General features: G+C 60.1%; 39 protein-coding genes and 4 pseudogenes. 21 read left to right on the forward strand and 22 right to left on the reverse strand.

Annotated elements, in window-relative coordinates:
* Positions 1-530, forward strand: a 530-nt coding sequence (locus NKJ94_RS26235) for an IS110 family RNA-guided transposase (RefSeq protein ID WP_352529179.1), incomplete at its 5' end; no start/stop codon positions are given.
* A 356-nt stretch (positions 531-886) separates the two neighbouring features.
* On the opposite strand, the pseudogene NKJ94_RS26240 reads toward NKJ94_RS26235, so the two are convergent.
* Positions 887-1,141: pseudogene (locus NKJ94_RS26240) on the reverse strand (cupin domain-containing protein); the annotation flags it as partial.
* 2 nt (positions 1,142-1,143) lie between these two features.
* Positions 1,144-1,380: pseudogene (locus NKJ94_RS26245) on the reverse strand (hypothetical protein); the annotation flags it as partial.
* A gap of 276 nt (positions 1,381-1,656) precedes the next feature.
* Between NKJ94_RS26245 and NKJ94_RS26250 the strand changes: the two are divergent.
* A complete protein-coding gene (locus NKJ94_RS26250; RefSeq protein ID WP_352529181.1) occupies positions 1,657-3,021 on the forward strand; it encodes a Do family serine endopeptidase in 1,365 nt (454 codons plus the stop codon).
* 62 nt (positions 3,022-3,083) lie between these two features.
* On the opposite strand, the gene NKJ94_RS26255 is transcribed toward NKJ94_RS26250, so the two are convergent.
* The 3 genes from NKJ94_RS26255 to NKJ94_RS26265 form a co-directional block, all read right to left on the reverse strand.
* Positions 3,084-3,572, reverse strand: a complete 489-nt coding sequence (locus tag NKJ94_RS26255) for a hypothetical protein (protein ID WP_352529183.1) — start codon at positions 3,570-3,572, stop codon at positions 3,084-3,086.
* Positions 3,573-3,794: 222 nt separating this feature from the next.
* Positions 3,795-4,016, reverse strand: a complete 222-nt coding sequence (locus tag NKJ94_RS26260; protein ID WP_352529185.1) for an excalibur calcium-binding domain-containing protein — start codon at positions 4,014-4,016, stop codon at positions 3,795-3,797.
* On the reverse strand, positions 3,976-4,356 hold the full coding sequence (locus NKJ94_RS26265) for a thermonuclease family protein (RefSeq protein ID WP_352529220.1): 381 nt from the start codon (positions 4,354-4,356) through the stop codon (positions 3,976-3,978). The genes NKJ94_RS26260 and NKJ94_RS26265 overlap by 41 nt, the downstream gene beginning before the upstream one ends.
* Between NKJ94_RS26265 and NKJ94_RS26270 the strand changes: the two genes are divergently transcribed.
* Positions 4,249-4,542 carry a hypothetical protein gene (locus tag NKJ94_RS26270; protein ID WP_352529226.1) on the forward strand — a complete coding sequence of 98 codons (294 nt, stop codon included), beginning with the start codon at positions 4,249-4,251 and terminating at the stop codon, positions 4,540-4,542. The genes NKJ94_RS26265 and NKJ94_RS26270 overlap by 108 nt on opposite strands.
* Before the next feature lie 1,218 nt (positions 4,543-5,760).
* A pseudogene (locus NKJ94_RS26275) lies at positions 5,761-6,740 on the forward strand (IS110 family RNA-guided transposase); the annotation flags it as partial.
* Positions 6,741-8,121: 1,381 nt separating this feature from the next.
* Here the strand turns inward: NKJ94_RS26275 and NKJ94_RS26280 are convergent.
* Positions 8,122-8,346, reverse strand: a complete 225-nt coding sequence (locus NKJ94_RS26280) for a hypothetical protein (protein WP_023680684.1) — start codon at positions 8,344-8,346, stop codon at positions 8,122-8,124.
* Between the two features lie 644 nt (positions 8,347-8,990).
* Here NKJ94_RS26280 and NKJ94_RS26285 point away from each other — a divergent pair.
* Both NKJ94_RS26285 and NKJ94_RS26290 read left to right on the forward strand, forming a co-directional pair.
* Entirely contained in the window at positions 8,991-9,452 is a 462-nt protein-coding gene (locus NKJ94_RS26285) for a hypothetical protein (RefSeq protein WP_352469333.1), read from the forward strand.
* Positions 9,453-10,247: 795 nt separating this feature from the next.
* Entirely contained in the window at positions 10,248-10,445 is a 198-nt protein-coding gene (locus NKJ94_RS26290; protein WP_352529187.1) for a hypothetical protein, read from the forward strand.
* Positions 10,446-11,131: 686 nt separating this feature from the next.
* Here the strand turns inward: NKJ94_RS26290 and NKJ94_RS26295 are convergent.
* From NKJ94_RS26295 to NKJ94_RS26305, 3 genes are all read right to left on the reverse strand, one after another.
* Entirely contained in the window at positions 11,132-11,272 is a 141-nt protein-coding gene (locus NKJ94_RS26295) for a DUF982 domain-containing protein (protein WP_352529189.1), read from the reverse strand.
* A 940-nt stretch (positions 11,273-12,212) separates the two neighbouring features.
* Positions 12,213-12,431, reverse strand: a complete 219-nt coding sequence (locus NKJ94_RS26300) for a hypothetical protein (protein WP_352469336.1) — start codon at positions 12,429-12,431, stop codon at positions 12,213-12,215.
* Between the two features lie 276 nt (positions 12,432-12,707).
* Positions 12,708-12,935: a hypothetical protein gene (locus NKJ94_RS26305; protein ID WP_352495650.1), complete on the reverse strand. Its 228-nt coding sequence runs from the start codon at positions 12,933-12,935 to the stop codon at positions 12,708-12,710.
* Between the two features lie 478 nt (positions 12,936-13,413).
* Between NKJ94_RS26305 and NKJ94_RS37625 the strand changes: the two are divergent.
* Positions 13,414-14,433, forward strand: a pseudogene (locus tag NKJ94_RS37625) (glycogen debranching N-terminal domain-containing protein); the annotation flags it as partial.
* Positions 14,434-14,893: 460 nt separating this feature from the next.
* On the opposite strand, the gene NKJ94_RS26320 reads toward NKJ94_RS37625, so the two are convergent.
* From NKJ94_RS26320 to NKJ94_RS26340, 5 genes are all read right to left on the reverse strand, one after another.
* Positions 14,894-15,121, reverse strand: coding sequence for a hypothetical protein (locus NKJ94_RS26320; RefSeq protein WP_023679051.1), 228 nt, complete (start codon positions 15,119-15,121; stop codon positions 14,894-14,896).
* 793 nt (positions 15,122-15,914) lie between these two features.
* Positions 15,915-16,199: a PilZ domain-containing protein gene (locus tag NKJ94_RS26325; RefSeq protein ID WP_023680838.1), complete on the reverse strand. Its 285-nt coding sequence runs from the start codon at positions 16,197-16,199 to the stop codon at positions 15,915-15,917.
* A 295-nt stretch (positions 16,200-16,494) separates the two neighbouring features.
* Positions 16,495-16,848 (reverse strand): TadE/TadG family type IV pilus assembly protein, encoded by a 354-nt coding sequence (locus NKJ94_RS26330; RefSeq protein ID WP_352529192.1) that lies wholly within the window; start codon positions 16,846-16,848, stop codon positions 16,495-16,497.
* Positions 16,849-16,888: 40 nt separating this feature from the next.
* Positions 16,889-17,329 (reverse strand): TadE/TadG family type IV pilus assembly protein, encoded by a 441-nt coding sequence (locus NKJ94_RS26335; protein ID WP_352529193.1) that lies wholly within the window; start codon positions 17,327-17,329, stop codon positions 16,889-16,891.
* A 5-nt stretch (positions 17,330-17,334) separates the two neighbouring features.
* Positions 17,335-18,573, reverse strand: coding sequence for a pilus assembly protein TadG-related protein (locus tag NKJ94_RS26340; protein WP_352495652.1), 1,239 nt, complete (start codon positions 18,571-18,573; stop codon positions 17,335-17,337).
* 703 nt (positions 18,574-19,276) lie between these two features.
* Here NKJ94_RS26340 and NKJ94_RS26345 point away from each other — a divergent pair.
* Genes NKJ94_RS26345 through NKJ94_RS26375 form a run of 7 tightly spaced genes read left to right on the forward strand, consistent with a single transcriptional unit; the run spans position 19,277 to position 27,716 of the window.
* Positions 19,277-20,935, forward strand: a complete 1,659-nt coding sequence (locus tag NKJ94_RS26345; RefSeq protein WP_352529195.1) for a methyl-accepting chemotaxis protein — start codon at positions 19,277-19,279, stop codon at positions 20,933-20,935.
* Between the two features lie 7 nt (positions 20,936-20,942).
* Positions 20,943-21,407 carry a chemotaxis protein CheW gene (locus tag NKJ94_RS26350; RefSeq protein ID WP_352529197.1) on the forward strand — a complete coding sequence of 155 codons (465 nt, stop codon included), beginning with the start codon at positions 20,943-20,945 and terminating at the stop codon, positions 21,405-21,407.
* Positions 21,404-22,657 carry a CheR family methyltransferase gene (locus NKJ94_RS26355; RefSeq protein ID WP_352529199.1) on the forward strand — a complete coding sequence of 418 codons (1,254 nt, stop codon included), beginning with the start codon at positions 21,404-21,406 and terminating at the stop codon, positions 22,655-22,657. Before NKJ94_RS26350 ends, NKJ94_RS26355 begins: the two co-directional genes overlap by 4 nt.
* Positions 22,654-23,373: a chemotaxis protein CheW gene (locus NKJ94_RS26360; RefSeq protein ID WP_352469271.1), complete on the forward strand. Its 720-nt coding sequence runs from the start codon at positions 22,654-22,656 to the stop codon at positions 23,371-23,373. Before NKJ94_RS26355 ends, NKJ94_RS26360 begins: the two co-directional genes overlap by 4 nt.
* Complete coding sequence (locus tag NKJ94_RS26365) at positions 23,370-25,664, forward strand: hybrid sensor histidine kinase/response regulator (protein WP_352529201.1); 2,295 nt, start codon at positions 23,370-23,372, stop codon at positions 25,662-25,664. Before NKJ94_RS26360 ends, NKJ94_RS26365 begins: the two co-directional genes overlap by 4 nt.
* 22 nt (positions 25,665-25,686) lie before the next feature.
* The gene (locus NKJ94_RS26370) at positions 25,687-26,709 is read left to right on the forward strand and encodes a chemotaxis response regulator protein-glutamate methylesterase (RefSeq protein WP_352529203.1); all 1,023 of its coding nucleotides are present in this window, start codon (positions 25,687-25,689) and stop codon (positions 26,707-26,709) included.
* Between the two features lie 11 nt (positions 26,710-26,720).
* Positions 26,721-27,716 carry a response regulator gene (locus NKJ94_RS26375; protein WP_031195385.1) on the forward strand — a complete coding sequence of 332 codons (996 nt, stop codon included), beginning with the start codon at positions 26,721-26,723 and terminating at the stop codon, positions 27,714-27,716.
* Between the two features lie 349 nt (positions 27,717-28,065).
* Here the strand turns inward: NKJ94_RS26375 and NKJ94_RS26380 are convergent, their stop codons facing one another.
* Positions 28,066-28,317: a DUF982 domain-containing protein gene (locus NKJ94_RS26380; protein WP_023722956.1), complete on the reverse strand. Its 252-nt coding sequence runs from the start codon at positions 28,315-28,317 to the stop codon at positions 28,066-28,068.
* Positions 28,318-29,303: 986 nt separating this feature from the next.
* Between NKJ94_RS26380 and NKJ94_RS26385 the strand changes: the two genes are divergently transcribed.
* Positions 29,304-30,020, forward strand: a complete 717-nt coding sequence (locus NKJ94_RS26385; RefSeq protein WP_352466279.1) for a pentapeptide repeat-containing protein — start codon at positions 29,304-29,306, stop codon at positions 30,018-30,020.
* Positions 30,021-30,360: 340 nt separating this feature from the next.
* Here the strand turns inward: NKJ94_RS26385 and NKJ94_RS26390 are convergent, their stop codons facing one another.
* The gene (locus NKJ94_RS26390; RefSeq protein ID WP_084641905.1) at positions 30,361-30,597 is read right to left on the reverse strand and encodes a helix-turn-helix domain-containing protein; all 237 of its coding nucleotides are present in this window, start codon (positions 30,595-30,597) and stop codon (positions 30,361-30,363) included.
* Positions 30,598-31,022: 425 nt separating this feature from the next.
* Positions 31,023-32,060: an IS110 family RNA-guided transposase gene (locus tag NKJ94_RS26395; protein WP_352529205.1), complete on the reverse strand. Its 1,038-nt coding sequence runs from the start codon at positions 32,058-32,060 to the stop codon at positions 31,023-31,025.
* 178 nt (positions 32,061-32,238) lie between these two features.
* Between NKJ94_RS26395 and NKJ94_RS26400 the strand changes: the two genes are divergently transcribed.
* Genes NKJ94_RS26400 through NKJ94_RS37630 form a run of 3 tightly spaced genes read left to right on the forward strand, consistent with a single transcriptional unit; the run spans position 32,239 to position 33,314 of the window.
* A complete protein-coding gene (locus tag NKJ94_RS26400; RefSeq protein WP_352529207.1) occupies positions 32,239-32,889 on the forward strand; it encodes a hypothetical protein in 651 nt (216 codons plus the stop codon).
* Positions 32,890-32,911: 22 nt separating this feature from the next.
* Positions 32,912-33,115 (forward strand): hypothetical protein, encoded by a 204-nt coding sequence (locus tag NKJ94_RS26405; protein WP_352529209.1) that lies wholly within the window; start codon positions 32,912-32,914, stop codon positions 33,113-33,115.
* Positions 33,084-33,314: a Y4oE-related protein gene (locus NKJ94_RS37630; protein WP_502896152.1), complete on the forward strand. Its 231-nt coding sequence runs from the start codon at positions 33,084-33,086 to the stop codon at positions 33,312-33,314. The genes NKJ94_RS26405 and NKJ94_RS37630 overlap by 32 nt, the downstream gene beginning before the upstream one ends.
* A gap of 197 nt (positions 33,315-33,511) precedes the next feature.
* Here the strand turns inward: NKJ94_RS37630 and NKJ94_RS26410 are convergent, their stop codons facing one another.
* Entirely contained in the window at positions 33,512-33,763 is a 252-nt protein-coding gene (locus tag NKJ94_RS26410; RefSeq protein WP_352474558.1) for a toxin-antitoxin system HicB family antitoxin, read from the reverse strand.
* 19 nt (positions 33,764-33,782) lie between these two features.
* Complete coding sequence (locus NKJ94_RS26415; protein WP_502896153.1) at positions 33,783-33,995, reverse strand: PIN domain-containing protein; 213 nt, start codon at positions 33,993-33,995, stop codon at positions 33,783-33,785.
* 28 nt (positions 33,996-34,023) lie between these two features.
* Between NKJ94_RS26415 and NKJ94_RS26420 the strand changes: the two genes are divergently transcribed.
* From NKJ94_RS26420 to NKJ94_RS26430, 3 genes are read left to right on the forward strand one after another with little or no spacing between them, the layout of a single operon-like run.
* The gene (locus NKJ94_RS26420; protein WP_353037869.1) at positions 34,024-34,347 is read left to right on the forward strand and encodes a type 2 periplasmic-binding domain-containing protein; all 324 of its coding nucleotides are present in this window, start codon (positions 34,024-34,026) and stop codon (positions 34,345-34,347) included.
* Positions 34,348-34,367: 20 nt separating this feature from the next.
* The gene (locus NKJ94_RS26425; protein WP_352529211.1) at positions 34,368-35,024 is read left to right on the forward strand and encodes an amino acid ABC transporter permease; all 657 of its coding nucleotides are present in this window, start codon (positions 34,368-34,370) and stop codon (positions 35,022-35,024) included.
* The gene (locus tag NKJ94_RS26430) at positions 35,021-35,878 is read left to right on the forward strand and encodes an amino acid ABC transporter permease (RefSeq protein ID WP_352529213.1); all 858 of its coding nucleotides are present in this window, start codon (positions 35,021-35,023) and stop codon (positions 35,876-35,878) included. Before NKJ94_RS26425 ends, NKJ94_RS26430 begins: the two co-directional genes overlap by 4 nt.
* Before the next feature lie 1,523 nt (positions 35,879-37,401).
* On the opposite strand, the gene NKJ94_RS26435 is transcribed toward NKJ94_RS26430, so the two are convergent.
* From NKJ94_RS26435 to NKJ94_RS26445, 3 genes are all read right to left on the reverse strand, one after another.
* Entirely contained in the window at positions 37,402-37,725 is a 324-nt protein-coding gene (locus tag NKJ94_RS26435) for a nucleotidyltransferase domain-containing protein (RefSeq protein WP_352529215.1), read from the reverse strand.
* Positions 37,722-47,627 carry a Tc toxin subunit A-related protein gene (locus NKJ94_RS26440; protein ID WP_352529216.1) on the reverse strand — a complete coding sequence of 3,302 codons (9,906 nt, stop codon included), beginning with the start codon at positions 47,625-47,627 and terminating at the stop codon, positions 37,722-37,724. Before NKJ94_RS26440 ends, NKJ94_RS26435 begins: the two co-directional genes overlap by 4 nt.
* An 81-nt stretch (positions 47,628-47,708) precedes the next feature.
* The coding region (locus tag NKJ94_RS26445) for a toxin TcdB middle/C-terminal domain-containing protein (RefSeq protein WP_352529218.1) at positions 47,709-53,537 on the reverse strand (5,829 nt) is incomplete at its 5' end.

Consider the following 53,537-nt stretch of genomic DNA (forward strand, 5'->3'; position numbering starts at 1 on the left):
CATTGGACGTACCGGCAATGGCACTGCAGATTCTGTGTATCCTGTGCGAGCAGGTGCTCAACACCCATGCCCGGCTCCAGACCATTGACCGGTCGATCCTTGCCCAACAAAGAACGAATGAAGTGGCACGGCGTCTATCGACCATACCTGGCATTGGCCCGATCGGTGCCACAGCGTTGGCGGCCTCGGTTGCTGATCCGGGTCAGTTCCGCTCGGGTCGAGAGTTTGCCGCCTGGCTCGGGCTGACACCTTCGCAAAACTCGAGCGGCGGAAAGGACCGTCTCGGGCACATCACCAAGATGGGCGACCGGTACCTGAGAAAGCTCCTTGTGATCGGCGCAACCTCCCTGATCCGACGGGCAAGGCATAAGCCCGAGGCTGCGGATCCGCGCCTCCTCGCGTTGCTCGCCAGGAAGCCAGCGCGCGTGGCGAGCGTAGCGATGGCAAACAAGATGGCCCGCGTGGTGTGGGCTATCATGGCGCGCGGCGAAACCTATCAGGCGCGTCATGCTCCGAACCTTGCAGCGTAAGTTGCGCAGAAGACGAGACACTGAAGCAGAAATCAGATCGAGCCGATCGATCGGCTCCATGAGGTTGTGAGAGCGACGCGATGTGATGGCGAGACGGTCAGGCCGGGAACAGGGACAACCCATGCGATGTCGGAGGCATCATAGCCTGCAAAGCAGATTGGGACCCAGTTCGCCGACCCCATCAGGGCCAGCAGTCTCGAATGGCTGCATCAACAGGCCGGACAGAAGACTGCACCCGACCAACGCGCCATAATGTCGAATTACCTCTTGCATCGCGGGAGCCATCCACAGAGGACATCGCGGGTGCCGACGCCATGAGCGGTGCTGCGCCATGACCCGATATTGCAGAATCGAGCTTAGGCTCTTGTCGTCAGGGTAGAGAGCTGGTCAGTGTCGTAACGGTTCCGCAAGTCTGCAAGCGCTTTCGGATCCGGAGAGCCGTGTGCAGCGAGCCTGGCAAGCTCTTCAAAATAGTGCTCGTGTCCAGGCGGAGAGACGGTCATCAGCACCCGCGCCGGCTCTTCGCTGACATTGGTGATGTTGTGCGGAACGCCCGGTGGAATGAACAGGTAGGTGCCCGCGGTCGCGCGGATCGTCTTGTCCCCAACATGGAGCTGACCGGTTCGGTTGCTCCCGGCGGCATGCGTAGCGCCGGCACCGATTCCACCGCACAGGCATCCGATGCCCAGGACGAAAGGATTGCACGCTTCTCCTGGACGTCCAGCGTCGCGTCAGTCAGCACGTCCTGAGGTCGCTCGAAATGCCGTGCTGGATGGAGCAACCGGTCAAGAAAAACATCAGGACCCTCGGGCCCGATTGGGGGAAAACTCGTCGAAATGGCTCCTTCCATCGATGGTCCTCCGCTTTGAATAGTCTCCTTTGTTGATGTCATCTTTGGTGGCTCTCGCGATTTTCACCAGCCGAAATTTTGGAGAGTTTCGAGCAAATTTCAATGGCCCGACAAGGCCAAATCCTCGCAGTTCAGCCCACGATCAACATTTTTTCGAACCGGTGAAACAATCGGCGTGAATGTCAGTTGTTGCGTCTGGGAAAAGTCGCGCGGCAGCGCCAGGGCGGTCGGGCAGGAGAATCAATCATGTCTTACATTGCCAGGAAGCGACTGAGCATGGGCCTCGTCGCAGGAATCTTGATGCTCTCGGCTGGCGGCTTTGCTCCGGTTTCAGCACAGGAAATCCCGAACGACTTCAGCGCAATCCTGCGTCAGAAGCTGCCGGCCGTGGTCGCGATCACGACGAGGCAGATCATCCAGGACCAAACGATGCTCGACGATTTTCTCAACCCCTTCGACAGCCGCGGGCCTGCCCAGCCGCAGGTGCGAGAAGCTCTCGGCTCCGGCTTCGTGGTCAGTCCGGAGGGCTACATCGTCACCAACAATCATGTCGTGGCCGACTCCACCGAAATCCACGTCGTATTCTCCGATAAGGAGACTTCGCCCGCGCGACTTGTGGGCCGCGATCCAGCAACCGACATCGCGGTGCTGAAGGTCGATCCACGCCCCAACATGACGACGACCGCCTGGGGTGACTCTGACGCAATGCAGCCGGGGGCCTGGACGATCGCGATTGGCAGTCCCTTCGGGCTCGGGGGAACCGTGACCGTCGGCGTTCTTTCCGCCCGCTCGCGCGACATCCAAGCCGGCCCTTACGACGATTTTCTCCAGACAGACGCCTCGATCAATAGAGGCAATTCCGGCGGCCCCCTGTTTAACGCGCGCGGCGAAGTGATCGGGGTCAATACGGCCATCGTCTCTCCGTTTGGCGGCAGCATAGGCATCGGTTTCGCCGTGCCGTCCCGAACCGCACGGAGCGTCGCCGATCAGCTGATCCGCACCGGCCGGATCGAGCGCGGGTTCATCGGAGTGCGTCTCCAGGAGGTGACGCCGTCGCTTGCCCAGGCGCTTGACATATCGAGCACCAAGGGAGCGCTGGTCGCCTCGGTCGAGCCCGGCAGTCCGGCAGAGAAGGCCGGCTTGCAATCGGGGGATGTGATCACCCGGTTCAACGGCAAGGACATTCAGGGCGTCCATGACTTGACGTTGGCGGCAGCTAACGAAAAGCCGGGGTCGAAAGCCACGCTGACAAGGAACCGCGGCGGCTCCCAGCAGGAGGTGGAACTGACCCTCGGTCAACGCAAGGACGAGGAGGTACAGACCGGTGCCGTTCCGAGTCCGGAAGCGGCGGACCAACGCCTCGGGCTGTCGCTCAGCACCATTCCGGACGAAGCGCGCCAGCAACTCGGTCTGCAGCCGGGTACCACCGGCGTGTTTATCCAGGAAGTGGCGCCGAATAGCCCCGCCGCCGAGAACGGCCTTCGACCTGGCGACGTGATTGTCTCGGCCAACAACCGGGATGTGGCACAGCCGTCAGATATCCAGGAGGAGTGGGCAAGATCCCGGCAGCAGCACAAGCCCATTCTGTTGCGCATAAACAGGCAAGGACAATCGCTCTTCATTGCCCTAGCTGCTTCCTGACGTAGCGTGCGTCGAAACCAAAAATGTGGCAAAGTTTCCGTTCCGTATCCGAAAGAACGGAATCAGGTCGCCGGAGCCCAAACATCACTCCAGCCGCCTCCTCCCATCTCGCGCGCGGCAAAAAGCAGCCAGCCGGCCGTGGCTCCCATCATCGTCCGCACTTGAGCAGCTCGTGCCGAGCCCGTGTCAATTTTGACGCACTCCGTTCCTATATAGCGTGATAGAAGACCTTCGCCGCGTTGGCGATGATGAAGACCGGCCTTGCCGGAACCGCGCAGCGAGCGCCCTTCCCGAAGACGCCATATGACCACATCTCGCACGGTCATTGTTGAGACGGCAGCGTCAAAGTTCGCCGCATCAGTTGCAACGAGTTCTGGAAAATCAGGCCGGACTTGATGCCCGCGAATGATAACGTCAGGTCGGCTCGCCGTGTTCTGCATCGCTCGTTGTCGATGGGTGGCGATCATAATCGATGGGCGGGGCAACATAACTTCGGCCTCGGCTCTGCCGAACTCCCTGCCGATTTGGAATGCCGCTGAAAGCTGTCTCATGAACGGAGGGCTGCACGTATTTTGGAGGCATCGTTGGATCTTCCCGCTTTCATTTAGTCGACAATAGCTGGTCCGCTTGGAACGGCAGTCCGTCACCGTTCAAAAGCCACCCGTCGAGGCGGCCCTTTCATTAGGAACCCTCCACATGACCAAACCCACCCCAACGCGCCGCGGCGCCAACACCGACGTGCGTGCGACCGTGAAGCGGCAGCACCTGCAGGTTCAACACTGGCTTTCGCAGGCGATGCCGTCTTTGTCGCGGTCTAGCTTGCGGCCCCAAGAGCAGTTGGCTGGGTACCAACTTGCTTCATCGCACGAGCTGATTTGGGAACAGGTGCGCCGCGGCTCGCATGAATAGCCGCTTTGTGCGACCTGATGGCGGTTGATTAAGCCAAGCGGCTGGTTAGAAAGCGGCCGGTTGTCGGCATGCGCTAGACGCCACACCCAAGGCGCCTGAAAAGTTCCGGCCCACAGACCGAGCTTTGCCGCCTCTGCCTTCGCCTGCTGCCCCGCATAGGCGCCGTGGCTGTAGAGGGGCCAGTCCAGTGCCAAGCGGCCAGCGCTGAACGCTACGACCGTCCGCCCGATCGCAGTTCCCGACAAGACGCCCGTACCGATCACGATCGACAAAACTGCAATGCAGCGGTCGCGAAGCTGCCAGGAACTTGTCCAAGGCTTGGGCAGCGCGGCGCCCGCATGGGTAGTCAAAGCCCTTGGCGTCGTCGCAGTGCTGACGGCTCTCGGGCGCGTCGATGCCATTGAAACGAATCCTTTGGCCTGCAATCTCTACTGTGTCGCCATCGATCACCGAGGCGCGGCCTTCCATGTGGCCAGGCAATGGTTCTGTCCAGTTTGTTATCGTGCTCTGTTGGCCGGCGGTGCTCTGGATCGCGAATTGGGTGACTGCGGCGGCAAGCGTGCCGGCGCCGAGGAAGATCAGCCCCAAGAGGGGTCGCGGCAGCCGCCGTGACGGCATTCTTCTGCCGGCGCGCCTTCGCCAGCGGTCAGCCTGATTGGCGCCTTGATAACGGTGGCCTTTGCCCACGCCCGCTCTCCCGGAAGAGAGAATGCCGCCATTCCGGGCGAGAGTCTAGAAGCTGCACTAGCCGGTCGGCAACTGGTCAACGCGGGGGCACCGGCTCAGCCTTTCAACCGTCTCAACTATGGCCTTCGCAAGCGGGCATCAAGGTCCGCGTGAAGCACCTCCGGGGCGAGGAAGACCTTCGGCACGCCTCGCTGCAGGATTTTTGGGATGAAGACTAGAACGCCGTTTGTGTCTCCAAGACGCGACAACGCAAAGTTCACCGGCCCGGCCAAGCGCCGACTATTTGACAAGCGCGCAAATGGCGTATGCTGTCAGCGTCCAAGCTGTTGGGGACGTAGCGGCTACATGCGCTTGTGCTACCCACCCTGGAGCTGGGGAAGTAACCGGCAAGCTCCTAGAAATTAGAGCATTTGAATTTGACGCGCTGGCACCGCCACCTATGACGACTTTTGGCTTGGGACACCAAGCCTGTGCGGATTTGTCTGGGCTTGTATCACTCGCGCTTGCATACTGGGTGATTTCCCAACCGCCGACGCCGTCCTTCCCCGCCGGACCCTCAGCCCCCATTGCACCTCTAGGTCCCTGCTTGCCGGGAAGACCTTGTGGACCGACAGGCCCTTGGGGCCCTGGGGGGCCTGCCGTTGTGCAACCTGCAAGGAGGGCGACGCATGCTAGAGCGGTAATAATTCTCATGACCACCTCCCCGGTTTCCCGGTGAGTTGACGACAAAAAACATTCGCCAAATCAACCGAATGTACCACCACGCGATTGTCGTGGATAGGAACGCGATCGGCGGCTAACGGAACGTCGCATATGCGCCGTGACGACGGGCGGCCAGCAATCGTAGCGTAGAGTGTTGACGCGCCTTCCTTGCCGTTGAAGCTCTCGATGAAGCCGTATCCGGCATGATGTTCTTGGTGCCATCGTTTGTTCGGTACGTCAGGTTCGTTAAGCTTGGCGCATCCGGGCCACGGGGCACCGGGAGCACGCAAGTGCGGGCAGGCCGGCGTATGCAGATGAACTGCGAGTTCGAGCACATTATCTGGCCGCCCCTACGACTCGCCCGGATGCGCTGCGAGTGCGGATCCGTATTTGTCGTGTTGCCCGCTCGCTCCCTGTTCGTGACCAACGATGGAGGGAACCGTGCGTATTATCGGCATGGACATACACCGCGTAACCGCCGAGGTCGTGTCGTTGCTTGATGGCGAGATCGTCAAGCTCGGCCGCGTTCAAATGCTGCGCAATAAGCTCGAGGAGTTCGCCAGGAAGGAACTCACCCACGATGATCATGTGGTGATCGAGGCGACAGACAATGCTGCTGCCGTCGCTGAAGTGCTGTCGCCCTACGTCCATCGGATCGTGATCGCCAATCCCAAGCAGGTGCACATGACCGCGCACGCGAAGGTGAAGACTGACACGATCGACGCACTGTCCTTGCGAAGCTCTACGCCTCGGGCTTTGTGCCGGAGGTCTGGGTTCCGGATCCGGGGACCCTTGCCCTCCGAAGACAGGTCACCAGGCGGACACAGCTGGTTCGCCAGCGTTCGCGGCTGAAGAACCTGATCCAGTCAATCCTCCACGCCCACCTGATCCCGCCGTGTCCGCATAGGAACCTCGTCGGGATCAGCGGGCGCAAATGGCTGACGAGGCAAATATTGCCTGCGGATGAGCGCGCCGCCATCGAGCGCCACCTCGGCTTGATTAACCAGATCAACGAGGCGTTGACGGTGGTCGAGGCGGATATAGCCGTACATGCCCTTCAGGATCCGACAATCCGCCGCCTGATGACGTTGCCCGGCCTCAACGTCACCGTGGCTGCGAGCGTTGCCGCGGCAATCGGCGACATACGGCGCTTCAGCGATCCACAGAAGCTCGTTGACTATCTTGGCCTCAATCCGAGCGTGCGGCAGTCCGGTGAGGGGCCAGCCTATGACGGGCGCATCACGAAGCAGGGCCGCGGCCATGCGCGGGGGATGCTGGTCGAGGCGGCATGGGCGGCTGTGCGATCGCCAGGACCTCTTCGCGCCTCCCACAAGCGGATCGCCTCGCGCCGCGGGAAGCACATCGCGGCCGTCGCCACTGCGCGCAAGCTTGCAATGATCATCTGGCACATGCTGAGCAAGGATACCGCAAAAAAGCCTCCGCGCTGGGTCGTTGCGCCGAGGCTTTGGGCACGTACAAGCTACACCAACATGTCCGTTTATAAACGTGCGCTAATAATGTAAAAAACGGTGAACCACGCACAGGCGGAAGGGCGCACGCTCAAAGCTGGGGTGAAGCGGCAATATCAGTGATGACAAGTTGCGCACCCTGATTGTTCCACCTAGCTTTCGACCGAACGAGGGGACGAGGATGTCGGCTGTGTTGATTTGGCAAGATGATGTACTCCGTCACCGCTCATGCCGATGAAGGGAGGCTCGAACCGCAAATCTCGAAATGTCTAGTGATGGCCACTGGGACCCCGCACATTCGGGGATTCGAAGCTGATTTTCAGGTGGTGCTAAGCAAGGCCGGCAAGGTGGAGACGATCACCGTTATGCTAGGTATGCTCATACATCGCGCTTTGCTCTGAGTGGCGGCCCAGCAGCTTGGGTTAGGGGGGCCGCTGGGCCTGACCAGCGAGCGTTCGGGAATGCTCGACTGGCCGGTTAGTATTTTAGATAAATCTAATATAATCGAACCATGCGAACGAAGTACGCGGCGGTCTTTCATAGCCCCTCTTTTTGCCCTGGCCGTCCGATTCACTTACCGCGCGGTTTTGCCTTGGGTTCTGGCGAGCTTTCGGAGGGGTTTGCAGCCAATTTTGCAGATCGCCGATCTGTTACCCACAGGGACTTTTTCCTCGCCACCAAATCGTCACGATCGCCCTCAGCGGTCGCTCGGCTATGCATCGCAGCAACTGGGAGCAAACGATGACTGTCCAAAAAGAAGACTATCGAACCAACAGAGCCGACTACGCCATAGTGGGAGATTAACTGCCGGTGCATTACGCGAGTCAATCGATTAAACGACCACTCCGCAGTCGCGAGGGCGGGAAGCAAGCCGACAATTTCAACGTTGGAACGGCTTACAGAGTGCCGGCAACACAGCCGCCCTTTCGTCGGGCTGCGTTGATCGCGTCCATGTTGCCCTTCAGCTCGCCGATCTTGGCTTCACGTACCTTGATGTCTGTGTTGTCCATCATGCTGCCAACCCGGCAAGCCAAGCCAAAACACGCCGTCCACATCATGGCGGGCGGTTCTGTCTTGTATGGCCATTATCGGCGCGAGGTCGGAACTCGTTCGGTAAAGTTCGGCTTCCAACTGGCTGCAGGACTTGCCCGCGTATACGCGGACGAAACCAGCGTGGGCTTGATGTCTGCTGGGCGAGTAGCGCAGCCCGACAAAACGCTGATGGCTACAAACGCACATAACTTGATTCATGCTTCCCCCAAAATGCCCGCGGCTAGCAGGCGCTGAGGGCAGGACGAAGTCTATTTGCCTTGACGGCATGCGGAATATATTCCTATTTTGCGGGATGCCGCACCCTCGCCGACACGAAGCCGTTTCCGAATATCACCTCGCCAAAATTGAACGATAGGCGTGGCTTCTGGCGGTAGAACTCCGCGACGCGCAGTTGTCGCTCAAGCCATTTGGCGAGCATTGGGAAGCGATCGACCATCTGCATCGGGACATAAAGCGGGCGCTCAATCTGCTTAACAATAGGCCGGCGGACTACGAAGAACCACATTTCGCGCCTATGTCGCGAGGGTGAAGAACTAGCCTGTCAGTTTAGTGAAGTCGTGGCGCCGCGCGCGAACATGTGCCAGCAAATTCGTTTCGTTTACGACCCCTGATTGAAAGAGATTCAGCGTGGTCGAGGCCAGAATCTGACCGTCTATCGGGGTGCTGTACCATTTGGCGTCGGCGGTTACCTGGTCGACAACCCGCTGGCAGATCGCCCGATCTTTAGGTCTAAGGAACTGACTTTTCGGTGCTCGTAGCATCTCGACGCCTTGAAACGGGGAGTCACTGTCTCCCGCGCGATACCCATGCGTGGTCTCCGAGCATGGACCCTAAACGCATTCAGACGGAAAATTGCCATTCGTTTGAGTGGTACCGATGTCGCGTGGATAAGTGGCGGTCCGCGAGCTAATCCACCATGTCGCGCAGCGGCTTCTTGCGCTTTGGCGTCCTGTACTTCTCGACCAGCCTGACCTTGTCGATGTCGATCGTCACCAGTGGTCCCAGATCGACGGTCACCCTGCCGCCTTCCTCGTCTACGCGCGTGATCTCTCCGGTAAGCTCGATCTGCTGCCCCTTCTCACCTTGGTATGATCGATGATCGAATGCGGAAAGCTATAGCTCGGAATCGAGACGTTTACGCAGTGCTGAATGACCCGTTTGCGAAGGCGGCCGGGATCGCCACCTCGTCACGAATGGAAATTCCGCGCGCCGTTCCATGAGTCTGGTGCGCTCGGTGCCTTACTCAAGATATTGCTAATTATGGATGAGCCTGCTTCCTCCAATCGATGGATGAAGCCGATCGTGGGCCGGTGCTATTTTGATGCATCGCGCGACTTACCCGACAAGAGCTGGCTCCAGGGGCAAAATATGAGCAAGACGACTCTCATTGCTATCGCAATCCTCGCGATCAGTGTCGGCTGTGCCGAAGCCAAGGACCGTAAGGTCGAAACCGCGACGCTCGGCACGTACGCCAATTCGAAGAACCTGCCGGTTTGTACCGCGTCAAGCTCACCCTTCGAAGTCCTCGGTGATGAATGTTTTCTCGTCACAGGTTCGATGATCTATGGCGACATCGCCGAACTCTCCCGGACAATCACTTTGAGTTGGTAGCCTAACCAACAACCTCCCAGCGCGGCCTCCATTCTCCGGTATGAAGTTGTTGCGTCGCAGGGGCTGCCTTCGCCCAGATATCGACCCAGTCTTCGCGCGTCGCCAATACCGGCGCAATCCCCAGTCACCACGGGCCTCTCCAAAATTCTTATGCCGCCCGCACCTGCGGTCGAGCGTGTCGCGCCAACACAGCAGCGCCTCTGCATCGTTTGGGCAACCCAACGCATAGCTTCCGGTCCGGAAACTCGCTTACGCGTCTCATCGTCCATTCGGCAGCGGAAAATTAGGCCGATTTGGCAGTGCTCAGAATCGCGTAGCTGTCCGATCCGCTCGGAGAGGATGGCGAGTGGTTGCGGCAACTGCGCCTCAAGCTGGCTGGCGACCGCCGTCTGCAGCGCGCTGCTGCGGAGCAGCGCTGACGCTGCGTTCGTCCGGACCGTCGCAAGACCGCTTGATTGTGTCCGGCCTGGAGACAGACAAACGCCGGCGCAACCTCACCCTGAAACCAAAAGACAATATCGATGACCTCCAACAGCTATGCTCCCAAGGGTTCAAGCGCCTGCAAACATTCACCATGCCAATTTCGCCCGCTTCGATAATGACGGCGCCATCAATTTCATGGCGCAAGCCGCTTCATGAACCGGCTAGAAGACCCCACCCCAAAAGCCGCTGATCGATTTGAGCCGCAGTAACGAAGTCTAACCGGGTTCCCACTACAAGAAGCTCAAACCGCGCAAGACCGCTGATCGATACGGCCACGATCTTCAACGGTCTTGCCCAATGGAAGCCGCCCCAATGGAAATCGCCACGAACGGCCATACGACTAGCCATCTGATGACGTCACGGCGCTATGCGCCTCTCTTCTGGACGCAGTTCCTTTCCGCCTTCAACGACAATTTCCTCAAGAACACGCTGGTGTTCCTTATTCTGTTCACCCTGGCGGCGGACAAGCACTTGCATGGCGGATTGAAAGCGTCGTCATGCGTATCCTAGTCCCTTCATGCGCTGATAGGGTCCGCTCCCACTGCTCGCACAATGGCGTGTCCACAGCCGGTATCAGGGCTGTTAGTGATCTTCACACGCGCACCAATGCGCCTTATGGCAGTTCTTCTCCCTCGAGATGCAGCTATCGCCGCACGCCTTGCCGGCGGAGCACGTCTTGCAGCAGCCCTCGACCGGGATTGTCGACCAGGGTATTGGCGGATCCGGGCGCATGACGATCGGCGCCGTCGGCATCAGAATGCCGGCAATCGCCGCACGGCGACGAGTCGAAACATGGTTGCCCCCTCACAAGGAAGGAGGATCAGAGCATTTGTGATGGCTCAAGTCGAGGGAGGTGCAAACGTGATGAAATGCAAGGTTTTCGCCCACTGCCTCACGGTGGAGGGCTCTCCTTTCATCGTGACATCCAGCCGTCCGGCCCGTTGTCTGAGCGCATTGTCTCGTTGAGTTGCCGAAGCCGCTCTTTTCTCGCCGCCTCGGCCGCGGTCCGTAGCGGGTGAAGGGAAAAGCCTCGAGCTTGGAGGCAGAGGGTCACCGCCTTATGCCAGCGAGGCCCTCGCCGGGTCCACATCTTGAGCTGCTCAAGGCTTCCTTCGCATTGTTGCAGCCATGCCTGACACCGGTTTCAGTCTTCACGAACACCGGAGGGACGAACCAGATGGGCGCCATGATACCTCCTACTCAGGGGAGAGATACACGTTGGCCTCCTTGGCAGCCGCCTCAAAGGCTTCACGCACCTCTTGGGGGGAGGCGCTGCCCTGGAACGCATCGACGCAGGATTGGACCGCCTTGGTCCACTTCGGGCCCTTTGGTCCCACCCCATGAGTTCCTCGGCGGCTCCCTCGACGTGGCTGACCCCATTGCGAATGCCCGGACGTTTCGTCTTCACGTAGACCGGGGGAGCGAACCAGAGGGGACCCATAAGGGGGAACTTAGAGCGCCAAGAGCCCGCTGACCAACCCCGCTTTAGCCGCAGCTAAGGAACGATGTAGGCCCTCGCGGGTTTAGAACTCGCAGCGGTCCTTCTTGGATGTGCAGCCGCTGTGGGGGTCCGTCGCCTTTCTCTCACGGGCGGCGGGCTCCTTTCGCGAAGGCGGTGTTGGTCAGAGAACCTTTACCGCAGTTCAAGTTAGCTGGTTGTCATTGGGGGGAGTAATGTCCCCTCCTCTTTTGCAGCGGCCAGGATGCCTTCCGTGCCTCCTCAGGTTCCAGCTCGTCGGCAATGCAGGCCATGCAAACGCGCACCGCTCCCACCAAGGGCCACGCTTGGTCCACTTCATCAGCTCCTCGCCGGCTGCCTCGGCGTTGTTGACGTTGCGGATGATCCCGGGACGCTCGGTCTTGACGGGGACCGGAGGGTTGAACCAGTGGCGAGCCATGAAGGGGCCTTAGGGCGGCTAGCGGGTTTCCTCTCTATGAACCGGCTCAGCGACGAGGACGGCTAACCATTTGTTAGGGATGGTCTGAGTCCGTGACGGGTGTTTCCAAACGTTCATCGACGTTTATCCGAGCGGTCGGTACGAAGCCGGTATGCATCATCTTCCGGTGGGTGTCGCCCTAGTCATTTCGCTTGTAGTCGGTCTAGCCATTGCGGCGATCGCCTCAAAGGACCATTCGGAAATCTGCGGCATCCGATGCTTATTCGTCCTCGGCGAGAGCGTTAATGTGAGGGCTGTCACGCCAAGGCCGGAATGTCGAGAATGAATGGCAGCACACGGTCGCCATTGCCAGGTCACGACAAGCGAAGTTGGCTGACAGCTACTCCTGGGCGTCGAAAGCCACGCAGAGGCCCATGGCAGTTGCTGCCTCGACGATTGCCTCGGTTAGTTCTTCGTCGGAGGCCACCAAATAAGGCGCAGTCTCCCGAGCTTCGCGTAGTGCCGCTTTGATCGAGACCGTGTCGCGACGGTCCGCCCTGTTGAGGAGTACAGTAATTGCTTGTTCTAGAAACGGACCGACCCTTCGCGCGACGCTCATCCAGCCCTCCCCAGGGACACGCCGAAGGGTGACTCTACTCCCTACCTGAGCGGCATCAAGGCCATGTACGAATTGTACAAATTGGTACGGCGCTGGGCCGCCACAGTCAGGAATGTTTGTAGAATTTCTGTGGTGGGGATCGGACACCGGCTCGCGAAGACCCCCATGCTCCTCCTCGATCCTATTGACGCGCCTCGAGCCGCCTTTCTCCCACAATCCCAGGTCGGTCTGTCCTGACGTACACCGCAGGGGGAGGACCAATGGGTTGCCATGAGGCTATTTGCGAAGATCGAACCCGACGAACAGGCCAAAGGCTGGGGCAAGATCGACAATAAGCTCCACCAGCTCGCAGTCAGTTTCCGCCAGATGTGGCCCGTCTCGGCGCACCGCTGCAATAGTCTCTTTGACGGAGATGATTTGGCCGCGACGGGCTTGTAAGATCAGCTCGTGAACAAGGTGTTTGGCAGTCACCTTGTCGGGTCGGCAGTTCGTCCAAACGTTCATACAAGGCCTCCCACCTCAGCGAGAACCCAAGGGGCATTCATGACCCACTGTCGGGAAAAATCAAGAAGAATGTTTGGTGGAAATTTCTGGGTGGGAACCAGAAAAAGTACGGAGCGAGCCTCTGTACTCTTCCCGCTTTGACGCTCAGCCAGCCGGCTAGGGACCTTCTTCCGTCGGAGCCCGTTTGGCCCGATCAATAGCCGCAAGTAATGACTGTAGGGTTGGCGGCAGTTCTGGTTCGACCCCCAGATTTAAGAACGTTTGTACGTTATGACGATAGCCATCGGAACGGATCAGTTTCCGAAACGCTTCGGAGACAGACTGATGGTCTGCTTTGTTGCTGGTCGTCATGTTCGGGAAGTCCGTCCCAATGAGCCGCAACTCGCCCGCAACGAATGGGTTCCATCAGGAGGTCGGAATATTTGGTAGAAATTTCTGAGCGGGAGATCGGATAACTGGCTCGCGCGAAGACCCCCCGTTGCTCGAGCGCATTACCTTCACCAACTACTTCGCGCGCGAGATTGCGTTGCCGGTCCGTCTCGACTTCGATGCCGATTTCCGAGACATGTTCGAGGTGCGCGGCACCACGCGTAGCCGTCGCGGTCGTGCCCCTGACGCGCTGATTGGTGAGGCAAGCGTCACATTTCGGTACGAAGGGCTTGATAATGTAGCGCGCCAGTCGGTCATTGCGGAGCCGGATCAGGTGCATTCCAGTTACGCCGAGTTCCGCATTGTCGTGCCGAGCCGTGACCGCAGGATCCTCCATCTGGATGGTCGGTCACGGCGAAGAGATTCCGTCCAGTGACCGGTTTCGTGCCGCCGCTGCGCGAGCGCGATGTGCGATTCGCTCAAAGCGCCGGCAAGGCGCCACCGTTTTCAGTTCCGGACGCGTGTTCAATGACTGGCTGGCCCGCATACGTACCGACATCGCGCTCCTGACAACCGACCTCGAGACGGGACCATACCCTATGCCGGCATTCCATGGTTCTCAACCGCCTTTGGTCGCGACGGAGTCATTTCCGCCTTGCAGATGCTCTGGCTCAATCCCGAGCTTGCCCGTGGCGTGCTGGCGTTTCTCGCCCGCTACCAATCGACCGAGACTTCCGTCTTCGGAGACGCGGAGCCAGGCAAGATCATGCACGAAATGCGCAAGGGCAAGATGGCCGTGCTTCGCGAGTTGCCGTTCGGCCGTTACTATGATGGCGTCGACACCACTCCGCTGCACATCTATCTGGCTTCGTCCTACGCCGACAGGACCGGAGATGAGGACTTTGTCGATCGCATTTGGGAATCACTGGGTGCTGCCACGGCTTGGATGGAAGAGGTCGGAGCCCGCAACGGGGAGGGGTTCGTTACCTACAGCAGGGCAGCGGATACGGGCCTCTTCAATCAGGGCTGGAAGGACAGTGCCGATGCGATCTTCCATACCGACGGCACTATTCCCAAGGGACCGATCGCCTTAGTCGAGCTGCAAGGTTACGTCTTCGCAGCATACCAACCGCGCTGAACGCTCGCACCTACCAAGCCGGACAGCGCTACTGGTTCGCCGCATGTTGCACAGGAGCGGAAGAAGCTCGAACGCCGAGGCTTTACCCCAAGCCAGATCGACGCCGAGATCAGCCGCTATGCGACGGCGATCAGCCGCATCCTTCACTCTCAAAAGCAATATGGCTCAACACCGGATAGTGCCGCATGAGCGAGGGAGCGAGCATGTCCGTCCGCGAAGCGGAACGGAATGGGGGTGTGGGGCCTCAGGCCCCCCGGCTTCCTTATGTTGGCGCCGCGCGCGCGATGGGATTTCGAGGCAGTGGAGCGCATGCCCGATGACAGGTTCCTCGCGAGCACCAGGCCGCGCACCATGAGCTGCGCTCGCCGTCTGTCGACCTGGTTGCCGCCGTGCTTGAGCGCGAGTGGTGCCGGTGGCCTGAAGGTCGCGACGAATCAACCGCCGGCCCAGTTCAACCCGCGCGACGTCCTTCAAAGCTCGGGGGATCGATCTTCACCAAGCGGTCTGCGGCCTCGACCGCAGTTCGTATCCTGCTGCACAGCGCAAGATTTTCGGCCAGCATTTCTTCAGTGCGTTGAAGTGCGAGCTCGGTCCGGTGGATGCGCTGCCTGGCATTGGCAACTTCCGATGTCAAAAGATCGGCCGCCATCCCGTGGCCGTGGGGTTCCATAGTGTCCATGGGTTTCCAATACATGGGGGGCGATATCGTTCCATGATGTCGGGCGAAACGGCGGGCCGCAGAAAAGCGCGATGGGCCGAATGACCAATGCGCTCCCTGTCAAAACAGCGGACGCTGAGGAAGATCACAAGGGAAGCCCTAAGGCGCAACTCAACCTCAAAGCGAACGGTCCGTTTTTTTGGAACTTTGTGGGCTGGTCGACAAATTGCACGACGTTCCCTGATATGACAGGCACTCTGACCCTGTCGTTCCCAGTCAGGCGAATGTCGCTGTCGTCTCGACGGACCAAAACCATCACCTTTCGGACCGATCACGTGACGATTCGCGACGGCATGAAAAGATGGACGGCGGCACCCGCTAGCGGGTGCCTTGTCGGTGCTGCAGGCCGCAGGCCGAAGCAAGCGAGGCCGGTTTTCTGCTTGTGGGGGAACAGCGCCTTTTATTCCCCTGCCCAATACCGAGCAGGTGCGCGACCAACGCAGGCGTGATGAATGCGAGCAGTTCCACACGAGCAGACCGACCCCACCAGCGCCGCATCCTCGCGACGACTCGGACCGTCTCGAAATGCACGGGCACTGTTTAAACCATCAGGACGGTGGAGAGGGCGAGAGCAGTAGCTATTCTGAAATCTCCAACGATGGTCGGCAAACCGATAATGGAAGCGAGCAGTCAGTCGGCGCCAGAATGGTTGTCGGCCACCTAAGTCGAAGAAATTCTGGAGGAGGAACAAGGCGTCCAAAGGACGGGGTCAATCACCGCCCAGCATACGGCTACGAGGTGTGGTTCAGGGGATTTAGCCGTAGTGCCAGTGCGGCTTTGGCTCGGTGCCGGTGAACATGACGCCGATGCGGTCTTCGCGACGCCAACGAACCACCGCCTTGTAGGCGATGCCGTCGGTCGGCACATAGAGCAGGAATTCGTCGGGGACGCGAGCGTCGATCGAGGCCTTCAGTTCGGCGCCGCCGGCATGCATGTTGCGCACCGTGCACGTGACCTCGGAATGGGTCATGCCGGTCAGGATTGTTGCGCCCTTGAAGACGCGCTGCCTGCGTTGGCGCCTCTGTTCGTCTTCAGCCATTTCGCCTAATTCCCGGCGTCTGTCGCTTCGTGTAGTTTTTGGTCTGCCAGATAATTGAGCTTGGCTGATGAACATAGCGTTATCGTCAGAGGCGGCGTGACATGCGGGATCGGTTGTGGAAGTACGTTTCAGGAGCATGCCGGCCTCCTACCAAAGGGCTTGCCAAGGCCGCCGGCGACCCCACAATGGGTCAAGCCGGGGATCAAAGCCCGCGTGAAGCACCTTGCGGCAAGGAAGAGCTTCGCTGCAGGTTTTTTGATGGAGAACTAGCTGCGGCGTCCGACTAGAATGAGCCTTATGTTCCAATCAACGGAACCGTGACGGTTGTCGCATAATTAATCGGATACCGGTCGAAATACGGGAATTCAATCACGAACGCATATTTGGCGGTCAGATGGGCCATTCGAAAGCCGCCGCTGGGGGCGTCGATTGCTATTGTTATGTCGACATCGCTTAATCCCAAACTCAGCAATTTTGCCGTGGCTATCGCTTTTATCTCGGCTTCGGTCAGCGAGTTCTTCATTTGCAGCGCTCGTGAGGACGTTTCCAGAGTATAGCGAACACTCGACATGGCATTCAGAGCCCAGCCGAATGCGAAGATGCCGATCAAAAGCATTATCAGAATAGGCGCGATCAGCGCGAACTCCAATGCGGCTCCGCCTGATACCCCACGTATGAAGGCTCCCGCTTTAGCGGACACGAATCACCTGTTTGTGGCTGATCTCGCGCGAGAGGGAAAAATCGCCAAAACTGAAGGGCGGGAACCAGGTGGCTGTCGCCTGTATTTCGACGAAAACCGCGGGAGCTTTCAAACTGTCGCACAGGACAGATGGATCGACCACGGTGATCCCGCACATATATTTCCGGCTCAGCGTCACCTGCGCGTCATCGGGATGATTTTCCCAGCTCGAAAGGGCGACGGCTTGGGTAGCCGCGTCGTCGGCCGCGCCTTGCATCACGAGGTTCGCCGCCGTTTTGACGCCTGCACGCATCGACAACGCGCTTGATACGAAAGACCAGCCGTTAATAACGCCAAGAAGTACCAGGCAAAGGATCGGCACAATCAGCGCAAACTCTACCGCAGCAACACCCGAATCGCTCCGGAACATCCGGACGGATCGCCGTTCCACGAAGATTACTCCACAAGCCGAACGGATTGCGTCGCCGGAATGTCGCGCATTCCGAGGCTCGTGCAATCCTGGCTGATGCTCGTGTTGCCGGACCACTGCAAGGTACTGGCGACGACCTGCGTGCAACCACCTTTGCCAGAGAAATTGCCCAGAAAATTGACATCCTGTGTTGGAAAATACAAAGCGCCGGTCAAAAGCGAGTCCGCCGTGCCATTGAACGTGTTCGATCCTGCCAGGTTAGCCCTGTTGCCGTAAAACAGCACACCGGAATACGTGCCCGACGTCGGTGCGCTAAGCTTGACGGTGGCGTTGCCGTTCATGCTGACGCCCGAGCTGCCGGCCAGATAAATGATGACTCCGTCGCCGGAAATATTGGCGTTCGCGTTCGCCTTGAAATCACCGCCTTGAATGACGTACACGCCGGGCGCGAGCGCAACATTGCCGCTCAAGCTCAGCCCGCTGCAGTATGTCCCGGGGTTCAGGGTCGACAATTTCGAGTTTTGACAGGGGGTTGTGGCTGGTGGCGCCAGCAGGTCGGCAAAGGGATCACCAGCGGGTAAGGCCTGGGTTATCGGGCTGGCGCAAACAGTCGTCACGGGGTTGTTCAACGAAACACCGCCGGCCGATATCAGGCAGTCGGCCTGAAGGTTTGCCGATCCCTGAAGCTTGATCGCATCGGCGGCAATGGAATTGGACATGACGGAGCAGCCCGTCATTTTTATGGTCGAACTGCCGGAAAACAGCGCCGCTCTCGGGGCGGAACGATTGAGCGACAAAGCGCAGGCCTTTGAGGCGTCAGTGATAAAAGCCACCGCTCTTGCCCGTGCGCCGATCGCGTTTTGCGTGAATATCGATGTGAAAAACCGATCGAGGGTCTGATGAACGATGACCTCGACGGCCTTTTGGGCGACATTCGGGCCAGAGGACGGGGGAGTGAAGATTTCGATTGTGCCTGTTGACGGGTCCCAGCCGTTCGTCGTCGCTGACAGTGTCGCGGCGGCGACTATCGTTGGCTTGTCAGATCCCGAAACCTTTTCCAAAGCGCCAGCATAGGCTGCCGCATCCGCCACCGCCTGTAATTTCAGGCTGCTAAAATACCAGTAGGAGGTCTCGATACCGAGACCCGCTGCGCCGACGACAATCGGCAAAGATAGGGCAAAAATAGTAGCAACGTTGCCGCTCGTCCCGACGCCTCGTCGCAAACACCGAACCAACCGCCTCGATATGGGGCGCCCCATTTCCATGGGGTATTTAACGAAAGATGGATGAAGGAATGGCTAAGAATTGCGCTCCATTTGATATATCCGCTCCTTGGCGCGGCCGGCACAAGTTTCCGCGGCCGCACTCGGCGAGCACGCTGCTGGTCGCTGGCCCTCTCTTCAACCGGCGGCGCCAGTCGCGTATCGGGTTAGCGTTTCCAGTCTCGATGATTGACTTTGCGAGTGTTTCGCCCTCGTGGATGGGCTAACGGCCATAGCCGCGACAAATGAAATCAGATTTGCGCCAGCGCAAAGCGTGCACGGCAAGCAGGCCTCACCTGCACGCGCTCCACTTTGACAAGCCTAGGCGCCAATTGCACGGCGCTTCCAGGAGTTCCACCTCGAGCTATGTGCGCTCTCGCGCGAAACAGCGCGCCCCCTTTCCAGGCCTTCGAAGCAATCCGTCGCTGAGAACACGCGCGACTCACGAGCGTTTCAATGGAGGGAGTTGCTTGCCACGCTCGATGTTGGAGATACTTTCCAGTTGCGGCCGATGCGATCGGCCATTGGTTTGGACGCGTACATGCCGTTCGCAGGCGGCTTGTGGGCGCGACGTGAACGGAAAAGAAACGTTTCCAACATTAGATTCCGCGATTCGAATGAATCTCGCCTGTTCGGCATAGTCGCAACGCGGTGCTGGGCTAGTCGTGCCAACAAATGAATTAGCGCCCTGGCGGAACTGAGCCCGATGAACAGCTTGACGATACGCCGCCGCATACTCGCCAGTTTCGCGGCCGTTCTGGTTGTCATGTCGGTTATGGCCATCATTACATACGTTTGGTTTCTCCAGACGGAGCAAGAAGCGACCAGCGTGGAAAAGGAAACTCTTCCGGACCTCTATCACAGCACCCAGATCATGATGGGACAGATGGATGCCCATAGTCTTCTCCAGGAATATGCTCTTCAGGACAATCCTGCCGACAAGCGGGCTTTCGAGGCTACCATCAAGGCGAACCGCGACGCCCTGCAACGGTCGATGGACGAGTATGAAGAGACCATTGAGTCCGATTTGGACAAGCAGAACTACGCTGTCGTCAAGGACCTCGCCGATCAATTCCGCCAAGCCGAAGCCGCCGTACTGGATGCCAGTCGTGCCGCGTTGGCGAAGGGAGAGATCCCCAACGAGCGCCCGGCCATCAAGAACAATGTGGAGCCGATCTTTCGGAAATTGCAATCGGCTCTGCAAGCCATGGTCGAGGACCATAGAGGAGAGGCAAACAGCTCGACCCAAAAGATAGGTTCGATCGTCCGCACAGCGAAGTTGGGCCTGATTGCCGGGTTCCTCGTAGCACTCGGTTTGGCCCTTTTGTGCGGCTATCTTCTATTCCGTGCCGTTAGTGTCCCGCTTGGCCGATTGCTCGATCTCGTCCGTGTAATGCGCCTGGGCGACTTCAGCGGGCGCCTCGATTTGAAGCGCAAGGACGAGTTTGACACGCTGGCTGAGGGCTTCAACACCATGGCCGATGATCTCACCACGCTGATAGGCCAGGTTCAGAAATCCAGCATTCAAGTCAACACATCGATAACCGAGGTGGCCGCCACCTCAAAGGAACAGCAGGCAACCGCAAATGAGATCGCGGCCACTACGACCGAAATCCGAGCGACCGCGAAGGAAATCTCGGCAACCTCCAATGAGCTCGTACGAACGATGAGCGAAGTTTCTGCGGTCGCCGAGCAAACCGCCACGCTCGCCACCGGCGGACAAGCAGGGCTGGCACGCATGGAGGCAACCATGCAGCACGTCATGGAAGCCGCCACCGCGATTAATTCCAAACTTGCGATCCTGAGCGAGAAGGCCGGCAATATCAATCAGGTGGTGACCACGATCACCAAGGTTGCCGACCAGACCAACCTTCTTTCGCTAAACGCCGCAATCGAGGCTGAAAAGGCGGGCCAATATGGGCGAGGCTTTGCGGTCGTGGCAACGGAGATCCGGCGGCTTGCCGACCAAACCGCCGTCTCGACATACGACATCGAGCAGATGGTCAAGGAAATTCAATCCGCCGTCGCAGCCGGCGTCATGGGCATGGACAAATTCTCCGAGGAGGTCCGACGTGGCATGCAAGATGTGCAGCAGGTCGGCGGCCAACTCTACGAGATTATTCAGCAGGTCCAGGGCCTGGTACCACGCTTCGAAGTCGCCAATGAAGGAATGCAGGCCCAGGCAACGGGCGCAGCGCAGATCAGTGAGACGCTGATACAATTGAGCGAAGCCGCTCAGCAAACGGTTGAATCCCTCCAGCAATCCACGCTCGCGATCGACGAACTCAATCGGGTTTCGGGCGGGTTACGCAGCAGCATTTCCCGTTTCAAACTGCGGGCGCTGCGAGAGGTGCCTGCGAGCTAGGACGACAATGCTATTCCTCGGGTTCTGTATAGGCAGCGACCGGTATGTGCTGGACATGGAGCAGGTTGAAGAGGTCCTGCCTTACATCGGCGTGAGAAGGCTGCCGGACGCGCCGAACGGCGTAGTAGGCCTAATCAACTGCCGGGGCTTACCCGTTCCCATGATCGATCTCAGCCTGCTTGCGCTTGGCCGCCCTTCGGCGCTGGTGCTGAGCACACGAATCGTTCTGATACGCTATCCAACCAAGGATGGTGAGAACCACCTGCTTGCGCTTGTTGCTGAACGAGCGACCGATATGCTCGAGCGGGATCCTTCTGACTTCGCGCCGTCCGGGATGGAGGCGGGAACTCCGCCCTACTTGGGCCCCGTGGCGTCCGACGATAGAGGACTTGTCCAGTGGGTCAGGGCCGAAGCGCTGCTATCGGACGACATTCGCGAAACGCTGTTCCGTCAGGTCGCGATGAGTTCATGATGTTTGGTGCGGTCGAACAGCTACTGAGGGAAAAGATTGGACTGGACAGCGGCACTGTCGGTCTGTCGGTGATCCGTCACGCGCTCCGGGAGCGGATGTCAGCCTGCCAGATCAGTGAGCTTCAAGATTATTGGCAATTGCTGGCTGGCTCCCCATCCGAGCTCCAGGAACTGATCAACGCGGTTGTCGTACCGGAGACATGGTTCTTCCGAGATCGTGAAGCTTTCACTGCAATGACGCGTCATGCACGGGCGCGCATGCGGCCGGGTCAACCCATAATGCTCTTGAGCCTACCATGTTCGACAGGCGAAGAGCCCTATTCGATGGCGATGGCCATGTTCGATGCCGGTTTCGGAGCACAGGATTTCAAGATTGACGCAGTCGACGTGAGCACGGGCAACCTCGCGGCCGCGGAGCGCGCCGTCTACGGGCGCAACTCATTTCGCGGCGATTTTCTCGAATTCAGAGGGCGCTATCTCGAAGCGGCCGAAGGCGGACTACGGCCTGAGGTGCGGGTCCTGAAGCAAGTCCGGTTCAGGCTTGGCAACCTGTTTGATCCTGCGGCCTCGTATGGGCCGGCACCGTACGACATTATTTTTTGCCGCAACCTGCTGATCTATTTCAACCGAAACCTGCAAGACCGCGCGCTGGTTTGTCTGAAGACCCTCCTCGCGCCAGATGGCCTGCTGCTCGTCGGTCCAGCGGAATCAGGCCTTCCGATTCTGCACGGCTTTGCTTCAGCGCGATTACCGATGGCATTTGCGTTCACGAACGTGGAGCCGGCTAAGGCGCCCCGGACGGTTGCCCCCTCCAAGTCGCGCTTCGGTCCGGCCACCCCTGCTCCTATCTCTGACGTCAGCAAAGTGCTGAGCCCGATCCGGCCGGCCTCCAGTAATGCAGCGAAAGTGGAGCGCTCCGTCCACCCGTCCGAGCGGGCGGCCCAAAGCCTCGCTTCTGTAGAACGCACCGCCAATGCCGGACGAGTTGCGGAAGCAAAGGAACTCGCGCGGACGCATCTCGGGGAATACGGTCCCTCGGCGGAAATCTTCTATCTGCTCGGGCTAGCTCAGGATGCAGAAGATGCGCGTTCCGAGGCGATCCAGAACTATCGCAAGGCCCTCTATCTCGAACCCCGCCATCAAGAAGCCCTCGCGCATCTTGCGCTGCTGCTTCGCAAGCAGGGTGACATCGCCGGTGCCGAGGCACTCACCGGGCGGCTCGGTCGGATTGGGAAAAGGAGCGGCACTTGACGTCAGCTGAGCCCGGTAGCGCATCATCGGTGCCGGACATCGCCATCGGCGACTGCTGGCGGCAAATAGGCGTTCGTGGTGACAGATCGTGCCCTGAACTGGAGCAGCATCTCCACTGCCGGAACTGCCCGACCTATAAGGAAATCGCACGGAACCTCCTGAACCGTCCGCTGCCGCCCGGCTATCGGGACGAGTGGGCCCGACATTTTGCCCAGGCAAGGACCGATGAAGCAGTCGGGAATGCCGAGGGCAGTGCATTTCAGACGGTCGTTGTCTTTCGTCTCGGCGAGGAATGGCTGGCGCTTCCGGTTGGCTGCTTCCAAGAAGTGGCCGAGCTGCGTAGCATTCATTCGCTGCCACACCGCAGGAACAGTGCGGTTCTCGGCATTGTCAATGTTCGAGGCGAATTGCTGGTTTGCGTTTCGTTGGCCAAACTGCTCGGAGTAGACGACCGCAAAACGCGGGTACAGGACACGCGGACCAAGGCATTTCCGCGTCTTATCGTCGTCGGCAACAGCGACAAGCGCGTTGCTTTTGCTGTGGACGAAATGCACGGCATTTATCGATTCAAACAGAGCGACCGGCTTGCCGTGCCTGCTACCGTTGGCAAGGCGTCCTCGACCATGACGGCAGCCATGGTCTCGTGGCGAAGGGGCGCGGTCGGTTGTCTGGACGAGGCGCTGCTGCTGGCCATGCTCGATCGAGCTATCGCATGAGCGGCGCGGACTACAGCCAATTTTCGATGCTCGACCTCTTTCGGGCCGAATTGGCGACGCAGTCGCAGGCCCTGACGTCCGGTCTGCTAGCGCTCGAACGCGATCCCGTGTCCGCCCAGAGTCTCGACGCTTGCATGCGGGCTGCCCATTCGCTGAAGGGGGCGGCCCGGATCGTCGATCTGACGCCGGCGGTGGAAGTTGCGCACGCGATGGAAGAGTGCCTGGTCGCCGCACAGCGGGGGCGTCTCAGCCTGAGTCGCGAGCACATCGATACACTTTTGAAAGGCGTCGATCTCCTCGGATCCATAGCGAGTGAGCCTGCCTCGGCCGATGAGAGCGCCAAACTGGAAATAGCCGGTTTTCTGCTGGCGCTTGAGCAGGCATCCTCCCCATCGACAGCCAAGGTGCTTACAGTATCAGAGACGGAGCTCGCCGGCTCAAATGCTGCCCCGCAGGAGGCGCCGTGGGCCTCTTCGGCGAAGGAAACGAGCGTCCTCGCTCGATCGGAACCACTTCTTCAACCTTATGGCGGCGTCGGTTCCGACCGTATGGTGCGGGTGACGGCCGATAGTCTAAACCGCTTACTAGGGCTTGCCGGTGAGTCCCTGATGGAGGCTCGTCGCCTCAGGCCGTTTACGGGCGGCCTACTTCGACTGAAACGGATTCAGTCGGATCTGGCCATTGCCTTCGACGTGCTAGGCGACGCACTGGCCGAGATTCCTAAGGACGATCGGGCGGTGCAAGCACTGGCAGAGGCGCTGCAAAAACTTCGGCTGAGCCAGACGTTCCTCGCAGAGCGCCTTGACGAATTGGACTCGATTGACCGCAGAGCCACTGACCTTGCGAACCGACTCTATGACGAAACGCTGGCGAGTCGCATGCGCCCCTTCGAGGATGGTGTCCGGCACTACTCAAGGACGGTGCGCGACCTTGGCCGAACCTTGGGGAAGAACGTGCGGTTAGACATCGTCGGGGGCTCAACTGGCATCGATCGCGACATCCTGGACCAACTCGAGGCACCACTCGGGCATCTCCTCCGCAATGCTGTCGACCATGGGCTCGAAACGACCGACGAACGTATAGCAGCCGGCAAATCTGAAGAAGGTGTCATCAGGCTCGAAGCACGGCACAATGCGGGCCTGCTGCAGATAATCGTCGCGGACGACGGAAGGGGAATCGATCTGAACAAGCTGCGCGAGACGATCGTGGCGCGCGGCCTGACGACAGAGGAGACCGTCGGCAGACTTGCCGAAGCGGAATTGCTCGAATTTCTGTTTCTGCCAGGCTTTTCGATGAAAGCGACGGTTAGCAACATCTCCGGACGCGGCGTGGGGCTCGATGCCGTACAGGCGATGGCCAAGCAGGTCCGAGGCCTCGCAACCGTCTCCTCAGAGTTCGGCTTCGGAACCCGATTTCAACTACAGCTGCCGTTGACCTTGTCGGTGCTCCGCACGCTGCTCGTCGACATTGACGGGGAGCCATACGCCTTCCCGCTCGCAGGCATCGCCAGCACGATAAAGTTGCCGCGCACGCGCATCGAACTGCTCGAAGGCCGGCCGCATTTCCGCTTCGAGGATCGACAGATCGGACTAGTCACCGCGCACCAGGTTCTTGACCGCGCTGAGCCGCAAGCAGACGCCGATGAACTTTCAGTCGTTCTGATTAATGGTGATCACGGTGAAACCCACGGGTTGATTGTCGACCGCTTCCTGGGCGAGCGCGAGTTGGTGGTTCGGCCGTTAGATCCTCGCTTTGCCAAGGTCAAGGACATCAGCGCGGCGGCGTTGATGGAAGATGGTTCGCCCGTGCTTATCGTTGATGTCGACGATCTGATCCGATCAGTAGACAAGCTCGCGTCGTCCGGCGGATTACGCACCTTGCGGCGTGGTACTACCAGCCCCGATCAGAGGAGGCGCAAGCGCGTTCTGGTGGTCGACGATTCTTTGACGATACGTGAGCTCGAACGCAAGCTGCTGGACAATCACGGCTATGAGGTCGAGGTGGCGATTGATGGTATGGATGGATGGAACGCCCTACGGTCTGAATCATTCGATCTTGTTATCACCGATGTTGATATGCCGCGCATGGACGGCATCGAACTGGTGACCTTGATGAAGAAGGACAGCCGGCTCGGGAACACCCCGATCATGATCGTGTCGTACAAAGATCGCGAAGACGATCGCAGGCGAGGTCTTGACGCCGGCGCGGACTACTACCTGACTAAAGGGAGTTTCCACGACGAGACATTGCTCCATGCAGTCGTCGACCTGATCGGCCAGGCGACAGAATGAGGCGCAGCGTGTGGATCCACCAATGAGGATCGCTATCGTCAACGATATGCCTCTTGCGGTCGAGCTTCTGCGGCGATTGGTTGTATCAACCCCGGAACATCAGGTGGCCTGGATCGCCGTTAACGGGCGTGAGGCAGTAGAGGCCTGCCAACGAGACCTCCCGGACCTGATCCTCATGGACCTGGTGATGCCGGAAATGGATGGCGTCGAGGCTACGCGCAGGATCATGACGAAGACGCCATGCCTGATTCTGCTGGTCACGGCGAGCATTGAGGCCAACATTCCTGGTGTCTATGAAGCAATGGGGTATGGTGCGCTTGACGCGGTCGACATCCCCTCGATCGGCTCTGACGGCCCGGGGTCCGGACGGTCCGCACAGCTTATTATCAAGAAGATAACGACGATCAGCAAACTCGTACGTGACGCGCCGTCTTCAAATTGGGGCACACGGACATTGCCCCCGTCTGTGTCATCGGCACAGCACCTTATTGCCATCGGCGCGTCTGCGGGCGGGCCGGCAGCTGTTGCCGCGATCCTCGGCGCATTTCCGAGCAATTTCACGGCCGCAATAGTTCTCGTACAGCATCTCGATGCGCAGTTCGTACCCGGTTTTGCAAACTGGCTCGGCCAGCATGCGGCACTTCCAATCCGTCCTGCACGCGAAGGAGATGAGCCCGAGGCCGGCACCGTTCTAATTGCGGCCACGGCTGATCATCTCGTCTTCAAGTCAGCCCACAAGCTCGGCTATACCCCGAAGCCGCACGACAATGTCTACCGTCCCTCCGTAGATGTATTCCTTGAGAGCGCCGCGCAGTGGTGGCCGGGTGTCGTGATCGGTGTCTTGCTCACGGGCATGGGTAGAGATGGTGCCCAAGGGCTCAAGCTGCTACGCGACAAAGGGCATTTGACAATCGCTCAAGACAGCGCGTCGAGTGCGGTCTATGGGATGCCCAAAGCCGCCGCTGCCATCGGTGCCGCTGTCGAGATCCTACCACTTGACTCAATCGCCCCGCGCCTAATCGAGGCGTGCGGCCGATCTTGCTGAAAGGTTATTCTATGACGGGCAAATCCAATCTCGTCTCACCCCTGGCAGACAATTACTCGTCAATGGTTCTGCTGGTGGACGACCAGATAATGATCTGTGAAGCGGTCCGGCGCGCGCTCGCAAACCAGCCGGACATAGATTTCCACTTCTGCACCGATCCGCTCAAAGCGACTACAGTTGCCGACGAAGTGAAGCCAACGGTCATCCTGCAGGATCTTGTCATGCCGGGCGTTGATGGGCTGGACCTGGTACGGCAATACCGAAAGAATTCCTCGACGCATTCTGTCCCCGTCATCGTGCTGTCAAGTAAAGAAGATCCGGCCATCAAGGGCGAGGCATTCGAGGCCGGAGCGAACGACTATTTGGTCAAACTGCCGGACCGTATCGAGTTGGTCGCTCGTGTCCGTTATCACTCCCGGGCCTATCTTGACCACGTTCAGCGAGAGGAGGCATACAGGGCCCTGCGAGAAAGCCAGCGGCAATTGATGCGCGCGAATCTCGAGCTGGAACGTCTCACACGGATTGACGGTCTCACAGGTCTGGGAAACCGGCGCTACTTCGATGAATATCTCGCGGCGGAATGGAAGCGCGCGGTCCGCACGAAGAGCCCGCTGTCGTTGTTTATGATCGATGCCGATCACTTCAAGCGCTACAACGACACCTATGGCCACATGGCAGGCGACGAGGTGCTGAAGCAGGTCGCCAGTGTAATCCAAAGCAGTTGCAACCGCTCGACCGATCTCGCGGCGCGCTACGGCGGCGAAGAGTTCGTCGTGGTGGTGGTCGATATTTTGCAGGCGCAGTCGGGCGCTATGGCCGAGCGGCTCGTGCAGAGCGTGCGAGCCTTGAGCATTCCACACGGTTCTGAGCGGGTCACAATCAGCGTCGGTGTTGCAACCATGGTGCCTGATGAGAACCACACGCCAAATGACCTCATCAAGGCGGCCGATCTGGCGCTCTTCCGCGCCAAGTCGGAAGGACGGGACCGTGTCGTGTATTACGACTAAAGGTAGGGGTGTTTTACGGACGGGCTTACAGCTCGTGCAGTTTAAAGGCTTGGTGATCGCCGAACGGGACCCCTCGATTGTCAACCGGGCAAGCGAAACAGTTCAAAGTCAGTTCCATTTCTGGATAACTGCTGTTCCGCGGACCGGAACCTCAAACGATCTCTACGTGGAATTCGCCACAGAGCGCGTCAACTCGCGGGTCGACGTAGAGTGCAGATCCGCGGCTCCAGCCTTCTCGCGCAAGCATTCGGCGTCTCCGCATGATGGACGCACGATGTTTGCACAAATGTAATGGCCGCTGCAAGAGTGATGCACGATGGACAGTGGTGGGGCACGCGTTGACGAGATGTCAAGCAGTCAGGATTTTCGCTTCCTTGGCGGCGTTGAGAAATGCTACGCGCGCTACCTCCGGTGCGCTGCCGCCGCCGAGCACCTTCATGCACGCCATGCGAGCCTGGATGCGGCGCCCGGTTTCTCCAATGGGCCAGCGGTAAAGCAGCATTTCGGCGGCTTCGCGGGTGCTCGAAACACTGACTTTGCCCGAGGACAGCAAAACCGTCACGGGCTCTTCGAACGTGCCGACGTCTCGTTCGCAGGTCATATGCTGGTCTCCTTTCGCAATCGCCCCAAGACCTTACGGGTGAACCATCCGTTCCGTTGCGTCACGTTTGTCCCGGTGGGCGAACATTCTGTGAGGATGGGACCTCGTCCAGAGCGCGGGCTTGATCGCTCAGACTAGACTCGCCAACCCGTTGCGGTCCTCAAATAGCGAGAACCGTCCTTATCGTTACGAGCCCGCTATGCCTTGGTCAGTTGCCGGCGCTGATATCGGAAACGAAGCGCGGAAAGGCACTCTGCCGCCCAGAGTAACCGGCCTGCACGGTGAAGACGAGAAGGACGCTCTTCCAAGCGCGGAGTTCGAATCCTCCCTCACCGCCATAAGTCATTGTTTACATCAATAAAAATACAAGAATAGGTTGGGCGCCCGCCATAGAGCCCGCCTACCGAAAACGGGGTATTCGCGGCACGTCAACTTACGACACAAATATGCGGGGTTGATGGTTCGACCTGGTAGATGGCAGAGATCAACTTCGGCCTCGCTAAGCGAAGTCGTGGGGTTCATGCGACAGCGGAATCAGGATACGCGACGAGCACCCCGTGCCGGGTCAACCTCTCCGTCGGGAAGTACCGATCGGTGCGGAACCAAGCGGATTCACGCTTGTCGGCAGCGGACGCCGGCGGTGGCGATCAGCACCCGAGCAGGCTCCTCATTAGCGAGACAAACGTCCAGAGCGGAGGCCAATCTTGGCACGCGACCGCGCCATCCTGAACGACCGCTCTCCTCGGCTTAGTCAAGCATACCTGCGGAATGAAGCGCCTGGCCTGTGACAAATGAATCTCTGCTGGACCGCCGATGATATGGGGAGGCGCTCGCAAATCGCGCCCTACGCGCGGGTTGATCGGTTGATTAACATCAAAGCTTGAATATGAGAAATGCGCCAACTGTGACGGCGGTGGTCACCGTGGCTCGAGTGTCAGCAGATGTGGTAAGGTTGAGTGTCGGCGAGTAGCAGAGGTCCAGCAACAATGACTTTGAGGCGAACCAGAGCTTACGGCGCATCCGGCTTGGTTCTAGCGGTTTGCACTGTGTTTGCTTGGCAGAACGCCACTGCCGCTCAAAATTGCGACGCAGCCGCGACGCCTGGCGTCAATTGGCACGAGTGTGACAAGAAGCTTCTCATCCTAGAAGGACAGGACCTGAGCGGGGCGAACCTGTTCGGTGTTGATTTCACTTCGACCGACCTCAGGAACAGCAATCTCGTTGCCGCAAATCTTGAGAAGGCAACGCTTGTGCGTGCTTCCCTGGCCGACTCGACCGCCAAAGGCGCCCGGTTCGACAGAATCGAGGCCTACAGGACCGACTTCAGCCGTATGGACGCGCAGGGTGCTGTGTTTGCGAGCGCGGAAATACAGCGCTCGAATTTCCAGGACGCCAATCTGACCAATGTTGATTTCACAAAGGCAGAATTGGGGCGTGCGCAGTTCCATGACGCCGATATCAGCGGCAGCCGCTTCTCGTTTGCCAATCTCGCACGGGCGGACTTCCGGGGAGCGACGTTCACCGCGCCGATAGACTTTGACCGCGCCTTTTTCTTTCTGACCCGTATCGAGGGCGTCGACCTTTCCAATTCGGTGGGTCTGTCCCAGTGGCAGCTCAACATGGCTTGCGGAGACGCCCGGACCGAGTTGCCTTCTGGCTTGACGAGGCCTGAAGATTGGCCCTGTCAATTCCAGCAGGAATAGTTGTCGGCAAGCGAACTGCGGCAATGCTGCGCCCGACAGGATGAAACTGAGAACCCCTATGTCATCGTTTGCGCTATATAACTTTTGCGACAGCCGGGAGCGGATGAATGGAATCGGGCCGTATTTCTCCCACTACCCACGCGGTCCGAGGCGGCAGAAATGGGGCCGAGCAGACCGTCCGCTGCTAGGGTACCCAGCACGCGAGCGGACATGTGAGAGCTCGGTGCGAAGGTCCGGGATCAGGCCCATTGCGGACGTACGTGTTGGTTCGCCTGTTGGCGCTGAAGCGCCCATTTGGGCCGCTAGCCGCACATGTGCGGCGGCTCAAAAAAGCCGATTGTCATGCGCCAGCGGAACGCTGTGACAAGCGAACACCAGCGCCGCCACCGTTCTCTGGAATGAATTCGATCCCGGCCGCTTCGAAGACTGCACGAATTTCGGCGAGGGTTGAATTCTTTAGCTGTTCGCCTCTTTCCAACCGCGCGATGGTATCGGGAGATACGTTTGCGTTTAGGGCTAACTCTCGAGTTCCCCAGCCCAACGCGACACGTGCCATTTTGCACTGAACTGCATTCATTTCGTAACCGTGATACGATTCTTGATCCATAGCCGCTTTTTCAATATCGTACCGCTGATACGATTTTTCGCTTGAAAGCGGCTGCTGTTGGTGTGCAACCACCCTCAGCAGCCTGACTACAACCCAAGCTGATAGGAGCTCGGATCATGGCTTCTCTATTCGGCGGCTTGGGGTCAAGCGCTTTTGTCATTTTCTGCCTTACCAGCTTCTGACATCATTCGCGGGTTCGTGCTTCTCTCCGGGATCGGCCCATTGGCCCTCCCTTGATGGGATTCAGAGAATAAGGCGGAACAATCTGATTCGCGTCCTGGCCAGCATGACATGACCGGTGCGCCCATGATCGCGAACTCACCTCATCCTTCGTCCCGCGAAGGACGTGCTTCCGCGCTGGGCGGAACTCTCTACCTCTTCTTCCCGGCCTTTTGTCACACGGCTGACGCCATGGTTTCCCGCGTCCAGCGGAACTCGCTGTTGTCCAGCCACATGCGGTGCATGACGACCGCCAGGCGACGTGCGAGCGCGACTATCGCCCTGCGCAAGCCGCGCCGCTTGGCGACGTTCATCGCCCAGGCCTTCAGCCATGACCATTTCTTCACGTGCGTCAGCATGACTTGGGCTGCTTCATAGAGCAATGTTCGCATCATGCCGTCCCCGCAGAGTGAGATGCCTCCAACGCGCTTGCTTTCGCCGGACTCGTCGAGCTTCGGTGTCAGCCCCAGGATCGGCCCTACCGCCTTGGAGTTTCTGAACCGTTGTGGAATGTCGATCGTCGCGGTGTACGCGAGCGCCACTATGGAGCCGACACCAGGGACCGTCATCAAGCGCCGGCAGGTAGCATCGCCCCTGGCGATCGCCAGCACTTGTCTGTGCAGGTGCGCAAATTCCTCGCGCAGCTTCCGCCTGGCGGCCAGCAGTGGCTCCATGATCTGTTCGAGATCGGGCATGCATTCGACAAGCTCACGGATGCGGTCCTCGAACTTCGCCGTTCCCACGGCGCCGACCTTGAGCCCGAAGTTGCGCAGAAGACCGCGGATGTCGTTCTCGATCGCGATCGCCTTTTCCTGCAAGATCTTGCGGGCCGTCAGCAGCACCCGGCGCTTCTGGCTCGTCAGCGTCTTGATGTGCACCGGGCGGAATAGGTTGACCCGCATCATCTGGGCTATGCCGCGCGCATCATTGCGATCTGTCTTGTTCGGCTGCGCCTTCAGGAATGCTTTCACATGACGTGTTTCGATGCAGACGACCGGCAGCCCGGCCCTGGCCAGCCCCTCGAATAGCCACTGCGACAAGGGCCCTGCTTCGAGCCCGACCCGTTCGACGTTCCAAGTCGAGTCCTTCAGCACCGCAATGATATCGTCAGGGTGGCTGACCACCTTCACCTCACGACAAATCCTGCCGGTTTCGTCGACAACGCAAACGGCGGTTTCCTTCACCGAGATATCGAGGCCAACAAAATGCTTCATGTTGCGCTTCCTTTCCTGATGCTTGTGGCTGTCTGGACAGACCAAGTTATCATCAGCTCGAAGCGCAACACCTCTTTGCATCACCTTTGAAGATGGGCTCGAGCCGAATACCCCATCTGATTCCGACAATAGCATGACTCTGGCTTTCGTCACCCGCAGGCGAGTGCTTGCGGGAGGGATGATCACATCCACCGCTTTGGTGCTTGAGAAAAGTGCGCTTGTCGGCAACACAGCGGCAACGAGTATGCTCCCCGACCCTGCGCTTGCGCTTTGGCGGGAATGGGAGACCGCCCACAAGCTGACCGAGCGGCTTTGCCGCAAGCAGCAGCGCCTGGAGGCGAGGCTTGTCTCGAGCGTCGGCTTTCCTTGTGCGACCGTCTGCGTGCCCGAGGGTGAGGACGTGGCGGTCCACTCGATCGAGGCGCTCAATGAAGTGCTCGGCGAGGGGCCGGATATGGCAGCTCTCCGCGAGAAGGCCGAAGCTGATTTTGCGGCACATCAGGCTCGCTGGGATGCAGCTGCCGAGGAGGCTGGTTACACCGCCGCGCTCAAGGCCGAGTGCGAGGCTGGCGACAGGGCGAAGGATCTGCTGGAAGCGTTCTCAACGACCCCCGCTACGACTCTCGCCGGTGTGGCGGGCAAGCTCGATGCCGTGTTGCGCGAGGGCGAAGCCTGGGAGGAATGCTCCGTGTTCCCTTGGCCGCAAATCCGCTCGGCGCTCAGCGATCTGGTGCTCATCGCCGAGCAGACGATGCCGGAACAGTTCATTCGCGGCGAGCAGCGTCGCAAGCTCGGCAAGCGGCGGGCTGGCTGCTGTTTCCGCGCCTGAAAGACGAAGAAGGAGGCGAGCTATGAAGCCCATCCAACCCAACTTCCGGCTTCAGCCGAGAACCCCTCAACTTGCGCGAAGCGTCTGCCTCACGTCACCCTTCAACCGCCAGGAATTGCCAGCACAGAGCACTCTTGCGGCATCTCACCATCCGCCGGTGAGCGATCCCGATCTGCTGGATGCCTTCAACCGCGATGCCGCCGTGCACAAATGGACCGTGGCCTGAAGCTGCAGAGGCAGCGACAGCCCTGTGGGGAAAGACAGCCGCAACCGCAATCGCCTGGGGCGCCGTGTCGGCGCGTTGCGATGGGCGGACACAGGAGTATCGATTCTGGTTTCGGGTATTCGCCCATCTTCAAGCGGGTTCGCCCAATGCCGTGGCGGAAGCAGCGTCCGGCAAGGCTCGTCCAGACTCTTCCCGATAGATGGGGAGATTATGTCCGGCAAGAGAACTGCCCGCTTGTCGAGACGAAGCCGGACCGAAGCCAGCCCGTCAAGGCCAGAGCCGCTTCGCGGTGGCGCGTGCCGCGCCAGCCTGGACCGGCAGTTTTCGGCCCAGCGGACGCTTCGGACGCAGGCAAGGCTGCGATACGAACGATACCGCTCCACCCCTCAGGCTGGGTTACTCCGGCAGTTCGTCGCCCTTGATCGGCGCCTTCCCTTTGCCGGCCCGTTTCAGGATGTGCAGCGCCTTGGGGATGTCGGCACGGGCAGCGCGTTCCTGAAAGTAGCTTTCCGTGCGCAGCGCCGAAAGCTTCTCAGCGACTGCCACATTAATGAACTGGTTGAGCGGCACGCCCTCGCTCTCCGCCACCTTGCGCGCCTCATCGAGAAGCGAGAGCTGAAGCCGCAGTGCGAAATTGCTTCTCCTCATGTCTTTCTCTCCAATCGTCTCAGCGCCTCACCCGGCGACAGACCATGATACCGAAGCGCTCGGCCACCTTGCCGAAGTCGCGCAGGTTGAACGTCACTATAGCATCCGCCCGTCCGTTTACCGCAGCTTCCAGCACCATGTCGTCGTCCCGGTCGCGAACGGCGGGTCGCCAGAGGAAAACAAGGCGAACCGGCTCGGCGACGGCCGCCACCGCATCTAGCAACGCGTTCACATCTTCAGCCAGCGGATCGAAGGATCAGATGGTTCAGTTCGACGACCTGAGCAAGTGTCTGGATGCCGTGCGTACAGGGCAGGTCGAAGCGATGGCCGCAGACAACGCCACCCTCATGGGCTTCATGTCTCAGGACATCGGTGCCTACAAAATGGTCGGTGAAGCCTTCGCAAATCAGCCATTCGGTGTCGGCATCAAGCACGGCGACAAGGCATTTTGCCACTTCATTTCGGATACCCTGAAGGAAGCCGAAGCGGATGGCCGCATGGCCGAAGCCTGGAAGAAGACTGCGGGCCAAGCTGAACCGACGGTGCCGAAGCTCCCGGAACTCGAAGACTGCGACGCACTCTAACTTGATCGGCGGACTGCCCTATGGACTTTCTCTACGCTGACCTAACTGACCTAGGGCGGTTCGCGTCCGGTTTCCTCAACACGCTCTGGATGACTGTCATCGCCGGGGTTGGCTCGATGATCCTCGGTACGATAGTCGCGATATTGAGGATAAGTCCGGTGCCTGCGTTCAACAAGTTGGCACTCTACTGGACCGAGCTCTTCAAGAACTGTCCGCTCACGGTGGTTCTGTTCTTCCTCGCGTTTGGATTTCCTGAGGCCGGATTCAACGCCTCATACCTAACGTTCGGAATTGCGGGCTTGATCTTATACACGTCGGCATACGTGAGTGAGGCCGTCAGGGCGGGCTTCGAAGCCATACCAAAGGGCCAGTTCGAGGCGGCCAAAGCGCTTGGATTGAATTTTTCGACTACGATGCGCCACATCGCCATTGCCCAAGCACTGAAAGGCATGTTGCCGCCGCTGACGAGTGTATTCACCTCGATGGCAAAGGACACCGCGATCGTCGGGAGCTTCGGCGTGGGAGACGAATTATTCAGCCTCGCCAATCAGCTGACGGTATCGGAAGGACGGCCGGTGGTTCCCGTCTTCATCGGGATCGCGTGCTCCTATTACGTGCTGCTCCTCCCTGCGAGCATCATCTCGGCGCGCTTGGAAACAAGGGAGCTGAAAAGATGAGCGAAAGAACCGTCCATATGTTCGACGAGCTCAATCCCGACGAGAAGCATTACCTCAGACTGGTCACCACAGCTGGCCTCGCGCTGTTCGCTGCAGCGGCAGGCATCATGATCTACCGGCTGTGGCTTGCGGGCCAGTTCTCGGCGCAGAAGTGGTCCCCGCTGCTGAACCCGTCGGACAAGAACTTCACCTTGATCTGGAAATTCCTCGGCACCGGACTTCAGGCGACGTTCTCCGCCGCGGTCGCGTCGATCATTTTGTCTGGCATCGCGGCCGTCGGTTTCGCCGCGATCGTTTACCTCGGCGGAAACGTCACGAGCAAAGTGACGCGGGGTTTCACTAACGTTGTCCGCGCGACCCCGCTGCTGCTGATCATCTTCTTCACAGCCCGGATTCTGCCGGAGTACGGCATGGCCACGACCGAGTTCGGCTATCTCGTCCTTGCCCTTACGATCTTCAATGGGGCGATCATGGCCGAGGCTCTCAGGGGTGGCCTGAAGGCCGTACCTGCCGGTCAGTCAGAGGCCGCGGCCGCGTTGGGCTTGTCCCGTTGGACGACCTTCACGAGGGTGATGCTCCCGCAAGCGGTCCGGATCGTCTTACCGGTACTTATCACCCAGTCCGTCGTCGTGATACAGGCGACCTCGCTTGGTTTTATAATCAGCTACGAGGAGCTGCTGCGGCGTGCGCAGATCGCGGTGCAAAGTCTGCACAACCCGTTGCAGCTGTTCTTCGTTGTGGGTTGCATATACGTGTTGATTTCCATTGGGGTCGCGCGACTGCTCGCAGCGCTCTTACTTGGAGAGCGCGTATTCCGTATGTCGAGGCATCATGAGAAGTTGCTGGCGTCATAAATCTAAACCCTGCCTTCGGATTGATCGGCGTCATGGGCATGGTGGGCCATCAACTCGCGACTAATGCAGCGAGATTCGCGCAGGCTTCCGTACTTGCCCCCTTCTCATCTGTACAGGTCCTCTACGGTAGCGTTATCCGTTGGTTGGTCTTCAGCCAGCCGCCGACCTTTTGGATCTTCGTGGGTGCCACGATCATCATTCTAAGCGCGGTCTACATGGCTGCGCGCGAATATTAACTGATGAATTTGGGGGCAGGAGGTAAGCGCCTCGCCGATCACCTATGGGTTTGGGCTTGATGTTTTCCGGAATCGCCAGGGCATGAGTTCCTCGATCTGGCTCTGTGGATGGCCGTTGATGATGGCCTCGAGGGTTTCGGCCGTTTGTGAAAATCAAATGTGTGCGCCATTCCCAAGGGGCGGCAATTGCAACCATATTGCTACCACTTCGGGGAGGGGTGTGGCGTCCATACTCGGGCAGGCGGCGGTGGCTGCCGTACAAAGGGCGCCTGCTTATGAGCGACTGGGCGGACAGTGCGGGAAAACCTGGTTTCCGCTCTCTTGAGTGCGTTCACACGGCAGAAAATATGCTAACCTTGCCAAACTGGGGCGACACCGCGATTGCACATTGAGTAGTGTTGAGCTCTACCCCTATCCTCGGGTCTAGCAACTATGCCGTAAACCGCCCCGCCAGTTCTGTCGGGTCACCAAGCGGTTACCGTTTCTAGCGTGCACGAAATTTCGCCGGAGTCCATCAGAGTTGGTCCGAGTTGAAAACGGCAACGAGCAGAAATCCCGTTCTGGCGCGCATTGGGCGGGTATAGAGCGTACTGCTGTGAACCCCTTGAACGCCGTAATTTTCCCTTGCCAAACTGGGGCGACGCGGCGATTTCACGTCGCATAGTGTTGTGCTCTACCCAGCCTGGTGTCCTGGTGTAGCAATCCAGGGTTACGCGCAGGTCACCACCGTGGTCACACCCGCAATATTTTGAAGCGGCTTGCTGCCTTTGGACGCTGCGGCAAGCGGCCTTGAGCAAAATGGCCAAATGCCTTGAGAGCGCGATTCCAACCTGCCTTTGGCTGACCTCTACCTGCCATCCACACCGGGCTTATGGGGACAATGGCCGAACGCAGTGCCATCGGTTGGTGCGTAGCAACCCCAAAATTGGAAGGCTATCTGATACGCCGAGCTCCGACGATCGATCAGATAGTCAGGCTATTCGTTTCGCATACGAAGCCCTGGGTTTGACCCCCGCGACCGGCGCGCTTCGTGCCCCCCTGCCATAAAAGACGCTCGCCACCGGTGCGCCCGGTCAGCGATTGGCAGTTTCGTTCAACCACGAAACGACGTGAGTTGATTAAACTAACGCTTAAAAGGAAAAGGCGCCCGCGCACTGAAGCCGAGAGCCCTTCCAGATAACCAAAAGCCTTCTTGTGACGCTGCTTTTCCTGACGGACCTTTCAACAACTCATACTGCGACCTTAAGTACTTCCGGGAACCGCATGATAGCAAAAAAACCGCCGATTTCAACCGGTTTCGGGCCCTCGCCTGTAGAGCAAGATTGAGGACGACAGCGCCGAGGCCAGGAAGGCCTGCGGATTTCCGGCGGCCTCGGCGATCTCGCGCGGTGATAGCAGCAGCACGTCGACACCAAGCGGAAACTGCGACAGCGTTTCGGCGATTTCCTGCCGGACCACCGCTTTCCTGGCGCCGAAGTCGCCTACCACGATGAGGTCGACATCGCTGTCCACCGTAGCGATGCCCTTTGCGAAGGACCCGAACAAAAATATCTCGTCGGGATCGCAGCACTCCCGCACCAGCGCGGCCATGCGTTCGAATATCTTCCTCATGCGATCGTGTAATGAACGATGAGATACGCGTTACGGATGTCTTCGGCCTTCAGCGATTTGAAATCGGCCGCATTGTCCTTCTTGATCGCCATTTTCCAGTCGCCGAACAGGGTTTTTGCCGGGGCGAACACTTTTTGCAGATGCGGGGCGCCGTCGAAGGCGGCGTCCTTCGGCATCGCCTCGTCCGTCGCGGCGCCGTCGCCAGGTGGTTCCAACTTCACGTCGAAGCCTCCCGTATGGGCGGTCTCGGCGACGATGTCGATGCGCGTCGCCTTAAGGCTCTTGCCGGAAAGCGCCGCCCTGGCTCGCGCCAGGAAGGGCAGGTTTTCGGGTGCGAGCGTGAAGACGAACTGCTGGTCTTGGCCAGCGTTGGGGAACAGGAGCCGCTGCCAGGCGCCGGCAAACTCGCGGTTGAGCACCATGATCTGTGCACCGTTCAGCGGAATGGCGGCTTCGGTATTGGCTCTCGCTGCCTCCTGAAGCGGCAGGCTCCCCGGCCTTGCCGTGTAGCGGATGTGCAGAATGACGTCCGAAATGGCGGCGAAGTCGAACTGGTTGTTGGTTTTCGGCAGGCTGATATCCCACTCGCTGACCGCGCCGGCCGTCTCGAACGGCAGATAACGGGCATCATTGAAATTCAGTTCGAATAGGCCACTGTCGTTCATGCCATGGCTGGTGGCGATGGCGCTGATCGGCACCACGCTGCTCGCGAATCGGTCGTCGGCGGCAGCGAGCGGGTCGCCGTAGCCACCGGCGACGCCGTCGCGCACCCTGATCGCGTTACGGGTCAGAGACAGCATGCAGTTGACGTTGGTGTAGGGGCCGACCACGCTTGGAATGCTGATCGATGCCGAGCGGATACGCCGGTAGTAGTGGCCGGGATAGTCGAGATCGTAGAGCCATTCGGGCACCTGCACGGAACAGCGCCCGGACTGCTTGAGTGCAACCAGCGCCAGCGGCGCGATCTGGGCCAGCGATACGTGCTTGGTCAGTTCCAGTTCACGCCTGTTGTTGTCGAGATAGGCGATCTCCATGCGACGGATGTCGTTGAGCAGGCGGTCACCGGCGAGCAGGCCTTTTCTCAAACTATCCCAGTAGCCGAACTGGATGAAAGTCTCCGTCGACTGGCCGAGTTCGACTTGCATGGATTTCTGCGCACGCTTGGCTGTGTCGTAGGCCATCTGGTAGGCTTGGAAATAGACCGCGGCCAGTTGCGACAGCAGCCAGTCGTAGAGTTGGGTGTTGGAATATTTGCTGCGCAGATATTCCTCCACCGCCTGCGACTGTTCGATCTGGGCATCGAGGTTGGTGAGCTCCGTCTCCGTGATGGCAGTGCGCAGGCGGGCGGTTTCGATCTGCTTTTCCAATTGCGTCATCTGTTTCTGCGCGGCGCGGACCTGATGCTTGTTCTCCTCGTCGCGCCTTGTGTAGCCGCCTTGCGAATCGAGCATCTGCCCGCCCTGGTGCAGGATGGATGCCAGACCCTGGAACAGGGCAGCGAAGTTCGTCGAGGAATTGCCGAGCATCTGTCCGCCGATCTTCAACGTCATTGTCGGCGTGCCACCCATGCCGGCCGCACCCGCCTGGATGTCGGGAATGAGATGGGTGGCGCCCGCAACCGAGTTGAGGACGGTGGCGACGATCTCGCTGACGATGCCAAGGCCATGGGCGATGACGCCCAGTTCCTCCCAGCTGTTCATACGAGGAATGCCGCCATAATAATCGATGCTTTCCTGAATGAGGTCGGTGCCGGCCTCGGCGCTGGCCAGCGCCATAGACGCTTCTTCGATCTGCTGCTTGCGCACGTCCTTCATCAGCTTCAGCACGGCCGTCTCATGGCCGGAACGCAACGCGGCCAGCATTTCGGCATCGCGTTTCTCGATGGCCGAAAGCACCTTCTCGCCGAGGCTTCTGACCTCGTTGCAAATTTCCAAGGCCTTGGCGACTAGGGTCGGGAAGCGGTAAGGGCCCTGCGGCGTGGCGAGGTCCGCCAGCACGCTGCCGATGTCGACGCCGGCGGCAACAGCCTTGACTAGCAGGGCCGGATCGATCGGTGGCTCAAACAGCGGCAGTCGCCGCACCGCGCCCGAGATGTTCATGCTGTGACGGATCTTGAACAGCCGGTCCTCGATCGTCGTCCAATACTCCATCAGCCGATCGTTCGGCGGAATGCAGAAATAGAGCACGTCCAGCGTCGGCAGTGGCTCGGTGCCCTCGTCATTACGGATGACGAATTTCGGCTGGTCGACAAAGTTTTCCATCAGCACCTCGACTCGCTTGTTGCCGAAGGGATCTAATGCACCGTCAGCGACGAGCTCGTTGTAGGATCGGTCCTCATGCGTGAGGTCCGGCACCTTCACCGGCCGCCTGCCCATGATCTCATAGGCGAGTACATAGAGCGTGGTCGCCTCGTTGATCGCCTCGATTGTGTCCTGCCGAAACAACTGGTCACCCCAGGCAATCAGGTTGTCGACATATTTCATCAGCACTGCCTTCTGGTAAGCGGCGGGGCGATAGCGGGCGATCACGTCGGGCTTGAACGGGTTATTCTTCCAATCGCGGACCTGGTCGAGATTGGCGGAGATGTTCTCCAGCAGTTCCTGGATGCGCTGGCGGCGGTAATCGTCGCTGGTCTGGTCGAAGAACGGCTTGGTTATCCAGAACCGCTGCGGCACGGAAAGCGCCTCGGTGCTGGTTGGGTCGAATATGTAGTGGAACCATTGCATGGCTTCTTCGAAGCGCTGGTTCTGGCTGAGTTTGCAGGCGACCATGAACGGCATGTGGAAGAAGATTTCCCAATTGTAGAGGGAGCTGGCGCCGCTGCGGCTGAAATCGATCACCTCCGAACGGGCCGTCGGATCCGAGACGCTGACCCCGGGGATCGACTGGTACTCTTTTTTGAAATCGAACGTACTAGTCGGGTAGTAAGTCTGTGGCGCGGTCTGGATGCGACGATTGAGCAGGCCATCCAGCCCCGACCGGTTGAGCTCGCGGATGAACAGCGCCGTGTAGGGGTGATAGAATGGAAAGAAGGTGTATTTCAGCTTCTGTCCGACAATGCTGTAGTTGGCATGGACCGCCTTCCACTCCGTCTTGACGAAGAAGGTGCGGATCCTGTCCTGGTAGAAGAACGGGCTCTTGCCCGACAGGCCGGCATCAAGCTGGATGTGGTCTTGCGACATGACCAACTGGAACGGCGCCTTGGCAGCGGCAAGGATCGTACGCGTTTGGCCCGCCTCGACGACATTGAAGGAGCTCGCATTCGGCGTATTGACGTTGTTGACGAGCCGCGTGTTCTCGAAATGCATGCCGGCGGGTAGCACCAAGCGCGGCGCGATCTGATACGGCCCGGTAAGCGTTGCGAGCTTGGTCTCCTTGCCGCCGAAGGCGTTCCAAACATAGGCGTAGGACGTCGTCGGGACCAGCGTGACAGGATCGATGCCCGGCGTGTCGAAGATATGGAACTGCCCGCTCAGAGGCTTCAGCCGAAGATCGATCACCTGGCCGTCGAACACGAAGGACGAGGAATGCCAGGGGCGTCCAGTCTCATCGAAGTAACGTCCGGTAAGCCTCGACATCTTGTGCTGGTAAGGGTCGTAGAAGACGCCGTTGTTGAACGCCTCGGAGGTCGAGATGTAAATGTCCATCCAAAGTTGGTTCTCGCGACTCTTGTAGCGTGGCTTTACGTTGTAGGAACCGGTCGGGCGCGGCCATGGATGCACGAGTTTGTGCGGCGAGACGCTTCGCGATTGCCACCCGCCATTCTTGCGCACGCTCCAAGCAAGCTGGATCTCGAGCTGCTGCTGCGGTTCGGGAGAATCCCCCTGGTCGTTCGGCGAGTTGACCTGCGAGACCTTCGGCACCTTGCGCACCTTTTGTGGCTTGGCCGTGAATAGCAGCCAGAAAAGGTGGAGCTTGCGATTGTAGACGACAGGAACGACATGGTCGCCGGTGATGTCTAGATCGATCTTCTCCCACGGGCTCCAAACGTTGTAGTTCACGTCGAAGGTTCGGTAGAAATAGACAGCCGGGTCGGAACGCGTACGGGCGATTACGTGCATCGTGTTAATGTTGGGCGGCAAATTGTCGTAGGGGTTATCGTCGTCGATTTCGTGGTAGATACCGGTGACGTCCAGCCGCGCGACCTGATGCGCTTTTTCCAAATAATCTGAGAATGCCGTCTCGGCGTTGTCGTTCGTCATGTCGCTCTGCATCAGAGCGCTCTCGAACTCCTTGAAGAAGGGCGACTTGTCGTCGCGAAGTTCGGGCTCGATCCAGTTTTCGGGGTAGAGGAAGACCTTCCGGTTGGCTTCCCAAATACGGTAGCTCTTCATCCATTTCCATTGCCGCCAGCTGTTCAGCGAGACAGTGTCGGCCTGTTCGGCGCGCGAGACCTGGACGAAAGGCTGTTCGAGATTGAGGAAGCAGCGCTGCACGAACATCTGCGCCGAGCCGATCGCCTGCTTGATGCGCGAGGTGAGCTGGAGCGAGCCCATCTCGACGTCGATGAGGAAGTAGCCGAGCAGGGCGTTGGTGTCGCGCCAGCGTTTCGGATTGGCATACTGCTTGCCGTTTACTGTGATCGCTGGCAGCGCGGTGCGGCTGGAAAACTGGATCAGGTGCATGGTCAGCGCCGTCCGCTTCTTCTCCCGCAAGGCGTCCTGCAGCGGCGCAAGCTTATCGAGCCAGGTCACCGGATCATATTTCGACTTGCCGGCCTGGCGGACCTGCTGCGCGGTGGCGAACTGCGCGGCATCGTTGTCGCGGGCGGCCCAGCCGAGCGCGACGGTCGCGGAAACGCCGCAGCGCTTCAGCACGCGGAAGCGTTCGACGAGGTCGACGAAGGTGCCGATGATGGCGTAGCCGGCTTTGTTGCCGCCGTCGAACGTTTTGAGGTCGTCGACATTCCACGTGGTTAGTTTGGAGATCTCGTCACGCAACGTTTCGACGCTGGTGACAGCATCGGCCGCGCCGTCGAAAATTTTCGTGAGCGTCACCCCCTCGGGCTGCGGGAACTGCGATAACACGGCGAGCCATTGCGAAAGTGCGACCCACGGTCCGATGAGCGAGGCTGCCGGTGCCGCGTCGACGGGAAGCTTGTTCCAATCGAGCCCGCCGAGCCCCGTAAAGCGGCTCATCAGCCAATCCAGATTAGACGCTGCGATGCCGTTACGCGCGACGATCATCGAGGCCTTGTGCAGCTGCTGGTAGGCCTTGTATAGCGCTGGGAAATTCGCCTCGCTGGCGGCTTTGACGTATTTGCTGTTTGCGTCCTTTTCCATCAGGGCAGCGTCGGCGCCGCTTGCCAGGAGGTCTGCGCCGAATGTCAAATTCTCCAGCAGCACCTTGGCCTGATCGTCGGTCAGTCCGAACACCGTCGCCGCATGGGTGATAGCGGCACCCTTCGCTTGTCCAGCCTGGACCGCGCGCAACGTTTCGCGCAATGCATCGATGTTCTGGGCAATGACGTCATCGCGCAATCCATAGGGCGAATCCGGACGGTAAGTGAAAAGATACTCGAGTTCGCCGATAGACACGCCGGATCCAAGCAGTCGCCGGGCCTGCTCGACGAAGGCTAGCGTGTCACTTGGCGAGGCAAATGGGCTTGCCGCGCCCGGTCCAATGAGGTCGAACAGAGACAGAAGTTCCTGGACGGAGACGCGCATGCCGCGCACCAACTCGGCGTGCCGGAATAGCAAAGACAGATTGTCCAGCGTAAGTTTTCCGTCAGTTAGTTTGACGAGCTGGACCAGATCGTCTTCGCCCAGCGACAGTGCTGCGAGCAATGTCGCGCTCTCCGGCGTCAATGGATCGGCGCCTGAAAGCGGTAGCGCGAATTTCGAATTCACCGGATTGGTGATGGCCGTGCTCTGGAACAGCAGGTCGTAAAGCGGGCGCAGGCGGCGCGGCGGGTGCGTTGCCGCCGCGCGCGCCTCGGTGTTGATCGGCGCATACAAGGCAGCGGCCACTTCGGCCGAGATCACAAACCGGTCCTGCACCTGGCGCACGGCCATCAGGCGGGCAAGGGCGGTGCCGTCGAGTTCGTCGCTGCCAGCACTTTGCCGCAGCAGCAGATCGAGTTCCCAAAGCGCCCAGGGGGTGTGACGCCAGAACCGGATCAGCCGGTGGATACGGTCGAAACGAGCCGGCGTAAGGTTGAGCAGCGACTGCTTGTCCAGCCCGCATGTGTCGGACGGGCGCTCGATCTGGATCGGATTGGCGTCACCAGCGGGATTGACCCATTTGACCGACAGGAGGTCGAGCAGCTCGACATAGTCGAGCCCTGTGTTCTGTAGGAACTCTAGCACCGGAATCTTCGCGCGCGACGTGTCGAACCCGAAGAAGACGTCCTGGTCGGCCTGGGCGGGTTTCGGCTGGACCACCAGCCCGGTGTCCTGCGAATTCAAGCCGAAGAATTCCCCGGCAATGCTTGTCTCGGACGGCACTGCCGCCGCGCCGGCACCTGTCTGGAAGGTGCGCATTAGATCGTGCCGATCCACGCCGAGATGGCCGAGGAAGGTTCGCGCTTCCTCCTGCCAGAGATCGAACGTGCCTGACACCGGGAACTTCGCCGCCCTCAGCACGTCATAGGCCATCGCGCGCTGGTTCTCCGGATAGGCGCGCAGCTCCTCGGCGGTCAAATTGGTCTGGAAGGAGAAATTGGCATTTGCCGCCGGCGCCTCGACGGCGTTTTCCAGCACCTCGCAGACGAGGTCGATATAAGGCAGCGGCGTTTCGGAATTGATGCAGTTGAGCTTCACATTGCCAAGGTCGGGCCGGCGGTCGAATAGGATGTCGCGCACCGTGCGGTTGGCCGTTTCTGAGGGGTGGGCGTCCAGGAACCGCAGCACGTCAGCGAGATAGGCGGCCGGTCCGTAGACGGACTGGCAGTGCTCGCAGTCGCAATAGTCGAGCGAGCCGAACAGAGTTTCGAGGTTCGGAATATTGCCGAGCAGGGCCTGCTGTTCCTCGACTGTCATCGGCTTGGTGTTCAGAACCGACGGGTCAGTATTGCGTAGTTCGTTACGCAGCTCGCCGAGCCGCATCATGATATGGCCGTACTGGAATTCGGCATAGGAATAGACGGTCAGCGCGGCCTTCTGGTCGATGCCGCGCACTTTCATTTTTTCGACGAAGCGTTCCTTGCCGAGCGACATGATCTCGGCCGAATGGTGAATCTTCTCGTCCAGAAGAGCACGCGCGATGGTGCTGGAGGGCGCAAGGCGATGGACGCGCTGCAATGCCCGGGCTTCGACCATGACGTTCTCATCCAGAGCGAGGTTGCGGGTCGCCACATAACTGTCGAGATTGTCGTTGCGCAGGTTGAGGTCCGGATTGCTGTCGACAAGCGTTTCGATGGCCACGATGTGCTGCAGGCTGTTTTCATTGCTGCGTGCGATCTCGGCGACCAGGGCGACATCCGGGAAAAGGCGCTCGCTCTGGTTGACCAAAGTCGCGGCGTAAATATCAATTTTGTCCTGTTCGGTGGCGCCGTCCGTGTTGGGCGGCACGGCGCCGCCATTGCTGGTGATGATCGCCTTCCAGTCGGCCGGGCCGAGTTTGGCGAGGTCGCGGGGGCTCTTGAGCTGGGCGTCGGCCGGATTGTCGATCTTAGCCTTAAGGGCGGTGAGGATCGGGGTAAAATTCTTCGTCACCTCGCCGATCTGCGTGGTGGCGTGAAAGTCCTTCACCGCCTCCGGCCCGCCGAAATCGGCGGAGCGCGTCGTCATTTCCTCCCAAAAACCGTCTTCCAGTTGCTGATGCTTGACGAAGGTCTTAGCGACCTCCGCATAGCTCGCGACTGGAACGTTCGATACTTGCAGAAGGGTCTGCAGGCTGCCGTTGCCGGCGAGCAGCGGCTTTTCCAGCGCGAAGGACTGGGCGAGCGCGGCGAGCGCCTTCAGCACTGCGTCCTTATTGCGCGAGACCTCGATCGGTATGAAGTTTTCCTTCGCCGCGTTGGCAAGCGCGTCGGCCTGCAGTTCCGGCTGCATGAAGGCGATGCCGCTGATCGCTTGATCGACGATCTGGTCGATGAGCTCCCATTCGTTGGTGGCCGCAAGCAGTTCGCCCGGCAGGCTGGGCGGCAGGTTCTGACGAATGAAAGCATAGAAGACCGGCGCCGTGATCGTGGCGTTGGCGACCCGGCCTGCGGCGCGGGCCGACAGAAGCAGCCGCATGACGTCATCCTGGGACAGGGCGGCATTCAGCGCCAGCTGCGTCACCTCGTGAGTGTTTTCCGTTTCCCGGAGGTCGGTGATGGAGACGGCGCCGAGGCACTTTGATGCCGTAGCCATGCGCAATTCGAATTCCGATGGTCCGCGATAAGGCAAGTCTCCTTGGGTGAAATTAGCCCAGGCGATCTGCGTCGGATTGAATAGGCGCTTGGTGCCGAGCAGCGTCCCGTTTCCGTCGACAAAGCGGGTCTCGAGCTGGAACCCCGTTTTAGCCTGGCCGGAATTCGGGTCGCGCGGCGTGGTATAAGGGATATCGAAGAAGCCGTTCGGGAGGGACGGCCGCTCGGCGAGCTTCTGCCCTTCGCCGCGCAGCGGCATTTCCCAGATCTGCACCGCCACGCCGGCGCGGCCACGCCAAAGCTCGTCGCGGACTGAGCCGCGGATACGGTTCGGGTACGCGGCGGCCGCCGAAGGGTTCGCGGCAGCGATCGCCTTATTGAGGCTGCGCAAGGTCTTGCCGTCCGCGTGCCCGGTCACGGGCAGCCGATTCAGCTTCTGGAAGGCGATGACGGCATCCCTGGTGGTGCGCCCGAATGATCCTGCCTTCAGTTCCTCGACATCGATCGCTTGGCCCGCGAAGGCCAGCGCCTTTTGCAGGTCGGGCACGTATTTGTTTGTCATGTTGAGACGCAGCGCGCGCTTGACCGAGACGAGGTTCTGCGCGGTGCGCACCTTGACCGTGCTAACCGGCGCGGTGCGGCTGGCGGCGATGGAATCGAGCTTTTCAAGGGTGGCGACATCGATCTCGCCGTTCGGGTTTAGGCGGTACTTCGCCTGCAGCTTCTGGACCAAAGCCTTAGCGCTGGGGCCGAGCTGCTTGGCCTTGATTTCGGCGGGTTCAATCGCGCCGTCGATCTTGGCGACTTTCGCCGCCCTGAGGATCTTGCGCTGGACGTAGCCAACTTGCGTTTTGACCGCGAGCTGGGCTTTCAGCGCCGCGGTCTGCATTCCGGCCACCACAGCGTCGTTGAGACGGCCATCAGGCACCAGGCCCGCCGCGGTCTGAAAGGCCTTGATGGCGGCTTCGGTCGAGGGGCCGAGCGTGCGCGCCTGTTGCTCACCCCGGTCGATGCCCCGGCCGAGCCGTCCAAGCAAGGTCTGCAATCGCTCGACGCGCCCCTTGCTCGTGGCGAAGAAACGGTGGTCGACCTCGACCTTCATGCGTTCGATGGTTTCCGACGAAAACGCGCCGGTCGCCGCCAAGCCCTGATCCCGCTGGAATTTCTTGATCGCCTCGGTCGTCGATCCTCCGATGGTGCGGCTCTTCAGTTCGTCGGGCGCGACAGTCAGGTCGAGCTTGCGCAATGCCTGCTGCAGGTTGCCGATATCGGTCCGCGTCGGGTTGGCGGTAAAGGCCAGCGCCGGCCGGCCGGCATCGGCGGCGTGGGGAAGAAACCCGTTTAGCGCGGCGACCGTCGCCGGATCAGCGCCGCCGCCAGAGGCGAGCGAGCGTTCGCGCTGGAAGGCATCGACCACTTCCTGCGCCGCGGCCTGATAGGCGGGAGTGCCCTCGTCACCCGACAGCGTGGTCAGGAGCTGCTGACGGCGGGCGTCATCATGCGGCAGGATGACCTTGCGTTCGAGCAGGAATCCAAGCGCGGTTTCAAGACCTTCGACTTTCGCGCCCGCAGCGGCGATTTTCAACCGGGATGGAGTCTTGGGCATCTGGACCTCCCTCTGCAACTGGTTTCCTAGCTTCTGCATGCGTCGAAACGGCGGATTTTGACCTTTTTCGAAGCCAAGCGCCTACTCGACACGATAGCTGTTCATTTCCTTGGCAAGTGTTTCGTCCATACGCGTGCCCTTGAACCGGATTTCGGGCCCGCTTATTCCCGTTCCCCTTATGGAATCATTCAAGTATTCTATGCTGCCGGCGTCCTTTAACTCTTTCAGTCTTGACGTTGGCACCTGAAACTTATTCACTTTTCCTCCGTGCATGCGGATGAATTCTTCCGCATATTCGGAATCGGGCGTCGTAGAGAAATTCCTGCCCGGCGTGAGTCCACCTTCGATGTCTCCGAAATGGTAGAGCGTGGTTTTCGAGGCCTCCTCCGCGGCTTCCTTGAGAGCTTCTTCGACCTCAGCGCTGGTCACGCGCGACTTGGCAGTGGAGGTGGAGCGCTTGGGAGTTGCCTTGGGCCCGGCCGCCTCCAATTCGGAAGCCAGGCTGCTGGTCCCTGCGGCGACCCCCAGAACCCCGAACACGAAATTCGGGTCGTTTTCGTCTTCAGCCTGCGCAAGCTGAAACAGGCTGAGGGCAAACCAGCCCTTTGCCGGAATCAGCGCCATCAATTCAGGTAGCAGATAAATTCCAACCGCTCCGGCGCCTATCAGGGCGCCACCGCCCTTGATCGCCTCGTAACGTTCCACGGTCCGGGTCGCGAGTGCTTGCGCGGCAAGTCGATAAGATTCGACCAGCGCTTCCCGCGAGGCCTTTTCCTCGGCCGCGACCTTGGCAGGGTCTTCCGGAGGCGGGTCTCCATAGTGAAATTGATAGGGCGCAGACCAGTCGTCCTTCTTGGGTTCCTCTGTCGGGAAAATATATTCAGTTGTCTTGGTAAGCTTGCCGGTCTTGACGATCCGCATCTCGGTCTCGACCTTGATCGTGCCGGGCGGCAGGCAGACCGAACAGCGCTGCGGTTCGTTCCCGGTCGGATCGAGCAGCACGACCGGATTGCAGAGCGCATAGACAAACAGGTCGATGCCGCCTTTCAACCCGGCCGGGTCGCAACTGGTCCATCGTCCGAGCCACGGCGAGTAATAGCGGGCACCGTGATAATAGAGCCCGCTCTCCTCGTCGCGCTCCTTGCCAATAAAGCGATATCTTTTCGGCGACGCGAGCTGGCCGTCCACGGCCTGGTAGGAGGAGCTGCCGAAAGGCGTGTATTCCTCGTAGGAAATGACTATGGCGGTGGCATCGAGCTCCAGGCTCGCTGTGCCGAGATGATTGGCGAGTTGATAACGGACCAGCCCCTTCGGGTGCGGGCGGTCGGTGCGCGTCTCGACCAGTGCAATGCGCCGCGTACCGTCTTCGATATGCAGAGTCTCGCGCGTGAGGGCGTTGGCGCCGAAGCTGCGGTAGATCTCGAAACCGCCGAGGTAGAGACGTTCCTCCTTGACGCTGCCGTTGGCATTCTCTGTGACCTTGCGGGCGCGCTTGCCCGCGCCGTCGTAGACATACCAGGTTCTTTGTCCCGCGGCCGCCGATCCCGGTATGTCCTGCGGACCGAGCGATTGCCGGCGGGTCATTCTGAGCTGCTCGGCATAGTCCCATCGCATTTCGGCAAGATGCGGCATGCGCAGCATGTTGCCATGGGCGTCATAGCCGTCGCTCCCGACGCTGTAGGTCTCGTCAGAACCCGCACCAAGCGAGGTTCTGGTGAGCCGGTTGCTTGTTTTGCCCGGCTCCAGAAGACTAGCCTCCTCGTAGACATAGGTGCGCGTCCATCCTGGAGCGAGCGGGTCGGTGCCGCGATGCTGCATCTCAAGGAAATTGCCGACCTTGTCGTAGACGTAGCGCTCCAGGTACCGTCCAAGTGCGGCGCCGTCGCCGGGGTGAGGGAGACCAACGCGCGCCATGTCATTGTATGAACTGGGTATCGGCGAGCCGCCGACCTGGCCAAGATGCTCGCGCCCAGTCGCCTCGATCAGTCGATAAAGCGCGTCATATGTGTAGTCGGAGCTCGGCTCGACTCTCTTGTTGCGGAAATAGACAGTCTGCTGGGCGTCGTCGCGGATGTGCGTGATGTTGCCGACGGCATCGTAGACATAGTGCAGGTTCTGGACATCACAACCCGGCCAACCCGGTTGCGCCGCTACAGGACAATCCTGCGGAAATGCCGCGGCGCTGCGGATCGTCTGCAGGTGCAGCAGGCGGAAGGTCAGCGGATCGTAGACGTAAAGGGTGGCGACGCCGTTGCCGTAGTCGATGCGCTGGCGCTGGGCCTTAGCATCATAGTCGATGTTGATCACGAACGGCGTCCAGACTGGGCTGCCCTCGGCGACTGCCCCGCGCAAATTGGCGTCGACGCGTTCGAGAAGCCCGCCTTCATTATAGCCCGGACGCAAGATGCTGCCGTCCGGCATAGTGCTAGCCACGACCCGATTGAGCGCGTCGTAAACCGTCGCGACACGGTGCGCCGCCGGGTCGAGTGCCACGGCGCCAGACCAGTCCATTGTGTTTTTGTAGTCAGTCGCGAGTTGTCGGGCGGCCGAGAGCAAATTGCCCTTGAAATCGTAGCCTTCGTTGCGCAGCAGCCCGACCTGGTCACGCTGCTCCACCAGTTTTCCACGCCGGTTGCCAGTCTGTCCATCGGCAAGCGCTTCGCCGTAAAGCTGGGCCGCGACCAGCATTTCCGCTGCGTCGTTCTGGCTTACAAAGGTGCCAATGGGCCTGCCCGCTGGGTCGGTGGCGATCCGCACGCGGAACCCCCGGCTGTTCCAGCTCAAGACCTGAGCGCCGGTCGCGTCGCTTAGCATCCAGTCCTGGCCCGCCTCCATGCTAGCCTGATGGATGCGTGTGCCCAGCATGTCGTGGTCGTAGCGGGCGACCACACGACCGGCGGCGTCTGTCACGCCGAGCAGATTACCGGTGATGTCGCGGGCAATACGCGTAGCGGCAACTGTCTCGACCGGCGGGCTGCCAGCCGGGGCGTCGCTCATCGTAAAACGGTTGCGGACGTTCGTCAGGAAGATGCGCCCCAGCGGATTGAGATGCACCACCTCTGGCGTTCCGGCATGAATCGCTGATTTGGCGGCGGCTTTTGCCTCGTCAGGGCCGAGGCTACCGTCGGCCCGGCGGCCACGCCATGTCGGCAGATAGTCGACCTGGTGCAGCCGTTCGAAATAGGCGCCGCAGTCCGGGTCGGCACTGGGATCATCGACGAGGCATGTGTCAGCGGTATCCCATTTTTCCTGCCGCCATGCTCCGAACACCGTCTTTTCCCAGGTGTGGTCGGGATGAAGGGCGCCGACAACCCGGCCCAGAGGATCGTAGAACCGGGTCGAGGACACGCCTATGCGCGTGCCGAATTCGAAAGTGCCGGAGGGGGTGAAGAACGGCTCGTATTGGCGAATGGGCATGCCCTTGTTGTTGTAAAAGGCCCAGCCGCTGCCGATCCAGCGCGGGTCGACGGGCTCCGCCGTCATCACCGTCTGCCCGTCCGGACCGGTGACGATCGCGCCTGCCGCATCGTGAAGAGGCACCGGTCCGGGCTCGGCCAGGACTTTCTTCTGGATCTCGCGGCCGAAGCCGTCCGAATAGGTCAAGGCATGCTGGAAGCGGGTTGCACCGGCCGGTGCGTCGCTGTCATGCGTTTCCCGCGACAGCGTGCAGGACACGGCCGGCTGCGGGGCTTGCGAGGTCCTGGTTCTCTGATAGGCGAAGAAATCGTAGACGGTGCGGACCGTCGCCCGCAGCAGCATGGCTTGCGGCGCGGCCAGCGGCGCGGCGATATGCTCAAGGCACTGGTCCTCCGGCGGGTCGGTGTCGAAGCCGTCGAGCGTATCGCCTTCCGCCTGCGCGGGCGGCGGCTTGCCCATCACGGCGGTGCCGGCGATCAGGCCGAGCGCATTGAAGACCACTGCCGAGCGGTTGCGATTGGCGTCCATCACCAGCCGTGGCTGCAGGACGCGGTAGTCATTGCCGTGGCTGGCGAGGCTATCGTCGGGGTTGCGCGAGCCGGCGGTGATCAGATTGCCAACCGCGTCCTTCGTCTCGATCACCAGAAGGTCGTGCTCGTCAAAGGTGACGGTGATCTGCGAGGGCACCGCATCGGTGTCGAGCGGGCCGTGAAAGCGACGGGGCAGGAAGAAATGCGCGCGCGCGATGGCACGTTCCGCCGCCGCGCTGTCCGAACGGTCCTTGGAATAGAAGATGCGCCCGGAAGGCGCCCACCAGCCGTCGTCGCCGTCGATGCGGACGTAGCCGTATTGGGCCAGGATCGGATCGCTGATCTTGGCGCCGTAGACACCGCTTGCCAGACCGGGCGTCAGCGCCAGGCGGTGCTCCGAGAAGGGCAGCGCGAGCGGCTGCAACAGGCCGGGCGCCAGCGCCGCCTCGAGGTCGTCGCGCCTGAACAGGCTGCGTTTTCTCGAAAGAAGTCGTTTTTGCAGCGTCGCGGCATTGGGCTTTTCCTCAAAGGCGAGGGGTTGGGCATCGGTGAGTGCCTGCCACATGTCTTCGAAGAGGATGCGCATGCTGCCCGGCTTCGGCCCCAAACCGGTGATTTCGTAGGCGCGCGTGTCGAACACCGCCGGCTTGCGATGATTGCGCTCCTCGTCGACCGCGTTAGTGACAGCATTGTCGGTTGCGACTATTGCAATTTGCGCCTGAACGGCCTCGTCGGAAGGGTCGAGCGCCGCGTCCGGCTGACGGCGCGGATAGGTGATGGTGGCGTTTTTCAGCACCGTGCCGTAGGCGTCGACCTGCAGCGTCAGTCGGTGCGTGAGGCGGGGATCGGCCGGATCGCGCTCCGACGCGTAGGACAGGGCTTCGCGCGGGTGGACGAAGAACACCGCATGGCGGTTGGCCACGCGTGGCTGGACGAATGAGACTGTGAAATTCTGTTCGACGATCAGATAGGGGATGTCGGCGCGCGCGGTTCCATCCAGAGCGTAGGTCTCCTGGCGCAGCATCGAACCGCGCAACGCACGGCAGGCTTCGCGCTCCTCGTCGACGTCCAGGCCATCGGGAAGAACGGTATCGTCGAGCAGAAACGCGCGGGCCGCGGCATCGTCCAGTCCCGGCTGGCGAAAGTATTCGCCCTTGTGGACCGGATCGAGAAGACCGGCGAAGAAGGAGGAGATGCGGTTGCGGCCGAGGAAAATACCGGTATGGAACCATGTCCGTGTGTAAGCGGGCGGCACGTGCGAGGCGGCGTCGATATTCTCTGCCGGATCGAGCGTGCCCGCCGCGCTGAGCAGCGAAAACGCCTCGGTGTCCCACTGCTCGACCATGCCGAAGCCGCGGAATTCCCGCTCGACACCGTCAAAATACCCATGGTGATAGGCATAGCGGGTGACGAAACGGTTGCGGCTGATGTGGTCCCAGGTCTCCACCCGTTCGACGACCTGCACTGGAAAGGGCAGCCTGGTCAGCCATGGCCGGCCGTCCTGCTTGTCGCGCAGATAGAAATAGGTCGATGGCGCATATGCTATCCGGGTCTCGGCACCGAGATTATTGCGCATAGCAACTAGCAGGTGCGGCTTACCGTTGGCCATCAGGCTGACATAGCGGAGCGGCCTCTCCGCCGCGTCGGGCAGCGGAGAAACCCAGACTAGGCAGGCGGTACCGTTGCCCAGAAGGTCCGTCACCGATACGGATGACGCCCTGTCATCGACCGGAAAACCTGGAATGGCGTTTTCGGCGCCCCAGCCATTGCCTGACAGGTTGAACCAGAAGCGCGCGCCATCAGCCCCGAGATAGAGGATATCGGCGACGCCGCTGCCATCGATGTCGGGGCGGGGGGGAAGGGCCGGGGGGGGAGAGGGCGGGTGGGGGGAGGGGCGGCCGGGCGCCCCGGGGGCAAATGGCGCCGCACCGCCGGCGGGCGCCCGTTGGCGGGAGGAGGCCCA

This window comes from Mesorhizobium sp. M0060 (genome assembly GCF_040323155.1).
Lineage (GTDB): Bacteria > Pseudomonadota > Alphaproteobacteria > Rhizobiales > Rhizobiaceae > Mesorhizobium.

Coding starts and splice junctions, on each gene's coding strand:
- NKJ94_RS26250 (WP_352529181.1), top strand. CDS start 1,657: ATGGGCCTCGTCGCAGGAATCTTGATGCTCTCGGCTGGCGGCTTTGCT.
- NKJ94_RS26255 (WP_352529183.1), bottom strand. CDS start 3,572: ATGAGACAGCTTTCAGCGGCATTCCAAATCGGCAGGGAGTTCGGCAGA.
- NKJ94_RS26280 (WP_023680684.1), bottom strand. CDS start 8,346: ATGTGGTTCTTCGTAGTCCGCCGGCCTATTGTTAAGCAGATTGAGCGC.
- NKJ94_RS26285 (WP_352469333.1), top strand. CDS start 8,991: ATGACCCGTTTGCGAAGGCGGCCGGGATCGCCACCTCGTCACGAATGG.
- NKJ94_RS26290 (WP_352529187.1), top strand. CDS start 10,248: ATGGAAATCGCCACGAACGGCCATACGACTAGCCATCTGATGACGTCA.
- NKJ94_RS26300 (WP_352469336.1), bottom strand. CDS start 12,431: ATGAGCGTCGCGCGAAGGGTCGGTCCGTTTCTAGAACAAGCAATTACT.
- NKJ94_RS26305 (WP_352495650.1), bottom strand. CDS start 12,935: ATGAACGTTTGGACGAACTGCCGACCCGACAAGGTGACTGCCAAACAC.
- NKJ94_RS26320 (WP_023679051.1), bottom strand. CDS start 15,121: ATGGACACTATGGAACCCCACGGCCACGGGATGGCGGCCGATCTTTTG.
- NKJ94_RS26325 (WP_023680838.1), bottom strand. CDS start 16,199: ATGGCTGAAGACGAACAGAGGCGCCAACGCAGGCAGCGCGTCTTCAAG.
- NKJ94_RS26340 (WP_352495652.1), bottom strand. CDS start 18,573: ATGGAAATGGGGCGCCCCATATCGAGGCGGTTGGTTCGGTGTTTGCGA.
- NKJ94_RS26345 (WP_352529195.1), top strand. CDS start 19,277: ATGAACAGCTTGACGATACGCCGCCGCATACTCGCCAGTTTCGCGGCC.
- NKJ94_RS26350 (WP_352529197.1), top strand. CDS start 20,943: ATGCTATTCCTCGGGTTCTGTATAGGCAGCGACCGGTATGTGCTGGAC.
- NKJ94_RS26355 (WP_352529199.1), top strand. CDS start 21,404: ATGATGTTTGGTGCGGTCGAACAGCTACTGAGGGAAAAGATTGGACTG.
- NKJ94_RS26365 (WP_352529201.1), top strand. CDS start 23,370: ATGAGCGGCGCGGACTACAGCCAATTTTCGATGCTCGACCTCTTTCGG.
- NKJ94_RS26370 (WP_352529203.1), top strand. CDS start 25,687: ATGAGGATCGCTATCGTCAACGATATGCCTCTTGCGGTCGAGCTTCTG.
- NKJ94_RS26375 (WP_031195385.1), top strand. CDS start 26,721: ATGACGGGCAAATCCAATCTCGTCTCACCCCTGGCAGACAATTACTCG.
- NKJ94_RS26380 (WP_023722956.1), bottom strand. CDS start 28,317: ATGACCTGCGAACGAGACGTCGGCACGTTCGAAGAGCCCGTGACGGTT.
- NKJ94_RS26385 (WP_352466279.1), top strand. CDS start 29,304: ATGACTTTGAGGCGAACCAGAGCTTACGGCGCATCCGGCTTGGTTCTA.
- NKJ94_RS26390 (WP_084641905.1), bottom strand. CDS start 30,597: ATGAATGCAGTTCAGTGCAAAATGGCACGTGTCGCGTTGGGCTGGGGA.
- NKJ94_RS26395 (WP_352529205.1), bottom strand. CDS start 32,060: ATGAAGCATTTTGTTGGCCTCGATATCTCGGTGAAGGAAACCGCCGTT.
- NKJ94_RS26400 (WP_352529207.1), top strand. CDS start 32,239: ATGATCACATCCACCGCTTTGGTGCTTGAGAAAAGTGCGCTTGTCGGC.
- NKJ94_RS26405 (WP_352529209.1), top strand. CDS start 32,912: ATGAAGCCCATCCAACCCAACTTCCGGCTTCAGCCGAGAACCCCTCAA.
- NKJ94_RS37630 (WP_502896152.1), top strand. CDS start 33,084: ATGCCGCCGTGCACAAATGGACCGTGGCCTGAAGCTGCAGAGGCAGCG.
- NKJ94_RS26410 (WP_352474558.1), bottom strand. CDS start 33,763: ATGAGGAGAAGCAATTTCGCACTGCGGCTTCAGCTCTCGCTTCTCGAT.
- NKJ94_RS26420 (WP_353037869.1), top strand. CDS start 34,024: ATGGTTCAGTTCGACGACCTGAGCAAGTGTCTGGATGCCGTGCGTACA.
- NKJ94_RS26425 (WP_352529211.1), top strand. CDS start 34,368: ATGGACTTTCTCTACGCTGACCTAACTGACCTAGGGCGGTTCGCGTCC.
- NKJ94_RS26430 (WP_352529213.1), top strand. CDS start 35,021: ATGAGCGAAAGAACCGTCCATATGTTCGACGAGCTCAATCCCGACGAG.
- NKJ94_RS26435 (WP_352529215.1), bottom strand. CDS start 37,725: ATGAGGAAGATATTCGAACGCATGGCCGCGCTGGTGCGGGAGTGCTGC.
- NKJ94_RS26440 (WP_352529216.1), bottom strand. CDS start 47,627: ATGCCCAAGACTCCATCCCGGTTGAAAATCGCCGCTGCGGGCGCGAAA.